Here is a 57671-nt window from a genome sequence, read left to right as displayed (position 1 = left end):
AATTATGGATGCTGAAACACTTAATCCACTTAAAGTTGTTTCTACTCGTGGTTACAACACCAAAGGTGAATACATTAACGAAGCACGTGTTGCTGCAATCTACACTGCGCCAAACGAGTCTGCGTTTATCGTAGCTGTTAAAGAAACCGGTAAGATGTTGCAAGTTGACTACACTGACTTAGACAACTTAAACATTACCGCAATAGAATCGGCTGAATTCTTACATGATGGTTTCTTCGACCCTTCAGGTCGCTACTTCCAAATTGCTGCTAACGCATCAAACAAAATGGTGGTAGTTGATACTAAAGACGGCAAGCTTGAGAAAATGATTGACGTTGACTCATTACCACATCCAGGTCCTGGTGCTAACTGGGTTGATTCAAAATGTGGCCCTGTTGGCGGTACTACTCACTTAGGTGTAGGGCTTGTATCAGTATGGGGTAACGATCCAATCGGTCACCCTGACCAAGCATGGAAACTATGTTATGAAGTTGAAACTGACGGTGCTGGTGTATTCATCCGTACTCACGAAACTTCAGACTATGTATGGGCTGATCAACTTAAACACCCTGAGCCAGAAATTCAACAATCTGTACAAGTATTCGATAAGAAAACTCGTGAAATTGTTAAAACTATCCGTGTAACAGAAGAAGAAGGTAAAGCTGCACTTCACATGGAATTCAACGAAGATGGCTCTGAAGTTTGGGTATCTGTTTGGAACCGTAAAGATAACAGCAACCCAACTGGTGAAATCGTAGTATACGATGCAAAAACTCTTAAAGAGAAAGCGCGTATTAAAGGTTTAACTACACCAACTGGTAAGTTTAACGTTTACAACCGTATAAACCACAAAACTTAATCATTAGCTTTTGTAGTAATGACAAAGTGCGGGCATGGCGTGTGTCATGCCCGCTTTTTTTAAAGCAGTAAATAGCTAGAGTTAATTATGGCAAATAACACTTTAAACAAACCTAGTTTTTGGAATAGAAGACTTATGCTAGGCACTACAGTCGCAGGTGCTGTAGTTTTTTTCGTTGTAGGCATTATCTTTTGGGGTGGCTTTAATACCGGAATGGAAGCAACCAATACCACAGAATTCTGTATTGGCTGTCACGAAATGGAAGACAATGTATATCAAGAGTATACGCCTACCATTCACTATTCAAACAGAACAGGTGTTCGAGCAGGTTGTCCTGATTGTCATGTTCCTCGACCTTGGATCCATAAAATTGTTCGTAAAATCAAAGCATCACGTGAAGTGTTTTATTGGTTGACCGGCAAAATAGACACACCTGAAAAATTCAATGAACATCGCTTAGAGTTAGCAAAAAGCGTATGGTCAGATATGAAAACAACCGACTCCCGTGAATGTCGTAACTGTCACAATTTTGAGTCAATGAACCCTGAATTTCAAAAACCTCGTGCCCGTAAACAGCATTTAAATGCCTTCGAAACAGGTCAAACATGTATTGATTGTCATAAAGGTATTGCGCATCACGGCGTTAGAGATCAGTTAACGGATGAAGAATTAGAAGCTATCGAAGCGCCTAATCCAGAATATATTCGTGAGATCCCTAAAATTTATAAAGAAGGTTTAGCACGAGTGGAAGCTAAAGAAGCTGAAGCCGCTGCAAAAGAAAAAGCAGAAAAAGCAGCTTTTGCTGAAAAAACGCAACAAAAAATTGAACAAGCAGTCGCAGCAGCATTAGCTAACGCCGGTAGCAGCGCAAGTGCCGCATCCGCTTCGGCAGGTGACAGCGCACCAACAGCGAGTAATATTAACGTTGATTGGGGTAAAGCAAATAGTGCTGATATTCCATTATTCTTCCCTGGTACTGCCTCAATTGAGTGGATATTAGGTCGTAATCACGGTGGCAAACGCGCCTTTACTAAAGGTGACCGCTGTATTGAATGTCACGGCGAAGAAATTGCTGATATTGGACAACTCATTGTTTCAGGTGAAAGTGAAAAAGAGCTTGAGCCTAACTTAATTCCAGGCAAACGTGGCAGCATTCCAGTAACCATTGATGCAACCCATGACGCTGAGAATTTGTACTTACGCTTTACTTGGCCAGATGCTGACCATACACCAGCGCCATTTATTGATGGTGGTAAAATGGACCCAGAAAACGCAATGAAGTTGGCCTTTATGATTTCAACCGATGATGTTGAATATGCTGACCGAGCAGGTTGTTGGGGCACATGTCATGCTGACGCTAATAGCATGCCATTTGAACCAGAAAAAGATGCCTTATTAGGCAGCGATATTGCCAAACGCTTAAATCTTGAAGGCGGTGTGACTAAGTACTTAACTGAAACACGAACTAAGCTTGAACTCAAAGGTCGTGGTGGCAAACCTCTTGGTGGCTGGGACAAGTTAAAAGACGAAGGTGAAATTAAAGCGGCTCAAGATGCCAACCAATTTATGGACTTAGTACGCTACAAGTCAGGTACTAAAGAAGTTGAAGATGGTCAAATCTTAGCAGAGCGTGATATGCACGGCGGACAAGGTGCTGAAGTTGAAGCAACACTTCAAGGCGGTAACTGGTCAGTGGTTATTAAACGTAAACTAGTATCAGACAAGCCTGGTGACGTGAATATTGAAGCAGGAAAAGTGTATAACTTTGGTTTTGCGATTCATGACGATTATTCAAGTGCTCGCTATCACCATGTTTCATTTGGTTATAAGCTTGCGTTAGATAATGAAGAAGCTGAAATTAACGCTAAAAAGCAATAAGGTTTCAGTGTAATAAAGCTTTAAAAGCCCTTAAGGTAATACTTAAGGGCTTTTTTATTGAAAAAAATAGCGTAAACAGGTTAAGTTATTATTCAACGAAAGGTTAAAACTAACATTTATAAATACGGTTGACTAAATCAGCGGTCATCGTAGTGAGCAGATAACAGGAAAATTAGTTGAACAATAATTATTATATTAGCAGCGACAAAGCTCGCATGGATTTTGATGTCATTTTTGGCTACATATCTCAGTCATATTGGGCAAAGGGCATTCCTAAAAGTACCATGCAAAAAGCGATCGATAATTCATTATGCTTTGGCGTGTTCTCGTCAAGTGATGAGCAGGTTGGCTTTGCACGTGTTGTTACCGATTCGGCAACTTTTGCCTATTTGGCTGATGTGTTTGTAACCAAGGCGCACCGAGGTAATGGCTTAAGTAAGCGTATGATGGCAGCAATTGTCTCTCATCCTGAATTACAAGGGTTGCGTCGAATGGCATTAGCCACTAAAGATGCACACGGCTTATATCAGCAGTTTGGTTTTACGCCGCTAAATGTGCCAGAGCTTTTTATGGAAAAACATTTTCCAGATGTTTATGCTTAAATGGTTAATGAAATAAATAATTAACAATTGATAAAGGAAGATCAATGGATATTAAAGTTGGAGAGCTTGATCACCCACAAGTGATTGATTTACTTTCTCAGCATCATAACGACATGTTGCAACATTCCCCCGTTGAAAGTGTTCATGCACTCAATTTACACGAGCTAAAGGCCAGTAATATTCGTTTTTACAGCTTATGGTTTGACGACGAACTGGCAGGGTGTGGAGCGTTAAAAATATTAGACAATACCCATGGCGAAGTGAAATCAATGCGCACCAGCACAGCACACTTAAGAAAAGGTGTAGCGCAGCAGTTGCTTGCACATATCATAAGCCAGTCACAACATTTGGGGTTAAAAACACTAAGCTTGGAAACCGGAACACAAAGGGTATTTATTCCTGCCCAACAACTGTATCAACAATTTGGCTTTGAAAACTGCGCGCCGTTTGGAGATTATCAAGAAGACCCTTATAGCCGTTTTATGTCAAAGAACCTTTAAACAAGCTTGTTAAAATACGACTTATTGTTGGCACCAGTAATGTAAAAATGTTGGTGCCATGTTTTGAACTTTTTTAAGGTGTTCATCTGTATGTGGTATTTATATCTAGGGTATGTCTTGGTGCAGCTTTATCCGTTAATTGAAAAGCTTAACCAAGTAGAAATTGCGCCATCAGCCTTGTTTTTTTCACTTATTGTCTTTTTTATCTGGTCTTTTATTCCCATTGTAGGTTATTGCCTAGCAAGATTATTTTTTCATTCACAAAAGCTAAACAATACACCGTTAATTTTCATTGGTGTGCTTGTTGGCTTAATTGAAGATGGTTTGTTTTACATTGACGTATTGCACTATAAAGAACATGCAATCGCGGCAACGGTAAGCTTTATTTTGTTTTTCTGTGTCGCAATGCTAGCTAAGGCTTCTTTTTTAGCTAATTTTTTATCTAACAAAGAGGTTTCACACTAAGCTTCGTTGTTAAAAATTAAGCCGCAAAACGTAACAAATATGGTAAGTTAATTATATAAAATATTTTACAAAGCATTATACAACTGTAGATTAAGTCAAAGGGAGAGATGATGAAACGATTTGCTTTTTATCTAGTATGTTTGTTGTTAAGCAGCCAGAGCTTAGCGAAAGAAGTCGTGGTCGAAATTTATAAAAAGAAATATCGACCTGCGGCAGTAACCATTGAAGCCGGTGATACGGTTATATGGAAAAATATTGAAAAGCGTCAATATCATAATGTTTGGTTTAAACAATTTGATAAAGAAGAGCCTGATTATTTTTTTCCTGACGAAAGTTACCAACGCACCTTTAATGAAGTGGGGGAGTTTCCCTATGAATGTGGGCCACATCCTAAAATGACAGGTGTTGTTACCGTCGTTAAATAGCGATGAAGATGGCGTATTTTATTAATTTATTCAGGACTTTTTATGAGTATTACTCGTGTTAATCAATTTTGTTCAGCGCCCGATAAAGAAAGTGAGTTATTCGCTTTTTTACAATCGTTAAACGACTATATTACTTCATCAGAGGGCTGTATTTCCTATGAAGTTTTACAAGATTTAGATGATGCTAGTCGTTTCGTCGTCATTGAAAAATGGCAAAATGTTGAAAGTCATCAAGCATCGGTAGCAAATTTTCCAAAAGATGAAATGATGGCGGCAATGCCTTTATTTAGCGGTGCGCCAACGGGCAGTTATTATAAATAACACGCTCTAAAGTGATTTTTGATTCTTCTCAATTTATATTGCGCCTATTTAGCGTTAACTCATGTCGCTATCAATCTCTCGTTTGATAAATGATAGCGGCTTGTCATTTCAACCAATAACCCCTTCGTTACCTCGCCAATTATCTGACTTTAATTAGCGCTTATAAACCCTACTTTATATAAGTGTACTGGGGCGAGGGCGGTCATTGTCTTTAAAAGTATCACTATCTTCTGGGCTTAGTTGATTTGTATCAACTAAGCCCTTAATGCGACTTGCTCTTATTTACACCAAACGTTACTTTAGTCACATAATTTTACTTTTCATTAGTTGAGCTGTTATGACTGCCGTTAATATAAAATCGGTCGATTCAAGCAAAGAATCGCTTTTTTACCAAGAACAAGACAACGAAGTAGCGCTATTTGAATACGCGCACCAACATGACTTACCGGTTTTAATTAAAGGGCCAACAGGGTGTGGTAAAACCCGCTTTGTTGCGCATATGGCCGAGAAGCTTAACAAGCCTTTGTATACTGTTGCTTGTCATGATGATTTAACCGCAGCCGATTTAGTTGGTCGTCACTTAATTGGTCCAGATGGCACCTATTGGCAAGATGGGCCGTTAACGCGCGCCGTGCGTGAAGGTGGTATTTGTTATTTAGATGAAGTGGTAGAAGCACGTAAAGATACTACCGTGGTTTTGCATCCGCTTGCTGATGATCGCCGCGTATTGCCATTAGAGCGCACTGGCGAAATTTTAGAAGCAGCGCCAGGTTTTATGTTAGTCGTTTCGTATAACCCGGGTTATCAAAACTTACTTAAGGGGATGAAGCCAAGTACCCGACAGCGTTTTGTAGCACTACGTTTTGACTATCCTGATGCCAAAGTAGAACAAGAAATTTTAATTAAAGAAGCGGGTGCCGATGAACACTTAGCCTTTAAATTAGTTGAATTAGCACAAGCATTGCGTCGACTAGAACAAAATGACTTAGACGAAGTCGCCTCAACACGTTTACTTATTTACGCAGCCCGCATGATTTCAAGCGGCATGAAGCCAATTGATGTTTGTCGCTGCTGTTTAGCTGAGCCTCTATCTGATGACCCACAAACAGTTGCCGCATTAATGGATGTTTGTAAGATTTATTTTGACGAATAAGTCTTATCGATAAAGCAGAGTAAACGCGATTTATTCTGCTTTTTTACCTTTTATTATGACTATTTTTAGCAGTTAAGCAGGCGTTAAAATGACTTCCTCCGCTGTTGTTAATTCAAACAGCCAAGCTGATAAAAAACTCCCCGGCGATTTAGCAATGTGGTTTTTTATTTTGGCTGAACTTACCGTATTTGCCATTTTGTTTATTGGCTTTGCAATCGCCGAGCAACTGAATTTAGCACTATTTCGCGAAAGCAAAGATCAATTACATGCGATTGCCGGTTTAGTGAATACCCTTGCTTTGATCACCAGTAGCTTTTTTGTTGCTTTTTCATTACACGCCATTAAACAGGGCATGGCTAAAAAATCCTGCTTTTTAATCGTTATTGCCTTACTTTTTGCCTGTATTTACCTAGGAGTTAAATTCTGGGAATATCAATTTTTATTAAGCCAAGGTATTGATATTGAAACTAATACCTTCTTTACCTTGTATTTTTTGATCACGGGTTTTCATTTTATGCACGTGTTGTTGGGCATGGTTATTCTAGTTTTTATCGCTCGACAAACCATGAAAGGGCAGTATCAAAACGGTGAAGTGTCAGGTTTTGAATCTGGCGCAAGTTACTGGCATATGGTTGATATGTTATGGATTATTCTATTTCCACTTGTCTATGTGATATAGGTTAGTGTGATTTAGATTGGTGTGATTTAGGTTAGTGTGATTTAGACTGGGGTATTTATGTTGATGTTATCAGGTGATAGGAGCCTAACAGATGAAAAATAGTGGCGCGATTGGCATTAGTTTGAGCTGGCTGTGGCTGATGGTATTAACGGTAGCGTCAGTATTAGCTGGCAGTCTATTTGATCAACAAGGTTTGTTTTTAACCGTCGTGTTTTTTATCGTCTTTCTCAAAGGCCAACAAATTACTGATATTTTTATGGAGCTAAACCACGCGCCACGCTTTTGGCGTTTGTTGTTATTAGCCTATGTATTAGTGCTACCGCTAATTTTGCTTTTTATCTACACGATTTAACCTATTGAACAATTGATACCCGTTTTAAACTTTCTTTAACAAGCAGGTTCGCGGTTTCATGTTCAGCATGCACAAACGAACCAATGGCTAAATCAGCTAGACTGTCTTTTTCTACCAAGGTATTTATTTTCACAATTAAATTAACATTCGCGACCGAGCTCAACAACGACTCGCAGATCAAACGTTTGGTATCAATGCTGTTCATTGTCAAAATAACCGCTGAAGTTTGTTCAACATTAAGCGACTCTATTACTGGTTTCTTTTCTAAATGGCCAAAATAGGCCATATAGCCGCGTTCTCTAGCAAGTAACACATCAGGCAAGTTATCTGAGATAATGATAAAACTAACGTTTTGCTCAGCTAATTCTTTGGCAACGATCCGACCGACAATTTTAAAACCACAAACAATGGTATGTTGAGTTTTATCAATTGGCGTAATTTTATCGGCTTCAAAAAATTCAGTAACAAACAGGGCTGCTAATCGATAAATATTGTTAACCATAAACGGCGTAATTATCATCGACAGTACAGAAACTAAAATTAAAAAGCTGCCAAGTTGCGCTGAAATAATATTTTCTGCTAGTGCTAAGCTAAAAATAGCAAATGAAAACTCACCGACTTGGCATAAAGCAAATGCTGACTTTATCGAGTCACTTTTGTTTGCACTGTTGCGAATAAGCAGATAAATAATGGCGGCTTTTATTAACATCACCAACAAAAGCACGCCAAAGACAATGCCCAAATTATTGATAAAATACAAAATATCTATTTTACTACCGATCGCGAAAAAGAAAGCTCCTAGCAATAAGTCTTTATATGAAGCGATGTCAGACTCTACTTTAACGTGAAAATGCGTTTCAGCGATGATCATACCCGCGATAAAAGCGCCGAGTGAATAGGTAAAGCCCATTTCATGGGCAAGCAACGAAGTGCACAAAACTATGGTTAAAACTGAGCCTAAAAATACTTCTTCCATTTTCACCGCGGTAGAGAATTGCAATAACCATTCAATAATTTTCTTACCTAAGGTGAACATGAATAAAATGATTGCAGCAGCATAAAGTATAGTTTTTGTTAATACTTCAGTAACCGATAATTGGTCGTTAGCCAAAAAACTGATCAGTAACAACACAGGTATTACTGCCAAATCTTGAAAAATAAGAATGGCGACTGATTTTTGCCCATAGGGTGTATTAATATCTTTTGACTTTTTCAAATAGGTTAAAACGATTGCGGTTGACGATAAACTAAAAGCGAGGGCGACAATAATTGCTGAGGTATTATCTAAATTGAACAGAAATTTTGCTACTAAAAATACAATGAGTGCTGACGCTGTAACTTGAACGGTGCCATTGATAAAGATAATGTCTTTCATTTTTTTTAGCTTGGCAAAAGACATTTCCAAACCAATGGTAAACATTAAAAATACAATGCCAAATTCACCAATTAAATCTAATGAGGCTAAGTTGTCGCTGCCATTAAAGTCAAACATGTTGCTAATGATAATACCTGTGACGATATAGCCAATAATGTGTGAAATAGACAGCTTTGTAAAAATGATGTTAACCACAGTAGCAATAGCTAAAGATAAGGCAATAATAACGAGAATTGAGTCCATGAGTTTCTCCTTTGGCGAGCCTACGACGATGGTCTAACAGCAAGTATTTGGTAATAGTGTTTGGGTGTTACTGCGATTGAAACAGGCAATGTACTTTTAATACAAGAGCATATTCTATGCCAGAGATATTCAGAGATAACAATGATAGATGAAGATATAAAGTTACCATTAATCAATAGCTTATTTTTTTAGCTTGATTTTGGATTAATGTCAGCTTAACTCATCACTACTTAAAAGCATGCAATAGCACTAACTTTGTGCAAGTTACTCTAATCCCTTACTTTTTATAGGGTTTCGTGGTGGATAAATCGCCAGTTAAAATATTCAGTGGTCAGATTTGATGCGTTTTAGTGATGTTTGTCACCACATTTCTTTGACGTAGCGCAAAATTTTGTGTCAATTTGTAATCTTTTGAAACACTCCTGTAAAAAAGTTGATTTCCATCAACACCCACAAATTCATAACTGCCTATCATTCACTTGCTTTATTACATTTTTAATAAGGGAAACACCATGTCAGAAAGCTTTACTAAAGGCATGGCAAGGAATATCTATTATGGCGGAAGTGTTTTCTTCCTGTTGATGTTACTTGCTTTGACCTTCCACACAACAAAAGAGATGCCTCAACGAGACCATCGAGAAAATCTTACCGAGTCTGTAGAGCGTGGCAAGATGCTCTGGGAAGTAAATAACTGTGTCGGCTGTCATTCACTTATCGGTGAAGGTGCATATTTTGCCCCTGAACTAGGTAACGTCTATGTACGTCGCGGCGGTGAAGCTGGATTCAAAGCCTTTTTTAGTGGCTGGATGAAAGCTCAACCATTAAATATTCCAGGACGTCGTCAAATGCCTAACTTCCATCTAACTGATCAAGAAATTGATGATTTAGCTGAATTCCTTAAGTTTACTGCCCAAATGGACGTAAACGATTGGCCACCAAACGATGAAGGGTAACGCGATGAATACTTTAAAATATCAATCTCAAGCGGTCGCAAAACCTTACTTTATTTTTGCAATGATCCTATTTGTCGGTCAAATTCTATTTGGCTTAATTATGGGCTTACAATACGTTGTTGGTGACTTCTTAGCAGGTGCCATTCCGTTCAACGTTGCTCGTATGGTACACACTAACTTACTCATTGTTTGGTTATTGTTTGGCTTTATGGGTGCTGCTTATTATCTTGTGCCGGAAGAAGCTGAAACTGAGCTTCATAGTCCTAAATTAGCCATAGCGCTGTTTTGGATTTTCGCGGCAGCAGGTGTCGCTACCATTTTAGGTTACTTATTAGTTCCTTATTCAACATTAGCTGATTTAACCTTTAATGAATTACTACCTACCATGGGACGTGAGTTCCTTGAACAGCCAACAATTACTAAAATAGGTATTGTTGTGGTCGCACTAGGTTTCTTATTTAACATTGGTATGACTATCCTTAAAGGCCGCAAAACTGCCATCAATATGGTAATGTTTACTGGTCTAGTTGGTTTAGCGGTATTCTTCTTATTCTCTTTCTATAACCCTGCAAACATCGCATTAGATAAATACTTCTGGTGGTTTGTTGTTCACTTATGGGTAGAAGGTGTATGGGAATTAATCATGGGCGCAATGTTAGCTTACGTATTAATTAAAGTAACCGGTGTTGACCGTGAAGTTATCGAAAAATGGTTATACGTTATTATCGCAATGGCGTTGATCACAGGTATCTTAGGTACAGGTCACCACTTCTACTGGTTAGCAACACCTGAATACTGGCAATGGATTGGTTCTATCTTCTCAGCATTAGAGCCGTTACCTTTCTTTGCTATGGTATTGTATGCCTTTAATATGGTTAACCGTCGTCGTCGTGAACATCCTAACAAAGCGGCTACCTTATGGGCGTTAGGTACTGCGGTAATGGCATTCTTAGGTGCAGGTGTTTGGGGTTTCTTACACACGTTAGCACCAGTGAACTACTACACTCACGGTTCACAAATAACGGCTGCACATGGTCACATGGCGTTCTACGGTGCATATGCAATGATCTGTATGACCATTATTTCATACGCAATGCCTAAATTACGTGGTATCGGTGAAGCTAACTGTAACCGAGCTCAAGTAGTTGAAATGTGGGGCTTCTGGTTAATGACGGTGGCTATGGTATTTATCACCTTGTTCTTAACAGGTGCTGGTGTACTACAAGTATGGTTACAACGTTTACCAGAAACAGGTGAAGCATTAAGCTTCATGGCAACTCAAGATAAACTTGCCATCTTCTACTGGTTACGTGAAGTTGCTGGTGTTGTTTTCTTACTGGGTTTAATTGCCTACTTAGCAAGCTTCTGGGTAACAGAAAAAGAAGCTTAGTTTAACGACTTAATCTAAGTGATTAAAAACCGCAGTGTATACTGCGGTTTTTTTATGTCTGCATTTTGATTAATGATAAAAATTACCCATAGTCTGATGTTTTCATCATCAATTTGCACAAATTACTACAATTGATGTGAACTCGCGCTTTAACTCATTTTGCACTTTATCGACAACTAAAACTGCACATTTTCGTACAAATCTCCCTTTATTTTTATGGCATTACTGTTAGCGCAAACGCAAAAAAATTGCGACGCATAAAATAAAAAATAATCCAGGGAGAAAACATTTTGAAAGCAAAAACAATAACGCTTTCGGTACTAGCAGCTCTTTATGCAGCAGGTGTTAGCGCCACTGCTTCAGAGCTAGCGGCACCTAAAAGTGGCTTCAAAAGCATTGCTATTACAGATCAAATTGTACAATTTAATCAAAATTTAACTGCAGGTACATCGCGTAATGGTGTCTCACATCAGCGTAATGCCAGCCAAAGCAAAAATACTCATCGCGCGCTTGGTGCAACTCAACAACAAAAAATACCATTTAAGCATGAACTCGGTTTAACCGGCGAACGTCTTTATATTGTTGAGTTAAGCGACGAGCCTACTGCATTATATCGCGGCGGTGTTCAAGGTTTAGCAGCGACTAACCCAAGAATGAACCAAGCGCCAGCTTTATTAGCGCGACAAGGTACAATGGGTAAATTAGATACCAAAGACACGAATGTCATTAATTACACCAATTACCTAAAAGGTAAGAGAGATAACGTAATATCGCGCCTGCAAAGTATTACCGGTAAAGCCGCTAATGTAAAAGCTGAATACAGCATGGCATTTAACGGTTTTGCAGTAAAAATGACTCAAGAGCAAGCTGCGCAAGTGGCGCAAATGACCGGTGTACGTCAAGTTGTTGCCGAAAAAATGTATGACTTACATACCGATGTTGGACCTGAACATATTGGCGCCGATCAAATTTGGACTGGCGGCGTAGGTCGAGGTGAATATCAAGGTGAAGGTATCGTAATAGGTGTTATTGATACCGGCATTAATTCTGATCATCCGTCATTTGCAAAAGAAGCAGGCGATGGTTATGTGCATCAAATGCCTGCTCGATACAGTAGTTACCTTGGTGACTGTCAAGCATTTGAAGATATGTGTAATGACAAACTTATTGGTGTGCGTTCGTATCCAATAATCACTGACAGCTTTTCTGATTATATTTTTCCTTCACATCGCCCAGAAAACGGTGAAGACTACAATGGCCATGGTTCACACACCGCATCAACAGCAGCAGGTAATGTGTTATTTGATGTTGATTATTTGGTGCCTGAATTAATTGAGCAAGGCGATGGTTTAGCAACTGGCTTAGTATTCCCACAAGTTTCAGGCGTTGCACCACGTGCCAATATTATTGCTTACCAAGTGTGTTTTCCAGGCGATCGCAGTTATGGCGATGAATACGCTGGCTGTCCAAGTTCAGCTCTTATTGCCAGTATTGAAGATGCGATTGAAGATGGCGTTGATGTCATCAACTTTTCAATCGGTAGTCAATATGGTGAAAACCCATGGCAAGAGCCGGTTGAACTTTCATTTTTAGCGGCGCGTGAAGCCGGTATTTCGGTTGCTGCCTCGGCTGGTAATTCATTTGTGCCTGAAGCCGCGTCGCAGGCCCGTGGTGCAATTGATCATTTATCACCGTGGTTAACTTCTGTTGCTGCCAGTACTCATGGTCGTGAAATTACTGTTGAAGGTAAAGCTATTACTGGCTTTGTTGGTGGTGACGATACCTTACCAGACATTGTTGGTGGCGGTATTACGGGGAGTTATACCGGCCCTGTGGTTAAAGCATCTGATTATGGTTGGCAATATGAAAGGTGTAACGACGCATTTGATGATGGTTTTTTCTCTGTAGACCCAGACGGTAATCCATTTACTAAAGCACCCATTGTTGTTTGTGAGCGTGGTGATATTCCACGTGTATCGAAAGCGATAAATGTGGCTCAAGGTGGGGCAGGTGGTTTTATTTTATATAATGCCAGTAGCACCGAAAATATCGCAAACGACGCTTATGCCATTCCAGGAATTCTAATTTCTAATGAATCTTATTATGGCACGAGCGAAAATAACCGGTTTGGCCTTGAAGACTGGCTTCGCAGTGGTGAAGGCCACGAAATCACAATCACAGAATCGCAAGTAACAACTAAAGTTAGACAAGCGGATTACGTTGGCGATTTTTCTTCTCGCGGCCCTAACCAAGTTGTGCCCGATATTATGACGCCGAACGTTGCCGCGCCAGGTGTGGACGTTTATGCCGCATGGGCAGATGAACAACCTTTTACCGCTTTACCTCAACCTACTGATTATACAGCAATCAGCGGAACGTCTATGGCAGCTCCCCATGTTGCTGGTGCAATGGCGTTATTAAAACAAGCTCATAACGATTGGTCACCAGCGCAAATTCAGTCTGCGCTAATGATGACCGCTTCAATCGAGTCTGTTACCCGTGCACGCGACAATAACCCGTTTGATCCAGTACCTGCAGGTTATAACGATGCCGGCAGTGGTGTCATTAATGTTGCGCGTGCAACTAAAGCTGGTTTGTTACTAGACGAAACCGCAGCAAACTATCGCGCAGCTGATCCTGAAAATGGTGGCACCATGACTAATTTAAATGTGCCATTTTTATTTAATGACAGTTGTGAAGGTTCATGTACGTGGATGCGCACATTTACTGCGACAACCGATGGTACATGGGATGTCTCCGCATCAAGTTTAGGCATGGATGGTTTGGACATGCTTTCGGTAGATGTAACACCAAAAATTATTTCATTAAAAGCGGGTGAGAGCCAAGCGATTAGCGTAACGGCGAATATATTGGAAATTGGTGCGCCAAATGCTGACTCATCACAAGTACAGTTATTTGGTCGCGTTGATATAAAGCCTCGTGATTTGTCATTGCCAGACCAGTATTTGCCAATGGGCGTACGTTTTGCCGATGATAATTTACCTAATGAAGTCAGCGGTATTATTCATCGCAGTCAAGGTCATACACTAACGCCTGAAATCATCACTGATGAAATTCAATCGTTTAATCATGTGGTTTATGGTTTAAGCAAAGCGCAGCAGTTTAATTGGAAAATTCCTATGGCGGAGTACGATAAACGTGCTTACATGGGAAATGAAGATTATGCACCGTTAACGCGAGCTGAGCTTGAAGAAGCGTCAGGTGTTGAAGTGATTTTCTTTGACGTACCAGAAGGCACTAAGCGCATCGTATGGGAAGTACAAAGCATTGATGAGCCGCATGCCTATGCCTCAATTGACCTAGGTATGGACCTTAATGGTGATGAAGATATTCAATGGAACGACGAAGCGATTTGTTATTCTCATACCGGCCGAGACGATTTCTGTGCTGTTAATAACCCAACACCAGGCAAATATTGGGCGATTGCGGCAAACTGGAAATTTGTTGAAGAAGATGAGTCAAATAATGCCGATAACTTTATCGTTAACCTTGCGATAGTAAGCAGCGAAAATAGCGATAATTTAACGATTGAAATACCTGAAAATATTAATGGCTTAACACCATTTCAAGCAAAACTAAATTACAACCTCGAAGAAGCTAACGAAGGCGATGCTTTTTATGGGGTAGTGGGTTTAGGTAGTGATGATTTTAATAACAGTAACTTAGGTGAAATTCCGGTTAAGCTTATTCATCACGGCAGTGATGTAAGCATTGATGCGTCACAAACCTCAAGTAAAGTAGGTGATATTGTTGAGTACCAAGTAACGTTAGCGCCTAACTTACTAGGTGGTGAACGAGACTTTAATATCACCACTCGCTTACCTGAAAACCTAGAACTACTTGAAGACAGCATTGTTATTGGTGGTGTTGGTAACTATCAAGAAGGGCTAATGGTTGAAGGTCAGGTTATTAGTATAGATGCCAGTCAAGCGTCGTCAGCTGATGTGCGTCGTCACTATGCTTTCACCACGAATGCAGAAGATGAAATGTGTAAAGTACCTTATGGTGACAATCCTAATTTCTATGACTTAGGTTTAGAAGGCTATACGCCGATCGAACTTTCGGGCTTCCAAAGACAAGTTCTGTATATTCCTATGGAAACAAACGGCTTACCACATGTACCTTTATACGGAAATTCAGAAGTACATTCACGAGACGTATTAGGTATTTCTCCGTTTGGTTATGTGCAATTTGATCCGATGCCAACAATTTTTAATATGCATTTAGAGTTCAATGATAGCTTTCAAATTTTCCCTGATACTATGGTTGCGCCACTATGGCGAGGTGATGTTTACATGCCTGACAACCTTTATTTTGACTGGGATAAACTTAAATATATGAACGCTGTTTATGCGGTTATCACTGACGATCACTATATTTTCCAATGGGATGGTGCTGAAGAGTACTTTAGAGCAATACCTAATGCTGACCCTGATGCTTACTATAATATTGAAACGATTATTTCTACCGATATTACGTTTGAACCAGGCGATTATGAAATTATCTACGCTTACGAGTCATTAAACTCGACCAATAATGATTTAGGTTCGATTGGTATTCATGGTTACTGGGGAGAGCGCGGTACATTTGGTCCAGCTTACGGTTATTTAAATGACGGTTTTGCTTATAACGATGTTAATACCAAAGTCTCTAATGGTACTGTGATTTGTGCAGATTACCGAGGACCAGAGCAAACGCAGCTTGATTTAACCTTTAAAGCACGCGTATTAGCTAATGCGATCGGCGCTGAGTCAGTTGTTGTAGTTGATAGCCAGTTTAGCGATTCTGAATTAGTGACCGTGTCGCATACTTTAGCGACCCCAAGTAATATTACGGTATCTTCATTTGCTGATGTTAGTATCGCTGAAAATACGTCGTTAGAAGATATCGCCATTATCTATAACGATAACAAAGGCACTGTTAACGGGATTGAAGTAACGGGCGAGCACGTAACCGCTGTGGTTTCAGGTAACACCTCTGGTTCTACATTTACCGTGACACCAGATGCTAACTGGTATGGCGAAACGCAAATTAGCGTTACTGTTTACGATATGGCATATCCAGAAGATAAAGACACCGCGACCTTTACATTAACAGTATTGTCTGACGGTATTAACTTAGGTTGTACCGACTCATCAGCAACCAACTATGATGACAAAGCGACAACCGATAACGGTACGTGTGAATACCCACCGGCAAGTAAGCCATCAACACCAGCAAAGAGTACTAGCTCAGGTGGTACTTATGGTTGGATGATGCTACTGGTTTTATCTTTATTTGCTGCGCGTAAAGTGCACAAAACTAAATAAATATCGATAAAACGGATTAACTAAGGCCTCTTCGGAGGCCTTTTTGTTATTTGTTTGTACGAAAATGTACAAAAAGTTACGGGTAGATTTACTTGGTAAATTATTTTTATCGTTAATATTCAATAGATTATATTTTTACGTTTTTTAAAAGAAATTATTTTACCTTGCTTTTACACTTGCACATTAACTGACTGAATTGTTAGAGAAAATATTGTTTGTTATGCTGATGCTTGTATAGACAATTGTGCAAATTTCCCCATTGTTGGTTTATTACAATCAGTGAAATAAAGATCATTTAAATGAAGTTAACCTTATCCATAGCAACATTAAGTGCCTTATTTAGTTACACAGTGCAGGCACAGCCCCAGTATCTGGTTGATACTAGCCTAGTAGCTCCTCTAGACGAGTGGCAGCTCGCTGTGTCTGCCGGTTATGGAAAAATCGCCAACCCTGTTTTTGAACAAAGCGATGTGCCTTTTTATCTGTTACCCGATATTCGTTATTATTCAGATAAGTTTTCACTGGAAAATTTAAACCTCAGTTACAATATTTTTGAAAATAATCACCTTGTGATTGAACTTATTGGTCAGCAAAACCTTGATGGTTTGTATTTTCCGGGTAAAAATCGAAAAGTGGTTGCGGCGTTTACCGGTAACGATTCAAAAGGCAGACTTTTCCCCTTTAAAGCGCCAACGGTTTTTCAACCGCCTAAAGTACAGCACAAGTCGCTATCTTATATGGCAGGCGGTGAGCTTCGTTATTATGGTGATGTTATGGTGCGTGTTGGTGCAGTTCATGATATTTCAAATGTACATCATGGCTTCGAATTACAAGCAAGTGCTAACAAAATGTGGTCGTTTAGCTCATGGATTGTCGAGCTAGAATTAGGGGCTGTATATAAAGATAAGCACATGACAAATTATTATTATGGCTATCAAGCACCGAGCGATGTAGTCGTTAATAACTTTCTACTGCAAACACCAAGTTATCAAGCAAGTAGCGCGATTAATTATACCGCCCAAGTCGGGCTGACTTATGTGATTACCCCCAAATGGTATCTGGTAAATACAATTAAGAATGAGTGGTTAGATGCGAGTATTAGCAATAGTCCGCTTATTGTAAAAAATAATATCCGTTCATATTTTGTTGGCATTAAGCATATCTTCTAATGGCTGTTACTATGATAAGGAACATTATATTAACCCTAATTGGCCTTTGTTTTAGCTTACTCGCTAGCGCTAATTCGGTTTACGCCCAGCCTTATTTTTCAATTTCCCCAACAACCTGTTTGGTTGATAAAAACAGCCCTTGTCAGCAAGCATTTATTTTTAATTGGCAGCTTGACCATAAATCTTCTTTTTGTGTTTATGAAAAAGGGCAATCAAGTCCGCTGTTTTGTGTTGAAGACAGTCAACAAGGACACAGTGAAATTACGCTGTCGTTAAAACAGGGCAAGGAATTTGTCATGAAAGGTAGTCAGCAAGATATCAGCGCACATGTTGCGATTGAAGTGCTAGGTCAAGACTACCGGAAAATACGTCGACGTTTATGGAGTGTTTTTTAGATGTGCAGTAGTAATCAAGTTTTATTAATTGAAGATGACTTAGCGTTAGCAAAATCTATTGTTAAGTTTCTAACCGCCAATGGCTATATCGTTAGGCATTTTGTTAATGGCGACAATCTGGAACATTTAGTGGCGAGCAATAATTTTGCCTTAATCTTATGTGATGTGATGTTGCCGGGCACTGACGGATTCGAAATTATTCAATTGGTTCGAGAAAACTTTCAAGGGGCGTATATCTTCTTAACGGCGTTATCTGATACGCAACATCAATTAAAAGGCTTTGAACTCGGTGCAGACGACTATATTTGCAAACCCGTCGACCCACAATTATTACTTGCAAGAGTGAGGGCCTGCCTTAAACGTAAACAGCCAGAATCAACAAGTCGACACCATAGTGACCAAATACAATTTGAAAACTTACACATATGTAACGATGTTCGCATTGCAACGGTTGATGATAAACCAATAAAGCTATCACGCTATGAGTTTGATTTACTGTGGCTGTTAGCCTTACATAAAGAAAAGCAATTAAGTCGCGAGTTTTTATTTGTCAATACAGTTGGTAGAGAATACGACGGTTTAGATCGCACCGTTGACGGTCGCATTAGCCGTTTACGTAAAAAATTAGAAAGCTATGTTGGGCTTAATTGTCAAATTTGCACCTCTTGGGGACAAGGCTATATGTTAAGTGCCAGAGCCTAATCGTGTTTAAAAGCTTTTTTCGCTACTACTTGTTGGTTATTTTAAGTTTTTTTATTTTGATCGTAAGTGTCGATTACTGCTTTCTTCAGTATCAACGTCAGCAAAATAATATCGAAATTGACTTTGACTACATGCCGCAATTAGTCACGGAATATTGCCAACAATATCAATGTAATAGTTCGACGCCGTTACCTTTTACTAATGTTCAGATCATTAAATTTTCAGATGTAGCCGCCAATACCACGATTGTTGAGCAACTTAAAAGCTTTCAAGTGATTGTGGTTGCCGGTAAACATGGCGATTATTTTTATAAAAAACTTAACGCCAACTATATTATGCGTTTTGGGCCCGTTGCCGTTGAGCCCATTCTCGATAATTCTTGGTATACCAGTGGCTTTTATTTAATGCTGGCGGCGATTATTTTTATCGGCTTATATCCTATTTTTCACGATATGTATCAGCTCAAATTTGCCGCACAAGGTTTTGTTAAATCGCGTGATCTACATCACTTAAGGTTACCTAAATCCCGTTATTTTCAGCCAGTCAATGATTCCTTTTGCTGGATGATCAAAAAAATATCGAGATTAGTTGCCTTGCAAAAAGAACTTTCCAGTACCTTATCTCACGAATTAAGAACCAGTTTATCGCGCTTAAACTTTTCTTTGGCAACGCTAGATGAAACTAATGTTGAAGAAACTAAAGTACTGCTACAGCAAGATATTGATGAACTTAATCGCCTCGTTAACGAATACCTTGAGTTTTCAAAACAAGACCAAGAAGTGCCGCACTTACATTTAACAGAGCAAAGTATTGTGCCAATGGTTAAGCATTATATGGAATTGCTTGGGCAGTACTCGTCTAAAACCATACGTTTTCATTGTCAAAGCGACTTATTAGTAGAAGTGGATGAACGTTTGATTGCGCGCGCCATTAAAAACCTGATTGATAACGGCATTAAGTATTCAAACCAGTTGGTGGTAATTTCGCTGTATCAGCATGGTAACCAGCTAGTGTTGCAAATTGAAGATGATGGCTTAGGGGTTAATATTAAAGAAGTGGATGAATTATTTCTGCCATATTCACGTGCCGAGCATAATGAAAAGATTGCCGGTTATGGGCTTGGGCTTGCCATTACGCGCAAGATCATTGATTGGCATCAAGCACAATTAAAAGTCAGTAATAGTCGCGAGCTTTCAGGCGCTTGTTTTCAACTTTTTCTTAATACTCATTCTGGCAACATCAACGACTAGTATTTTTCATTATTGTGCAGTAAGTTGAATACTATAACCGCATAAATTGAGATCTGATGATGGCGAATACCGCAAGCTGCTTATGTGCAAAAATAGGCTTTTCTGTTAAGCAATTTCAAACCAATATTGCTCATTGTCATTGTATTATGTGTCAAAAATTTCATGGCGCTGCATTTTCTACCTTTGCTGAAGTTAACAACAGTGATTTAACTTGGCTTAGAGGGCAGGAATACTTAAGCCAATACCGAGCCGAGAATGATACCGTGCGACAATTTTGTTCGTGTTGTGGCGCGAGTTTAACCTTTGAGTCGAGCTACAATCGACAAGACAATACCATTGAAGTCGCGTTGGCGGTGTTTGACCAGCTTGATTGTCAGCTAACGGTGAATGCGCATATTTTTGTACGCTCAAAAGCACCATGGTTAACATGTACGGATGATGTCGTGCGTTATCAAGCTTTTAGAAAGTAGCTTCTGGGAAGTGGTGTTTAGGAAATCGTTTTACAGCCAAAAGTTAATCAGCCAAAAGTCAGACTGACTGTGCATCAGCTATGCTTGATTAAAAACCGGCAATAACGCAAATTCAGGTGCTACTTTGCTTACTTTCTTTACTCTTTTGTAATCGTTATTAGCGTGGTACTTGGGCGTTTAGCGGCGTAAATAGCACTGCTTGCAAACATATTTTCAATTTCTTGATGGCGAAAATTATAAATGTCAGTGCTGAAGTAGTTTGCTAATTCTAGCTGTCCAGAGCTAACGCTGTTTAGCAAGGTATTATGGTGAGGGTAGAAAGTATTGCCATAGTGCAATGAGATAATATTGCCGGTAATAGCAACAACTTTGGCAATTTTATAGCGTTGATTGGCAACTTGATTAGTACTTAATAATCGAAAGTCTAAAAAATAGAGATCATTAACTTGTGGTGCTTTAATAAATTGCAAGCTTTGTTGATGCTCTTCAATTTTCTGTTGGTAATGATAAACAAATAAAGAACACAAGCTAAATAGTACTGATGTGGTCAGCACAATTGATATTATTTTAGAATATCGGGTGCTGTATCTGTGTGGCACGAGCAATGTTTTGTCTATTTGCATGGTCATATTCCTTATGGCTAGCGAGTAGAAACTATTTTTTTGATGACATTACGGGGCGTAAGTTACGAATATTGCACAGTTTGTTTGATTAATAAATAAGCAAGTAACAATTTCTTAAACTATTCATATTTCTAAACCCCACAGTTATTTTATTCGTATAACCAGTCAACTGCAGCTTTACTCCTCCTAGTATGAACCAATAATGTAAACGCAGGTAACCCAAATGTTGAGCATTGTGCGAGATATTGATTTAAATCACAGCTTTTAACTATGGCCTTGCTATTATGCATGCATCATGTTTTTACAGTTTTGAGTTGAAATGGAAGAGTGGGTTGGTGGTTTTTGGCATAGGTTTATCACTCGAAAAGCCAGTACAGATTATTTTGACGCTAAAGTCGATTTTAATCAGGTAAGTAAGTCGATAGGCGTTGTCTTTAGAGCGTTAGGCGGAGACCCACTTAAGCGCGTTGAAGCCGCAAGCCCAAGAGAATATTTGGAGCGCCGCAGCTTCTTACAGAAAATTTCAGGTCATAATCAACAATTTAGTCTGGCATGGCAAGATGAAGAAAGCTTACGTTTACCTGAATCTTTAGCCGTTTTGCCAACGGAATCACTTAACCGCGATTTATATATTTGGTTAGCCGTTCTTGCGGCCAATCATCAACAAAAATTTAAACATTGGGCGATAGATAATCAAGCGTTAGTGGTTGATGTTTTACAAAAATATCCTGCACTGCAAGTGCGATATCAGCGGCTTGCTAAGGCTTTTGTAGAAAGTCGTATCGATGTTTCAAAAATGCCTGCCGAAGAGCAGGCTATGGAAAATGCGATTATTCAAGCCGTGCTCGAACCAGGCTCAGTTACGAAATTTCCTGTAGTTAATTTCGCCCCTCGAGCGGTTTATTTGTGGCTCTATCCTTCGGCGCAAGCTGATGAGATTTTGATGCCCGAATATCCAGATGAAATTGAGCAACAAGAAAGTGTATGCGGCAGTAAAAAAAGTGAAACCAGTCGCAAAAAAGCCGAGCGTGTCGATTCACCGGAAAGCCGCAGTGGTATGATGATCTTTCGCCTAGAGAGCATGTTTTCTTGGAGTGAATTTGCAAAAATGGATCGCGGCAGTGACGATAGCGACGATGATGACGAAGATAATCAACGTATCGTTGAAGATCTCGACAAAATAACCTTATCGCAACAACAAAATCAAAAAAGTGCCCGTATTAAAATTGATATGGACTTACCGTCGGCATCAGAAGATGACACGCCAATGGGCGAGGGGCTTAAACTGCCTGAGTGGGACTACAAAACTCATCGATTAGTTGAAGACAGAGTCTTGCTTCAGCCAATGTTACCCAAAGATGCCACGGCAAAACCGCTACCAGCAAGATTGCGAAAAATTTCTAAAACCATACAAGCGCAATTTGAACAATTACGCAGTGTGCGCTATTGGCTAAAAGCCCAACCGCAAGGTGAAGAGTTAGATTTATCCTCTTGGTTAGACTTTCATGTTGAAAGCACCATTTCGCCGACACAAGAGCGGGGCTTATTTCAAAGTTTTCGTGGTAATAACCGCGACCTTTCTTGCTTATTGTTAGCGGATATCTCTATGTCGACCGATGCGCATTTAGACGACAATAATCGCGTTATCGACGTTGTTCAAGACAGTTTGATGCTTTTTGGCGAAGCATTAAACGCGGTTGGCGATAACTTTGCCATGTATGGCTTCTCATCAGTAAAACGTCAAAATGTGCGCTTTTCGATGCTAAAAAACTTTAATGAAAAATACAGTGATGATGTGCGCGGCAGAATTCAATCGATACGCCCTGGTTTTTATACCCGCATGGGCGCGGCTATTCGCCAAGCAACTAAAATAATCGCCGAACAAAAGTCGTCTCAAAAGCTAATGCTAATTTTAACGGATGGCAAGCCGAACGATATAGATCATTATGAAGGTCGCTTTGGCATTGAAGATACCCATCAAGCGATTGCTGAAGCTAAGCGTTTGGGTATTAAACCTTTTTGCATAACAATTGATCAAGAAGCTGAGGATTACTTGCCCTATATATTTGGTAGTGGCTCGTATACGGTGTTGTTAAAGCCGTCGCAATTGCCAATAAAATTGCCGCAGTTGTATCATCAATTAACTAATCAATAGTTCATGTGAGCTTGTATTTTCATACTAAGACAAATAAAGAGTATTAACGCTATATGAATAAGATCCCGTGCTTATATTGCCAAACAGAAAACGAAGATAGTCGCTCTGAATGTTTGAGCTGCGGTATGCCGCTTGCCAAAAAACATCCGAATGACAAAAGGCGAATGCTAGGTGTTTTTGTTAAATGGTTTGTGGTTATAACGCTATTTTGCACTTTTATGATTTTCTTCTTACCTAGGTAAATAAGCCTAAACACTGTTTTAATGCACTAGCTTTCAAACGTTAGTGCATTTTACTTTTCACCGTCACATCTAATTTCTATTTCAATTTCTTTTAAATCACCTTTCGCGCCTAATTGTATTTTAAATTGTACAATTAGATAAAACCTTAAAATATAAATTCCTATAAATACAATCGCTTATTTATTTATGATGAAATAAATATGCTTACTCTTGTTCTTGTGTGTTATTTATATTATAAATATGTGAATTAATATTAGAATATGTGAAAAACTATAAAAATCACAAGGTCACTTTATGCAAATTATTAACAACACCATGAAACTAAAAAAATGCTCACGTGCGGTAATGTTCGCTACCATGAGTTCATGCCTATTATTATCGGGTTGTGATCTCAACGATGACGACGATGCCAATGCCAATAGTGCGCCGTCAATCCCTATGATTGATAATACCGACGGCCGCGAGTTAGTGCCTTTTAATGCTATGATTTCTGCAACCGATGCCGACGAAGATAAATTGCTTTATACCAAATTATCAGGGCCAGACTGGCTTGTTGTGGGTTTAGACGGCACCGTTACTGGCACACCTCCTTTAGAAAGCTTGGGTAGTTCAGACTTAACGTTTCGTGTTTTTGACGGCAGCGAATATGTTGAAGGAAGTGCGGTAATCAATATTGTTATTCATAATCGCGCGCCAGATAATTTTGAGGTCTCCAATTTAACCGGTATTACCTCACAGCCATTTGAAGCTGTGGTTTCTGCGCAAGACTTAGACCAAGACCCATTAACCTTTGCACTTGTCGATGGCCCAGAAGTAGAAGGCGAACCGTTACTTTCGCTTGAGGGTGACAAGCTTACAGGTGTAATACCAGCAGCAGGTAGTTACGCATTTACTTTGTCAGTGACCGACGGTGAACATGTTATTGAGCAAAGCTTTAATTTGCTGGTTTCTGATCCAAACCAAGGGCCAACTGATTTAACTGTATCGAAGTTAACCGCTATCCAAACTGTTGAATATGCTGCAACATTAAGTGCAACCGATATTGAAGGTGACGCGTTAACCTATGAACTAGTTAGCGGCCCAGGGTGGTTGTCGCTTGATGGTGACCAATTAACGGGTGTTACCGATGTACCAGGTGATTATAGTTTTGAAGTGAGTGTTTCTGATGGCGAATTTACCATTACCGAGGAATTTACGTTAGTTGTTGATAAGCTTTTCTTTGGTTTTACCGAAGATACCATAGTGAAAAATGGTGGCGTAATTGATGCTGAATTTTCAGAGCACAATCATAGCCTTGGTGATTATATTGCGTCATTTTTTGACAATTATTCATTTGAAAAATTAACCGGACCTGATTGGTTAACAATTGATGCTGAAGGTGGTTTAGCGGGCGTATTTGCTTATGATGAAAACAACCCTAATACATTTAGCATAAAAGTAACCAATAACGACGATGGCGAAGAAGATATCGCCGTATTAAATATTACTCACGCGCAATTTGCCGAGGATATTTTACCCGCAGCTATCGGTGGAATTGTCGGCTCGTCAATGCCATTACGTGCAACTGATGGACACGACAACAGTAGCTTAACTTTTGAATTAGTAAGTGATGACCTTGGCGGTAAAGGTGACTTATTTGATGTTACGCCTGACGGTTATATTGTACTTTTACGTCAACCTACCGAAGAAGAAATAGCTACAGTTAGCAGCGGTAATTTGGCAGGTGATGCTTTCTATACGCTAAATTTAACGGTTACCGACGGTATTGCCAATGATGTATCTGAAGGCAATGAAAAAATTCGTATTAGAAAAGTTGCCTCAACGGGGCTTAATTTGATGGAAACATTAACAGCTGAATGGGCAAATATCGCTGAGAGTCACGTAAATGGATTTGCGTTAGCTCCTATACCATCAAAAGTGGATCACAGTGGTGATGCGGTGGAAGCGGTTAATGGCGGTGAAACTATTTCAAGTACTACGTCTTTAAGATCAAAAAATGGTGCTGACCATGCCGCTATTTTTGATACCACAGGACAGCAAAATATAAAGTTGTACTATGATATCGCGGCCAAAGATTTAATTGATGGTTTAAAATATACAACGAATTACTCGATTGATGGCATAAACTGGGTTGAAATCGACAGCTTTAGTAATGATGTTGACGGTGTTGCAAAACAAGTTTTTGTTAAAAAAGAGCATTTATTGCCAGCAGATGCCAATGATCAAAAAACACTTTGGATCCAGTTTAATAGTAATGGCGCTGAAGACAAAGGAACACAACATGGCTATATCGATAACTTCCTCATTCAAGGTGACGCAATTCCAGCACAAGAATAATCACAAATTTAAATTAAGTCGTTAAAGACCGAGAAGCCCGTGAGTCGATTAGCTAACGGGCTTTTTTACGGCTTGTTTTTATCTTTTGGCGTTGATGTTTCATTGGCTAAGTTTTAGGTGCCAACAAAATAATCAATGTCGGGTATTTTGGTATTTTTAATATCACGTTGTTTAATCACATAAAAAATACAGTCATTAATGGCAATGTTTTTATTGGGTGTTGCCATAAATACGCGAATATTAGTTGCGCATATCAGTTCATTATTTAGTACCGTAAAGTAATCGGTGATAACGTCTTCTTTATCGGCATCAACCAATTCTAAATGTTCTAAACCACAGCCGTTTATCCAACCGAACGATTGACCGCGCTGTGCAATACCATAATTAAACTTTTCAAGATCGAATTTTAAAATAACACCATCAGCGCTTGTGTTTTTATCAGCATAAGTTAAATCAACGCCCGACTTTAACTGCAAACGCAGTGGTGTATGAATAATTTCTACCGGATTATTGTGATGACAATCATGAATTAATTCAGAGCTGCAATAGCGATTAATGCCTTCATAAGCGAGCTCGTGTGCTTCGTTGTCTTGGCTGCCGCCGCATTCAAGGGTGATAGTTGGGCAGTTAAACTTTTGCTCCATTAATGCACCTAAGCTAAGGTGCGATAAAATCATGGTTGAACAAAACAGTGAGGTCAGTGACACATTATCGTCACTGCTTTGGGTGCAAACTGAAAATGCCGGGCCACGGCCTGAGGTATTGTGCAAATCGACAATGGCCTCGGGGTTTACTTCACGGATTGCATTTTCAATAAGGTTAGCTCGTTGGTAAAAGCCTTGGTTATTTTTACTGCCAAAACAGCGATTAAGATCTTTGCCATTTACCGTATAACGGGTGCTAAGCAAAGGCAGAGATTTAGCCGCTTCTATCGAACAAATAATAAAGCGCATATTCGTTGAAGGCATTAATAAGTGACTATTGGCTTGGTTGTATTCAATTAACCAACGATGCATGGCAATTAAACCAGAGGGCTCATTACCATGTAAAAGCGTAACTAATACGCGACAACGGCTTTGATCACTACCTGTGATGTCAATGATTGTTGGCCCAGATAAAGACAATAAAAATTGCTCAGGCGTTTCTTTAAGTTGTTGGCTGCTTGGATCTTTAAGGTAATCAAGCGCGGAGAAATTTATGTCCATATTTGCTCCCATGTAGCAACGGGTTGGCACGTTCTACAATTAGTTATATATAAGTTAACAAGCTCGCGACAAGCGGATGTTTTGTCCATCGTTTGCTCTAAATAAGTTAAAGTGTTTTGTTGCCAAATAGCGCCGTTAATGTGGCGGTTTAGTCGTTGTTCAATAATGTGAATAAATTGGTTAATTTCTTCGTTATCAACACCTAAGCTCGCTAAGCCCTGTTTGGCAATAGGAATAAGTGCATTGATAACATCTGTTAGGGCAACTTCTTCTAATTTATAGGGGTTATTAAGAGGCCATAAAATTTTAGCGTCTAGCCCTGATTGAGCGGCGCGATAAAAGTTATATTCGGCATATTTAAATGGCATAACAGCAAGGTAATTTTGAATGTTATCTGCCATACCTGCGGCAAGGCCTATAGCAAATGCCGCATTTGCAACCATATCTAAACTGGTTGGCCCAGCAGGAATAGCACGAAATTCGATGCGAATATGGCCATTATTATGATGGTCATAAACAGGGCGATGCCATGGCCACACCGTGCCCATATGTAAATTTAATTCGTCGAGTTTTGCCAAATTTTCTTCATTTTTCGTTGTAACCACTTCGGGGATCACCGGAGGATATAAGGCAACAGACTCGGCAAATAATTCCCACGGGCCATTTCGTAGCCAGCCGTGGCCAAAGTTCACTCTTGGGGGCTCTTGCCACGCGACTTTATCGCGTAGACGAATGTCTAACGATTGTTTAAATAAAGCTACACGTGTTTCATGCCATAATTTTTTGCCCAGAAATATCGCTGAATTGGCACCAATGGCGGTCACTAAAGGAAGAGTGAGCTGGGCAGCATTAAATGTTTGGCAAAACAACGCTGGCTTGGTCATCATGTGCACCTGAAAAGAGGTATTTGCACCTTCGGCGCAGATATCGTCAAAATCTACTGATAAGTTTTCTTCACCAGATATATTGATTTTAAATGCTTCACCACGTTGTTGATAAAGGTAGTTAGCCAAACAGCGATAGCGGGTGCTGTCGGTCATGTAATTCACATTAAGGTGCTTTTTTTCTAACGTTGGTAAAATGCCGATGGGCACGATATTTATGCCACGCTTTTTTGCCACTTTTTCCAATTTGGCGGTTTTGTCTAAAATTTCATTTCTTAACGCGGTAAACGGTTGGCCTTGCTGCGGGAAACAGTTTAAATTTAATTCGATGTTGTATTGGTTTAACTCGGGTTGAAACTGCACATCGTTTAAATCGTTAAGCAATTGTTGATTAGCAAGACTTACCTGTGCGTCAGCATCGACTAAGTACATTTCAAGTTCAGCACCTATTTTGAGTGTTGACTGACCAAAGCCGTCTTGTTCAATAATGTCTTTAAGTTGTTCAAGCTGCTGACTCAACTTTTGTTCAAATAAACAGTAGTCATGGTCACAAAAGGTATCTTTGGCAATATTTTTACCCATAGGTTATGACCTCCTTTTAAACATCACTGTTATTTTTGTAGACAGATACTGTCGCAAAATCGCTCAAGGTAATTTTTGATTAAGGTCAAATAACTCATCATTTAGCTAACAACTGTCGCTTTGCGTAAATATTAAACGCATTTTGTTGATCTAAAACAAAAATAAAATATCAGCACTTTTATCGATTGATTGAGTTAACTACTTGCCTAATTAAGGTATTTATTCATAGTATGTGGTTAAGTAACTACAGGAAGGTGTGAAGATGCAAAACAAAGTGGCTGCAATTTTAGCGCAAATGAATCAAGCGGTTTTAGGCAAAGAGCATGAAATTCGTTTGGCATTGGTTTGTTTGTTAGCAAAAGGGCACTTGTTAATTGAAGATTTACCGGGCATGGGTAAAACCACACTGGCGCACGCGTTAGCAACAACCTTAGGGTTAAGCTATCAGCGCAGTCAATTCACCAGTGATTTATTGCCAGCAGATATTATCGGCGTGTCTATTTTTGACCCTAAAGCACAAAGTTTTACCTTGCATCGCGGGCCTATTTTTAATCAAGTCTTACTGGCTGATGAAATTAATCGTGCTAGCCCTAAAACACAATCGGCACTATTAGAAGCTATGGAAGAAAAGCAGGTCAGTATTGACGGTGAGACATATCCGTTAACATCACCATTTTTTGTTATTGCGACACAAAACCCACTGTTTCATGCTGGCACTTACCCTTTACCTGAGTCTCAACTAGACCGCTTTATGATGAGAATATCACTTGGTTTTCCTTGCATTGACGCGGAACGAGACATTTTGCGTGCAGGAAGCAGTACTGATGCTAACTTATCAGCGTGTGTTAATGCACAAGAGTTTCAACAATTACAGCAAGCGACCGAGCAAGTTAGCGCCTCTGACAGTATTCTTGATTACATTATTGGCCTTTGCCATGCAAGCCGTGCGCAAAGTTGTCAGGCAAACCCTTTGTCGCCACGAGCAGGTAAAGCCTTATTAGCAGCGGCCAAAGCTTGGGCATTTATCGACAATAGAAATCATCTCATTCCAGATGATGTTCAAGCGGTTTTTGAAGCAGTGTGCGAGCATAGGCTAGATGCAGGTCATCAACAACAATTGTCATCATCTATTGCTCAAACGTTATTAGCCGATGTTGATGTAATGCAGCCTTTATAACGCTTTGATGAGTGATGACAATGTTATTAACGGTTAAAAGTACACTGACAAACATTATCGCCGCACGCGTTAATTTATGGCTAAAAAAGCGCATGCCGGCGAAAAATCGTTATCAACTGACGAGCCGGAATATTTTTATTTTCCCAAGTAAATTTGGTTTTGCTTATTTAGCCTTTTTATTATTGCTATTTTTACTTGGTACGAATTATCAAAACAACGTTATTTTGTTGTTAACCTATTTATTAGCCAGTTTTTTTATCAGTGCCATGTTGCACAGCTTTTATAATGTAAGAGGGTTAGAAGTAGCGCAATTAGCCGAAGTTCGAGGCTTTTCAGGGCAAACCATTGCTGTGCCAATAGAACTTAATTCAACGAAAGCGCGGCATCATTTTAGTTTTTCCTTCAACAATCAGCCCAAATGTTTTCAGCAAACAATCGTTAGTGGTAAAAGCTCGGTTAATGCGACGTTTTTTGCGACTCACCGAGGCCGGCAGTCGCTTGGTCGTTTAAAAGTCGCCAGTGAATACGGCTTAGGTTTATTTACGACTTGGACCCAGCTCGACTTAAATATAGATGTCATTATTTATCCCGAGCCTAAGGTGATTAAAGGGGCTTTTTTAGCCGAAAATGACATGCAAAGCGATAATGACGCTGCTAAGGCAATGCCTGTAAATAACGCAAAGCCGATTAAACAGGGCGACGATTTTTATGCACTTGAGCCTTATCGTTTAGGACAACCGCTAAGCCATGTTGCATGGAAGCAAGTAGCGCGCGGTCAAGGTTGGCTAACTAAACAATACCAACAAGACAGCGCTGACGAAATCTGGTTAAGTTTGTCAGCAATGCCTGCGGCCGATGTTGACACTAAATTGTCGATGCTTTGTGGCTTAATACTGGAATACGATGGCCAAGGGAAAAAATTTGGCGTGAAATTTCCACGCTTTCACATTGAGCCCGAACAAGGGGCGCAGCATTTAGCTCATTGTTTAACAGAATTAGCGCTTTATCAGCAATAAAATTTATCAATAGTAAAATTAATCAGTAATAAAATTAAGTTAGCAGCAAACACAGGAATCTTATTTGAATAACAAGGATTTGAATCACAAGGATTTGGCATTGACTGCGCAGATGCAATGGTTACTTATTGCGGTCGTTAGTGCCAATATATTAACCTTAATCGAGCAGTTAGCTTGGTGGCTTATCGCCTTAACTTTGCTTGCTGTGCTTTGGCGTTCGTGGTTGATCCCTAAAGCTGATATTGTTGTCAATAAATGGCTGTTAGTGGCTTTTGCGCTAACAGGTTGTGTGGTACTAGCGCTTAATGCCAAGTCTTTAGGCTTATTATTGACCATGGTGCATTTATTGAGTTTTTCCTATGCACTAAAAATATTAGAAATTAAACAACGAAGCGACTTTTATCAGTTATTTTTTATTGGTTTGTTTTTGTTAAGCGCCAGCTTTATTTTCACGCAAGAACTTGGTTATTTTGCGCTGTACTCATTGGTATTAATTTTAAATATTACGTTATTATTAAGCTACTTTAGTTCAGTGCAATCAGTGAAAAGCAGTTATCTCTTGTCAGCTAAACTAGTATTGCAAAGCATGCCATTAGCTGTTGCTCTTTTTTTCATTTTTCCAAAATTATCGCCGTTTTGGCAAGTACCTTTAGCAAAGTCTGCGCAAACAGGTTTATCAGACAGTGTCACGGTTGGCGATGTTGCCAATTTAGCATTGTCAGATAAACGTGCATTTCGGGTGACGTTTGCTAGCGAGGCGCCGCCATATCAACAATTATACTGGCGCACATTAGCCCTTGACCAATTTGATGGCAAGTCGTGGCGTCAGTCGCAATCGGTGAAAGATTTTGTTCGTAAAAATAACAAAAAATACCCCAGTGTGACTCATCAAGTCGCCGGCGAGGGTAGTCAATATCAAGTGATTGCCGATGCGAGCTTTCAACATTGGTTATTTGCCTTAGATATTGCCACGACACGAAACAGCAACATTATTTCGTTGTCTGATTTTAGCTTATACAGCAAAGAGCCCGTCACGCAGCTGTTCAGTTACCGAGTGACGAGTTATATGGACTCACCGCTAGCGCAAAATTTATCAGAACAAGCACTAAGGCCTTATTTACATTTACCGCAAAATTCAAACCCACAACTGCAACAGCTTGGCCGAGAGCTTCGCCAGCTACATCAAAGTCCACAAGCGATCATCAATGCCGTATTGCAACGTTTTCGCGTGCAAGAATATTTTTATACCTTAAGTCCACCTTTGTTGGGGGAGCACGCTTTAGATGAATTTTATTTTCAAAGTTTGTCAGGGTTTTGTGAACATTATGCCAGCAGCTTTGCTTTTTTAATGCGCGCAGCGGGCATACCAACACGATTAGTGGTTGGCTATTTGGGCGGCGAATATAATCAGCAAGGTAATTTTTACACGATTAAACAACAAGATGCACATGCATGGACGGAAGTTTGGCTCGAAGGAAAAGGCTGGCAACGTATTGACCCAACAGCGGCAGTAAGTCCAGAGCGAGTTGAACAGGGCTTTTCTGACGCCTTGTTTGCGCAGCGTTCAGCACTTTCTGGAGAGTTGATTAATTTTTATCAACTCAATTCAATTCAATGGATAAACGCAATAAAAACACAACTTGAAAGTTTAGATTATCAGTGGACTAAATGGATTGTTGGCTACAACACCGAGCAACAAGTGAATTTACTCAAACAATGGTTTGGCAAAGTGTATGCGTTAAAAGGCGCGTTAGCGATTGCTTTCGCCTTGATTGTTACCATGACGCTGTTGATGTTAGTTCATCGACATCATAAAGCGCCTAAGGTGAAACATATTTGGCTGAGTTATTATTTAACCTTAGTAAAGACACTCGCTGCAAAAGGCGTTGTTAAGCATAAATCAGCGACAGTACAACAATTTGCCCGAGAGGTGGAGCGGAAAATCCCAGCGCTTTCGGTTGAATTTCACCGTTTTTGCCAAAGTTTTAAGTCATTAGAATATGACAGTATTACAGTAGAGCAACAAAAAAAATTAACCTTGTTAATAAAACAGCAATATCAACAATGTATGCTACTTTTACGGCAACAAAAACCGCTTGAGTAGTCAATTACGAGCCGTTTTACAAGTTGTTTTTATGGCAAATTACCGCTAAATTTTAATCAGGGAAAAATGATGGAGTTCAATTATGTCGGCTTTTGAAACGCAAACAAAAGAGCATAATGATATCGAAAAAATTGTTGCTGTTTTAAGTTATTTAACCATCATTGGATGGCTTGTCGCTGTGGTGATTTATGGCAAAAATAAATCACCATTTGCGCGATTTCACTTACGACAAGCTTTAGGTTTAGTGGTGGCGACCGCAATATTTGCCTTTATCCCTTTAGTGGGTTGGATGATCAATATCGCACTATTAATTACTTGGCTAATTGCCTTGTATTATGCGCTGTTGGGACAACAATATTTAATTCCCGTTGTTGGTGAGTATTTTCAAGAGCACTTTGATTTTATTAGCTAGAGCGTGTTGATCTTTGTGGTATGAATTTTGTCCAATTTAAACGCTTTCTGATCGCGGCACTAACTTGAAGGCATAGTGGTTCTCGGCTTTGGTTCCAAACGTCGCCCTACCTCCTCAATCCCTTGAGTCGTACGTCTAAAGTTAGTAACAAAGAGCAGGAAGCGTTTAAATGAATCCTTCGGACAGCGTTTGTTTGCCATTTCTACTGCGTTATCACTCATTTATGTAGAATAACTACACGACAATCGCTCTGCCTTGTATAAATGGCAAACAATTCGCTGCAAAAACATACACCAAAAGTCAACACGCTCTAGTCGAACTTAGGCTAGTTAAGCCTGATAACGCTGCTTTATTAGCCAGATTGCTTAGAACAAAATCTATCATTATGTCCCCCAAGTAAATTCGGTTGAATTTACTTGGTATTAGCGAAAGCTTGTGGTTAAATTTGTTGAATATGTATCTTTTGACAAGGCCATGCTTTGATCTATCTTTATCCGGCTAATAAAATGGAAAGTTTATTAGCGCTATTAGATAAAATTCAACAAATCTCTCCGTTACCGTTTTTTTCAAAAGAAACCATAATCGTTCAAAATGCTGGCATGCAGCATTGGTTAAATATGTCGTTAGCCGAGCAGCGTGGCATTAGCATGAATATTGATTATGCCTTGCCGGCACAATTTTTATGGAAACTGATCCGCAGCCTAGCTAGCGATGAAATAGTCCCTGAACAGTCGCCTTATTCTCGAGAAGTCTTAACCTGGCGAATTTATCATTTATTGGCAAGTGACAAGGTGCTGCAACATGAAGCATTTGTTCAGGTTAATCAATATTGGCAGGGCGGTAAAGCAACAGAGAATTCAATCGTTGCAAGTAACGAGCAGGCATTATTAAAACGTTATCAATTAGCACAACAGCTGGCGGATTTATACGAGCAATATTTGATATTTCGACCAGACTGGATCGACAGTTGGTCGCAGGGAATAGTTGATCAACCGCTTGATGGTATCGAGCATCAAGACGGTGAGCAAGGCGCACGTTGGCAAGGGTTGTTGTGGCAAATGTTAACCGAACATTTACCCTATAACCCAAAAGAACTCATTGCTAACGCGATTGACAATATGGCCACTAAAAAAGCCTTAATTCCCGAGCGTATTTCCTTTTTTGGCATTAATGCCATGGCGCCTATCTGGTTAGAGTTTATTGCCAAGCTAAGCGAGCATACCCAAATACACTTTTTTCATTTAAACCCTTGTTACAACTATTGGGGCGATATTCAGTCAGAAAAGCAGGCCTTTAAAACACTTGAAAAATGGACGCAAGGTTTTACTGGTGATAGCGTGGAAAGTGGTGACTTTAACGACCAAAACCTTGTGGTTGGTAATCCGTTATTGGCGAACTTAGGCCAACAAGGGCGAGAATTTTTGGCGCTTTTGCAAGAGCACAGCACCATAGATATCGAAGCGTTTGATACCATCTCTGAGCAATCACCACCGCAAACCTTATTAACGCAAATTCAGCAAGACATTTTAACCTTAACCGATGCGCGCGAGCAGGCTAAATTAAACGCTGAACAAGGCGAAAGCCAGCACTCTCATCAAGAAAGCAATAAAGCAAACAATCAAGGGTTTAGCCAAGACGAGTCGATTCTAGTGTCCAGTTGTCATAGTGCACTAAGGGAAGTTCAAGGACTGCACGATTGGTTATTGCATCAGTTTAATCAAGATAAAAACTTAACACCAAAAGATGTCATCGTGATGTGTCCGCAAATAGAACATTATGCGCCGTATGTTGACGCCGTTTTTACCCGCGGCTGGCAAGATCTCGATGATAATATTCCGCCATTGCCTTGTTCAATTGCTGATCGCATTAGTAAAGACGCAGAGCCAATCATTGCAGCATTTTTAGATATTTTGCAGCTACCTGACAGTCGTTTCAAAGTCGGGGAATTAGTGGCATTACTACGCTTACCTGCAATGGCGGGTAAATTTAATTTAAGTGAAGAAGAAGTCGACAAAATCAGCGTTTGGCTTGAACAAGCCAGTATTCATTGGGGCCTAGACCAAGCGCATAAAGAACAAATCTTAAAAACTAAACCCCTTAGCAATAGTTTTACTTGGCAACAAGGCTTGTCGCGTCTATTGCGCGGTTTTGCCTTTGGCGATGCCAGTGTGATTTACCAACAACAATTATTACTGCCGACAGTGGAAGGTAGTGATGGTGAATTGTTGGGTAAATTAATGCTAATTATCGAGCATTTACAGTATTTTTCACAACAATTAGCGACAGCGCGCACGGCAAACCAATGGCAGGAATTTTTATTTAGCTTGTTAGATGAGTTGTTTTTGATGGCTGGCGAGCGCAGTTTTGAAGATATTTCAACGGCAATTAAACAATTGTCTGAGTATTGTTTTGACGCCAAATTTAGTGACCAAATACCGCTGATCATTGTGCGTGATTTTCTTAATAATCATTTTAGCCAGCCAGATCCCGGTAGACAATTTATGATCGGGCAAGTGACTTTTTGCTCTATGGTGCCAATGCGTTCCATTCCGTTTAAAGTGGTGGCAATTTTAGGACTAAATGATGGCGAATTCCCAAGGCAGCGCCAAGCACTTGGTTTTGATTTACTCGCCAATGCTAAAGCAAGGCTCGGCGATCGTTCGCGTCGAGGCGACGACCGTTATTTATTTCTTGAAGCGATTATCTCGGCGCGACAAGCGCTTTATTTGAGCTACCAAGGTCGCAATATTAAAAATAATACCGAGCGACAACCTTCAATTGTACTAAAAGAATTCTGTGAATATTTGCACCTTGCCTACGGTTGGCAAGCAAAAGCAGAGCAAAACAGTAGTCAACAACAAGGTCATCAAAAAAGTGAAGACCTGCCAAGCAAACTTGTGCTGCGTCAATTACCGATGCAAGCCTTTAGTCTGCACAATTATACTGGTCGTTTTCCAAGCTTCGACCAAAAATGGTTGGCGCTTAATCCGTATCAACAAACAGCGCAAGAACAAGTAAATAAAGTCGATCATGGCCCTTTACTCATTAAACATACTAATACTGATAGTGAGCATAAAAAAAGCGACCAACAAGTGTCAGACAGCATTTCATTAGACGCGGCTGACTTAGTGGTATTTTATCAGCACCCCGCAAAAGCGTTTGCCAAGCAACAGCTGAAACTTAACTTTACCCATTATGAAACTGAACTGGCAGATGTTGAACCTTTTTTAGTTAACTCATTAGAAAGTTATTTGCTAAGACAAGCTTTGCTAAATGCTTACTTAGGTTCAGATAACAGCGAACAGGCGTGTGCTCAGGTGTTAACCACAGCAAACTTGTCGGGCAAATTTCCAGATTTACCGACCACAAGTGAAGTGTTTAGCGGTTGGCAAAACGACAGTGAACAATTTGCGCAGCTCATCATCGAGCGAGATGCAGACAACCCTGAGGTTTACCATGGCCAATGCATGCTTGATGTCATGCATCCGGTGTCAAAACAAAAGGTGACGTGTATTATCAATGTCGCGTTACCGATAAAAAATAATAAATTGGTGTTTTATCGCAGTAGCTCGGCCAAAGCGAAAGACAAATTTAACCATTATCTGCACCAACTATTACTGCAACACTTGCAGTTACAAGCGAGTGACGAGCTAGCGTTTGTCGACCAGCATATTGGTTTGTATTTCGATACCAAAAGCCAAAAAACAAGTGAGATAAACGTTGCCACTATTGCGGATTTTACTGCTCAGTTAACGCATTTACTTCGTTATTATTTACTCGGACAGCACCAAGCTTTACTGCTTAACAGTGACCTAGGCGAAAAAGCGGTAAATACCAAGCGTAAACCGTTTACTCAGCAAGAATTTGAGCAGTTTTGGCAAGGGGCCAATAGTTTTAATCCGTTTGGCGCAGATCCCTACATTCACTATTTTTGGCCGCAATGCCCAGATTTAGCAGAGCACTTAGAGCTGCTTAGCGATACTTACCAACCAATGGCGACTGCGGTGCAAGCGGTAAAGCAATCAAAGTCGAGTACCCGCAGTAACGTTAAAGGAGCTAAGGCTTAGCATGGAAAATTTACAAGCGCATAGCATTCCTTTAACCGGTAAGCATTTAATTGAAGCCAGTGCCGGAACGGGCAAAACGTATAATATTACCCGTATTTATTTACGCATGGTATTAGAGAGAAAGTTACCGGTAGAGCAAATTTTGGTGATGACATTCACCAAAGATGCCACTGAAGAAATTAAAGGCCGTATCGACGATTTTATTCGACAAGCAATGAATAACTGGCATGAATTGGTTGCCAGCGATCCATATTTTAGCAGGTTAGCCAGTCGCATTAGCTATGACGAGGCAATGCCGCTATTAAGGCGCGCATTATTGTTTTTAGATGAAGCGGCAATATTCACCATTCATGGCTTTTGTAAACGGGTTTTAAGTCAACACGCGTTTGCCAGTGGTGTTAGTTTTCACGCTAAAATGGAAACCGACTGCCAAGATATTATTTTACAAGCCTGCCAAGATTGGTATCGCAGCTTAGCCAAAGCCGAGCCTGAGCAATACCTATTATTGGCGCAGTTCTGGCAAAGCCCAGAAAGCTTTTTAACTGACTTTAATAAAGCGATTGGCCGTGATACCCAACTATCAAAACGTTCAGTTGACGATATTCAAAACGCTTTTATCGCGTTAGTTGTTCAAGCCAAACAAAATTTAATCGATGCTCAAGATTTTTTAGCGCAAACGTTAATTGCCCCTAAAAAAGGGGCAGAGCAAGAAAAAAGACAACAAGAATACCAGCAGTTAGTGGCTTGGTTAGCTGGTATTGAAGAAAACTTTTCTCATGCATTTTCAGCTATGCCGGCAGCGTTTATCGACGGCAAACGCTTTGCTCGCTCAAAAGATAAAAGTCAGTTGCTTGAGATTTTCTCGCCTACCAAAGAAGTAAAAACTCAAGTTGCCAAACTGGCAAAATCGATAGAAAAAGCAAAAGCCTTTTCTGTGGTGCAACTAGGTATTGAAGCCATTCGCACTAAAGTTAAAGAGAGTAAATTACAGCAAGGTGTGCTCAGCTTTGACGATTTAATTGCAACCTTGGCAACAAGGTTAGCCGATGAGCGACAGCTTAATGACATTGATGATGTTCAAATGGGGCTAGCACAGCGATTGTTTGAACAATACCCAGTGGCGTTGGTGGATGAATTTCAAGATACCGATCCGCTGCAATTTACCATTTTACAGGCCATTTATCAGACACAAACACAGTCTGCGTTGTTTATGATCGGCGACCCTAAACAAGCAATTTACGGCTTTCGTGGTGGCGATGTTTTTGCTTATTTAGCCGCGCGAGATAATTGTGACCACCAATGGTTAATGGCCACTAATTGGCGCTCTTCAACAAATATGATCCAAGCGTATAATCGTATTTTTTATGGCAATAACCTTGCAGAGCAGCCGTTGCCAGTGTTTGGTTATGGCATTGACTATCAGCCCGTAAATGCGTCCCCTGTCGCTAAAGAGCGCTGTTTTGATAGTCGCGCTAATGATGATCAGCAAAACAACAAAAATGCTGCATTGCAATTTATTCATTTTACTAACGAGAATGAAAATAAGTCGGTTGCACAAAGCCACCGCCCGGTTATGGCCAATTGGTGTGCCAGTGAAATAGCTGAGTTATTGTCGCCTGCAAATAGCGACATGCCGCAAGGGCTGCAAGCTCAAGATATTGCCATATTAGTGCGTGACGGCAGTGAAGCTGCCTCGATTAAAACGGCCTTGGTAGAACATAATATTCCAGCGGTATTTTTGAGTAATCGCGCCAATTTATTTCATAGCGAGCAAGCGAGACAATTGCTTGCGGTGTTAAAAGCGATTTTATTTGTTGAAAACGACCGTTACTTCTTAGCCGGCATTACCACTGACATTTTAGCTTATACGCCCCAAAAATTGTTTCAGTTACAAAACGATGATCTCGCATGGCAAGCACTTAAAACCCAGTTTACCCAGTTACGTGAGCATTGGCAGTATAAAGGCTTTATCAGCATGGCGTTAAAACTCATGCATGAATGTTTTGTTATTGATCAATTAGCCAATGACAATGCTGAAGAGCTTGACCGTGGCGATGCCAGTGACCAAGAAAATTCACAAGCGGGTATTGCGCCGACAGAAAACAATACCGATCGCGCGTTAACTAATTTCTTGCACTTATTCGAACTATTGCAAACGGCGAGTCAGCGTCATTATCAAGCACAAGCCTTGTTGTTTTGGTTTGAGCAACAAATTCAAAGTGAAAATTCGGCCGCGGAAGCTGAACTTCGTTTAGAAAGTGACGATAATTTAATTCGCATTGTCACACAACATGGCTGTAAAGGTCTTGAATATCCCGTGGTGTTTGTACCATTTGCAACCCGCTATAAATCGCCACTAAAATTTGGTAATCGCTCGGTCAATCTTATTGAATATCACGACAATGATAAACAATTAGTGATGAGCTTAGATGCCGACGAAGCCGCAAAAAATGCCATGGCTGAAGAAGCCTATGCAGAATCTATTCGTTTATTGTATGTGGCGATAACACGTGCTGAGCAGCGCTGTTATATTTTAACGACAGAGTTTGAAAATTTTCATTTATCGCCATTAGGGCAAACACTTAAATGGCAAAAACAACACAATATTGTTGAAAGCCTTAATACCTTAGTCAACGATTGCCCAACATCAATAAGCGTGCAACAAGTCAATAGCGAGCAAATATCCTCTATTGCTCACCTTAGTTCAAATAGCGCTGTTTCGCCGATATTGCCTCAATTTACCAGCAAAATTGAACGCGATTGGTGGTTAAGTTCATTTTCGGCATTAACGCGCAATTTACCTCATGGCGGCTTATCGGCTCCCGACAGAGATAATGACTTGCTAAACCCGATAAACGACAGCTTGGCAGAGCAACAATCGAGCTTAATGCGCTTTCAATTAACCAAAGGTGCACGTACTGGTAATTTACTTCATGAAATACTTGAGCATTGCGACTTTGCCAATCCTGACTGGCAACTTGCCATGCAGCGACCGTTAACTAAGTTTGGCGAAACAGGTTTTAGCCAAGCAGAATTGACTCACTGGTTATCGGAAATCGTAGAGGCGCCATTAGTGCAAGGTGGCCGTTTAGCGGATTTATCGTGGCAGCAAACCTTGCGTGAAAGTGAATTTTATTTTCCAATGGAAAATGCCAGTATGCAAGGTTTGCGAAAAATATTGGCTGAACATCGACAAGTGAGCATTAACCAAGTGCATTTACCGCCTTTTAAACAGCTTAAGGGCATGATGCACGGTTTCATCGATTTAATCTTCGAACATCAAGGGCAATATTATGTTTGTGACTATAAATCGAGTCACTTAGGTGATGGCTTTTCTTGTTATCAACAAAGCCAAATGCGCACTAATATTGAAAGTAATTATTACGATTTACAGTATTTAATTTATGCCTTGGCATTGCATCGACAGTTGAAATTTTCGTTGCCTAACTATAGTGTCGCTGAGCATTTTGGCGGTATTTATTATTGTTATTTACGTGGTATGAAAAATACCGATGAAGGAACATTTAATGGTGTTTATCATCGCATTATTCGCGCAGACGAGTTACAACAACTTGATCAATTGTTCGCGCAATCTGAGGTAACAATTGATGAGTAATCAACAGCTTTATTCAAGCTTTGCCAACGCAAGTAAGCAGTTTCATGAACTTAGCCCAATAGACTATTTCTTAGCAAAAGAAGTCTGCCAAGATTTTTTCACCAGAGAAAGCAGTTCAACTGAAAATAGTACAAAAGAAAGTAATTCAACAGAATACAACACAGGCGTTTCGCCATTATCACCACAAAACAGGCAGCAACTGTTCCACTTAATTATTTTGCTCAGTCAAAGTCTAAGAGCAGGGCATAGCTGTTTGTTAATTGACGATATTGCTGGGCAGCGTTTTGGTTATGCTGCCGATGAGCAAGGAATTGTTAGCCATCATGGTTTTATCTTTGCGAACAAAATCGAACTTAGCGAATTGCTCACCGGTTTAGCCATTAGTGAAGGCGACAATGCTTTGATTGTTGCAAAAGAAAACCGCGTATATTTACGTCGTTACTTTCAGTTTGAACATGAATTATCACAAGCAATCACTTCGCGTTTATCAACTAGGCGCGCAATAAAAACCGAGGCGGTGACAGAGTGTTTGCAGCAATTATTTCCAACGCGTAGCGATGGCGAAATTGACTGGCAGCTAGTTGCCGTTGCCAATGCCATTAATAAAGGTTTTTCTGTTATTGCCGGCGGTCCTGGCACGGGCAAAACCTATACGGTGACTAAATTACTTGCCGCATTAGTCAAGTTACACCAGCAACAAGCGGATTCTGCGCTAAATATCATGTTGTGCGCACCAACGGGAAAAGCTGCGCAGCGGTTATCTGAATCTATCAGCCAAGCGGTAGATGGCTTTGCTGGCCAAATTGATGCCGCAATTCTTGACGCTATTCCTAGACAAGCCACTACTTTACATCGCTTGTTAGGTGTTATTCCGCATAACGTTAATTTTCGTCATCATCAAGACAACTTGCTAGCTGTCGATATATTGCTTATTGATGAAGTTTCCATGGTTGATTTACCTATGATGACCCGGGTATTGCGTGCGCTTCCGAGCCATACACAAGTTATTTTATTAGGTGATGCCGATCAGCTGCCCTCAGTGGCTACGGGCAGTGTTTTAGCGGATATCGCCCCGAGACCGCACACAGGTTACAGCAAAGAAAATATCGCCTACTTAACCGATGTTTGCCAAACCAATGAGTTAAAATCTCAACAAGTTAAAGGGAAAAAAACACCGCTTGATCATGTAACCCTATTAACGAAAAGTCGACGTTTTGATGGTGAAGGCCTCATTGGTCGTGTAGCGAGCTTGGTTATTAATGGTCAAGCAAAGGAGAGTTGGCAGTTATTGACCGAGCCAGATAGCGCAAGCAAAGCGTCAAATGCAGATATGCCACTCTTGCTTAGCGCTTCAATGAAAACGTGGTTACCAACATTGGTTAAACACTATTATCAGCCGTTATTTAACATCGCACAGGTACAAGATGCGTTTACGCAATTGAGCCGTTTCAGTATTTTATGTGCTACGCGACAGGGCGAATTTGGTGTTGACAACATTAATCTTGAAGTTAAAAATATTTTATCAAATTTAGGCTGCATCAACGCGCAAGCCACTATTTTTCATGGTCAACCGATTATGATCAGTGAAAATGATTACGGCGTAGGTTTATACAATGGTGACATTGGCATTATCTGGCGTCATGAAAGTGGTCACTTAATGGCCGTTTTTGAAACAGACGAAGGGCAGTTACGATGGTTAATGCCGTCTAGGTTACCGCCATTTGAAACGGTATTTGCTATGACCATACATAAAACCCAAGGCAGTGAATTTAACCATGTTGCTATGGTATTACCACCACAAGCGGATAATAAATTGCTGTCGCGTGAATTAATTTACACTGGGGTAACACGCGCCAAAAATATTCTGAGCATTTCTGCGTTGCCGCATGTTTGGCAACATGGGGTTGAAGCAAAAGTTACTCGACGCTCGGGTTTAACAATTTCGTAAAACGGTTAATCGCTCAGTGAGAAAAAGGCGCTTGAAAAATCAATAACTAGCACCATATCAACACACATAAGTAGTACAGGTTTAAATAGAAAAACAGATGAATTTAATTGAAATAGATAAAACAACTTACCGTAAAAATCTTAATAAAGTGATTGTGGCTTTTGTCGCAAGCTTTGCCATTCTTGCCGTGTTATTGGGTACGGTACTTATTCATTTTTTTGGTGATGTTGCCGTTGCTGGTGAAACAGTAAACAACTTTAGGTTTAATTTACTTGGCGTGATCATCGCCTTGGTTATGTGTACTTTGGTGTTAAACAAATTAAAAGACAGTGATTTGTTTAAAGAAATCTATTATGTCTGGCAATTAAAGCAGTTGCATAACCAAATTTATCGCCGTTTAACAAAAATTAAAGCAGCAGCACAAAAGGGTGAAATTGATGCTTTTATTGTGCTCAATTTCTATTACACTAGCTTAAAGCAAGTGTATGAACTTGATGATAATACGTTAACGATAACTAAGGTAGATAAAGACTTACAGGCACTTGAAGAACAGTATCAAGCGCTTAATTTAACGGTAACCTTAGCGCAGTTTGAGCCAACGTTAATTAAGTCAATTAGCTAATTTATAAGCAGACCCAGTTTACTAGCTAAATTAATTAGCTCAAGTAAATAAGGTTGATTTTAAAGGTTAAGGAGAATGAAATGATCGGTTATGTCACATTGGGTACTAACAACTTTGAAAAAGCAGTCGCATTTTACGATGAGCTATTTGCAACGATAGGCGCAGGTCGTTTTATTGAGTCAGACCAGTTTGTCGCTTGGGCGAGTGCACCAGAGCAAGCTGGCGTATCAGTAACGAAACCATTTGATGGCAAACCAGCCACTGTCGGTAACGGCACTATGGTCGCTATTGTGCTTGATAGCACCGATAAGGTGGACGCTTTTTATAATAAAGCCATTGAACTTGGCGCAACGTGTGAAGGTAAACCGGGTCCAAGAGGTGAGTTGTCGGGCTTTTATGCCGGCTATTTTCGTGATCTTGACGGTAACAAACTTAATGCATTTAACATGGCGCCACCGGCAAATTAATTTCGAATAATATTTTACAAACGATGGATTTTGAATGAAAAAGTTAAAAAACGAAGCAGCACTTTTGAAAAAAGCGATTGAAATCGGAGAAAAATACGCGATGAATCGCGGTTATAAGGGGTTCTCTGCCACTAATGCGGCTAAAGATAAAGTCGAAAGTTTATATCGGTTATTGGTTAATGATAAACTAGTGCAACCGTTGGCAGTCGACCAAGAAAATCAGCCAAACATGAAACATAAGCTGGCGTTGTGGATTGCAAAACAATTACCAGAAAATCATCCATTGCTGAAATAGCCATTACTAAAATAGCAATTGCTCAACTAAGTGAAAAATAGCGTATTATGAACCGTAAGAAAAAAATTAATCAAACTTTAAAAATGAAGCAAAAAAAGGCCAATGCTAAGTTACATAAAAGCAATAAGCCGCGCTATATTTCAAAAGCTGAACGTGCCAAGTTAGCAGAGCAGGCCGAGCAAGAGCCAGTAAACCAAGTTGAGCCTTCAACAGAGCCGCTCAGCGATTAGTGAGTTGCTTGCTATATAAAGAGATTTAAAAACCGAGTGAAATGTTAATTTCCCTCGGTTTTTTATTGTGCCTATTGTTATAACTCGCAGACAAATAAACTACTTTTTCTCGTTATTATCTGTAACAGGTACTTTATCTGATTTTTCACCTTATTTGGTTAAATAACAAAGCTGTTAATTTGATCTACGGTCAATCCCAACTATAGTCAAACTAAACAATAAAAAGATCCGCTTTTCTTTATCTCAAGCTATTATTTTTCCAAGGGAGAACTCTGATGAAGCCGTCTTCATTTTTCAAACTTAACGCCATATCTAAGGCCTTGCTCATTGTTGCAACCAGCTATTCGTTATCATCATTTGCGCAAGAGACTACTGATAAGCCGAGTACGCGAGAAGCCGTCGATGAAGAAATTGAGGTCATTGAAATAAAAGGGGTTTATGGAAGCCTGCGCGATTCGATGAACGATAAGCGCTTTTCCACCGAAATTAAAGACAGTATTTCAGCGGAAGATATTGGCCAATTGCCCGATGAAAATATTGCCGAAGCCCTACAGCGAGTCACAGGTATTCAAATGGCGCGTAGCGCAGATGGAGAGGGCAGTACCTTACAAATTCGCGGTATATCCGATAATAACGTTGAAATAAATGGCCAAACAGTATCAGGCAGCAGTGCCGACAGAAGTGTTAATTTTCAAGACTTACCGTCAGAGCTTTTTTCCGCGATAGAAATACTCAAAGCGCCTACAGCAGATACTATTGAAGGCTCAATCGGTGGCACGGTTAATTTAAAAACCCGTCGCCCACTTGATGGTAAAAAAGATGCCTTTGCCTCAGTAACGGCTAAAGCCAAATATGTTGAAATTGCCGAGCAGACTGACCCCGACATTAACGTATTTTTAAAAAGAAATTGGCGAGATACCCAATACGGTGATTTTGGCGTTATTGTTAACCTGGGTATGAAAACAGTCACCTCTGTGACAGAAGCATACGGTGGTGGCGATTTTGAAGCGGCACCTGCAACTTGGACGAGGCGCAGCGGTGACTGGCAACCGGTTACCGGCGCTAATAATGCTAATGGCGCTAATTTATTTCACCCATCAAGAGGCGCAGGTGCGTGGCAATTTGACCCGAATGTTGATGTTAACGGTGATAATTTGTCAAATGAGAATGACCGATATTATATTCCCAGCAGTTTTGGTTTTTTTGAAAATACCCGCGACTCTGATCGAAACTCTTTTAATACTACGCTGCAGTGGCAACCCAATAATGACGTGAATTTGTTTTTGGACGTAACCTTAACCGATATTGAAGAAGTAACCTCTGGCTCGCGTTATTCGGTGAGTTTTAATGCACCGCGCGTTGCGCCATTATTATCGGGCAATAATCTCTATCAAAAGCTTGCTGATATCCCGGGCGCTAGCGAAGATGATGAAATTGGCTTAAGCGCAGGAGAGGTCTATTACATGACCGCTGGTCGCTTAGGAAATGCCTCTACACGCATGGGAGCGTCGCCTTCGTTAAAAATTATTGATAGAGAATCTCAGCAATTCACCTTTGGTGGCGATTGGCAAATAAATGATACTTTAAATGTCGCGCTGGAAATTTCAACCTCCGAGGGCAGTGATTATACACGAGAGCAAGGCGCATTGATTATGGGCATTGACTACAATGGCAATGGTCAATTAGCCGCGAGTGATTTTGCGCAATTTGTTGATTTTGACTCGGCTAGCGGACGCATTCCCAATGTCTACTTATATCAAGCGCCATTTGCAGCACCTGCGTTTGATGCTGAACTGATCCAGCCAGGTGAAGAAGTTGAAATTTCCCCCACAGATCCGAATTATGAACGCTTGTCGTATTTTCAATTTAATCGAGTAGCCGCAGACACCAAAAATAAAGCAGATTCGTTGCGATTAGACTTTACCTTAGATCTCGATAGCGATGTTTTTACGCAATTAATGTTCGGCGTTCGAGCCTCAGATAGAAGTTTTGCTCGTGCCGCCTATCAAAATGGCAACCAGCGCTCAGGTCCGTCGAGTTTATGGACCGATGGGGATGAGTTAAGAAAATCGATTAATGTACAGCAAATCAGAGTTAATCCAGATCTTATTACTAATGAAAGTCTTAAAGCGTCGTCGGAATTATTAAATGCCTGCTTAGTACAAGGAGGTGATTCAAGTTTGTTATCGGATGATCATAGTAATTTACCGCGTACTTGGACAACGACTAATTGCTCAGCTCCTGAGCTTAGTCAAGCATTTGGCTTGCAAGATATTCGCACGATTGATGAAGAAACCGGCATAGGCATATACGAGCAAGCAATCGAAAACTTTTTGGTCGAAGAAGAAACTCTTGCTGCATATTTTCGAGCGGATTATTTTACCGAACTGTTTGGCTTAGGCTTTTTTGGTAACTTGGGATTACGTTATGTCGAAACAGATACTGATTCAACTGGTATTGTGCCGTTAGATAACAATACACAAATGCTGCAAACATTTAGTAATAGTTACGATGATTGGTTGCCTAGTTTAAACGCCAATTTATCGCTTAATAATGAAATGGTGATTCGTTTAGGGCTTTCACGCACACTTGGTAGGCCTGGTCTTAGAGAGATTTCACCCAGTGTTGATATTCGCTTTGACGATACCACGATTGAAGGAATAGATGGCTTTGGTAACGCTGGTAACCCTTATTTAGACCCAGAACACTCCAATAATATTGATGTCTCGTATGAATGGTATTACAGCGCAAGCAGCATGTTTTCATTGGCTTATTATCGTAAAGATATCGACAGCACAATTGAAGACGGCCCAGAGCGTATTCCGTTTGATATTGGTGATAAAACTTATCTCGTTACCGTAGCGCAAAATTTACCCGGTACCGTTATTGATGGTTATGAAATTGCTATTGTGCATGGCTTTACCGAGCTTTCAAGTTGGTTAAAACATACCGGGGTCGGCTTTAACTATACCTTTACTGACGAGGCAAGTGAGCTTATTGACCAAGAAGGCGACCCTATAGCAAGGCAGCGATTGTCTGAGCACAGCTACAACATGATGATGTACTATGATGACGGTACCTTTAGCACGCGACTTGCCTATAACTGGCGCGACGAATTTGTTAGACGAGTCGCGGTCGATTTAGGATTTGGCCGAGCAGAGCAATTACCTGAAATTGAAGCAGCAAGAGGGCAACTTGATTTAACCGCGAATTACACCGTTAATGAACACATTAAAATTAACTTTGCTGCGGTTAATTTAACCGATTCTGAAACTGAACGTTTTATGAAGTACGAGCAACTGACCAACTATATTGCTAATGCTGGTCGTCGCTATACGTTAGGGTTGGTTTATCGTTTTTAAAACTTAAAACTTAAAACTTAAATGGCTTATGCTTAGACTCATCATGGGTTTGATTGTAAGCCTTTATTTTATAATTTTTACCTAAAATAACTTTGATCTGATACCAAGACTCCCGGGCAAGTGCTAATCCAGGACTGCTCCACCAACTTTTGTTATACAGTTTTTTTACCGCGGCAACAGCGTCAGGCGATTGCTCAGTGATTGTTTTTGCCATAGATTTTGCGAAGGCCATAGGATCATCGCTTATATGGGTGACTAAACCGACTCGGTGCGCTTCAGTGCCATCAATAACTTTCGCGGTCATTGCCATTTCTTTAGCAACATCTTGATTAAGCACTTCACGCATGGCCAAGGTGCCGCCCATATCAGGGATGAGACCCCATTTTCCTTCCATAATCGACAGCGATGCACTTGGTGTGGCAATACGAAAATCGCCACCTAACGCAATTTGTAATCCGCCGCCCCAACAACGGCCATGTAATGCCATGATCACTGGGACTTTTAATTCGCGCCAACCGGTGCAAAGTTGCTGAGCTTTATTTGAATGCCACGGCAACCACTTTGCTAAAAACTTTGCTGCTAACTTAGGTGATTGCAATACCGATTTAACGTCTAAACCACTGCTAAAGCCTTCGCCTTGTCCAGAAACAATAACTGCGCGAAGTGTTTTCACGCTTTTAAGGTGTTTGATCACTTGCACTATTTCAATAAACATTGTCGCGTTAATCGCATTATGTTTCTCTGGACGAGCAAGAGCGACGTAGGCGATATCTTCAGTTATTTCGAGTGACAGTGTTTCAAAATGCATCTTAATATTCCTTATTGTTTTTGTGGTAAGACCAGTTGTAGTGTATCAGCGATTTTTTAGTTGTCGAGTAAATTATCATCATAGGTTATTGCACAATAAATTGACTAAATTACTTTCCTGCACTGCTAAAGTTCACGTAGACTCATTGTTTAGTTTATTCAAATTGCTTTATTAAAGGATGTTCATGAATCGTATTTCGCGTTGCGTCACTATAGTTACTGCGTTAGGGCTAATAAGTGCCTGTTCAGATGATGTTGGTAAGGTAAGTCTGGGCTTATTCACGACAAAAGATGTTATTGTGCAGGCTCAGCAAGATCCAATTGTTACCGGCGTCACTTGTCATATTAGTCATGTCGAGGCGAATTTAGACTTTTCAGACCCGTCAGATATGTCAATTTCATGTCGTCAATCAGGCCCAATTACTGAACGACAAATGGCGAATATTGATTTATCGAAGAATGGTGACATTGTCTTTAAAAAATCAAAAAGTATTTTGTTTAAATCGCTTAAAGTTCGTCGTATTTATGATAAAGAAAACAAAAGCTTAATTTATCTTTCTTACTCAACGAAGGAGTCAAGTGGTAGCCATCATCATTCACTTTCAACCGTACCTTTATACAATACGCAGGCATGGCAATGGGCGAATAATCAAGCAAAAATTGCGAATAATTAGCATGCGCTGTTGAGCAAATTAGCTACTTTATCACTGGCTTTGGAAAATATTCTGCCAATAAGTTGATAATTGAGGAATTATTTAAAAAATAAGGCTACAGTTAAAGTGAGTATGCGCAAAAGTTATTTTTTAGGGAAAACTTATGGAATCATTAAAAGTAGAAGAATATATGAACCATTATCCGGTCACATTCACCCCAGAGATGATGATTGGTGAAGCGTCGCTACGTTTTTTGAAAACGAAGCAAATCGGTGGTCCAGTGATTGATAATAATTATAATTTGGTTGGCTTTTTATCTGAAGGTGACGTGCTAGATAAAATGATCGAGTCAATTTACTATAACGAGCAACGTGTTAATGTCAGCGACCTAATGCGCAAAGACGTATTAACAGTAAAACCGTACGACAGTATTATAGAGCTGGGGCAAACGATGCTACAAAATAAACCTAAGGTTTATCCTGTAGTAGACGATGACGGTAGTTTGTTAGGAACTATTTGCCGTAACGATGTACTTCATGCAATAGATAAACACATGCGCAGTTCTTTGAAAAAAAATAAAGAAAAAGCGAAAGTGATTTAGCTTAGTGTATTAGCGTAAATATACCGTGTAGCCGTTAATTAACTACACGGTATATTTTTATACATGGCGCTGAAATTTGTTTCAAATACTGCTACTATGCGCTTTTTATATTAATGCCTGAGTTTGTCTTGTCTTCTGTTAAACCATCTTCGAATCAATTATCTGAAAAAAGCCAGCCATCTGTTAATGCGCAATCTCTTTTTTCCTTGCTAAACCAAGTAAAGCTAGCCGATAAAGCGCGCCTAAGAAAAAGATTACAAGGCGTTAAAAAAATTAAAGATGAAAGTAAACAGGTCAAAGCGTTAGCAACTATCAGTCGAGCAATTGAAGAGTCTATTGCTAACAAAAAGCTCAAGTTAGCCAGCTTACCTAATATTACTTACCCTGAAAGCTTACCTGTTTCACAAAGTGTTGATGTTATCTCTGAAGCGATTGAGCATAACCAAGTTGTGATTATTGCCGGCGAAACGGGCTCAGGTAAAACGACGCAAATTCCGAAAATTTGTTTGCAGTTAGGTCGTGGTATTGAAGGCGTTATTGGTCATACCCAACCAAGACGAATTGCAGCGCGAACTGTCGCAAATCGTATTGCTGATGAGCTAGAAACCAAGCTGGGTTCTTCGGTCGGTTATAAAGTGCGTTTTAACGATTTAGTCAGCCCGCAAAGCCATATTAAATTAATGACCGACGGTATTTTACTGGCTGAAATGCAAACGGATCGCTTGTTAAGACAATACGATACCTTGATTATCGATGAAGCTCATGAGCGCAGTTTAAACATCGATTTTATTTTAGGTTACCTCAAACAGATTTTACCTAAACGCCCCGATCTAAAAGTAATTATTACGTCGGCAACCATAGATCCGCAGCGTTTTTCAAAACACTTTAATGATGCGCCAATTATCGAAGTGTCTGGACGTACTTATCCTGTTGACATGCTTTATCGTCCGTTAGATGAACAAGGCGAAGGTGTTGACGTAATTTCGGGAATTCTAAATGCCGTTGATGAAATATCATCAATTGGCCAAGGCGATATTCTTATCTTTTTAAATGGCGAGCGCGAAATTCGTGATACTGCCGCGGCACTTGAGCAAGCCAATTTACGTCATACTCATATTCTACCCTTGTATTCTCGGTTAACGGTGCAAGAGCAAAATCGCATTTTCCAACCACATAGCGGTCGAAATATCGTGCTGGCGACCAATGTTGCCGAAACGAGTTTAACGGTACCGGGCATTAAATATGTCATCGACCCAGGTACCGCGCGCATTTCACGTTACAGTTACCGCACTAAAGTGCAGCGTTTGCCTATTGAAGCGATATCACAAGCGAGTGCAAATCAACGAGCCGGTCGTTGTGGCCGTGTATCGTCAGGTGTTTGTATTCGTTTATATTCTGAAGAAGACTTTTTGTCTCGACCTGAATTTACCGATCCTGAAATTCTGCGCACGAATTTAGCAACGGTTATTTTACAAATGCTAGCGCTTGATTTAGGCGGCATTGCGGATTTTCCATTTGTGCAGCCACCTGATAATAGAAACATTAATGACGGTATTCGTTTATTAGAAGAGTTAGCGGCGATTTCAGGTAAAAGCCATCAGGCAAAATTAACCAAAGTAGGGCGCTTATTAGCACGCTTTCCGATAGATCCGCGTTTGGCTAAAATGATCTTGTCTGCAATAGAACTTGGTTGTATTGAACAAATATTTATTATTGTTAGTGCGCTCAGTATTCAAGATCCGCGCGAGCGTCCACATGAAAAGCAACAAGCATCTGATGAAAAACACAGCCGCTTTAAAGATAAAGAGTCTGACTTTATTAGCTTGCTAAATATGTGGAACTACCTAAGTGATAAACAGGCAGAGCTGAGCCAAAACCAATTTCGAAAACTTTGCCAAAAAGAGTATATTTCTTATATTCGAGTTCGAGAATGGCAAGACATTTTCAGCCAGTTAAAACATGCATTAAAAGATCTAAAAATTCCAATGTCGTCGATTGAAACCGATAACGAGCAACAGCTTAATTTGGTGCATCAGGCGATACTTTCTGGCTTATTAAGCCATTTAGGTCAGCTCGATGAAAATAGGGAATATAAAGGCGCACGTGGTAGCAAATTTTATATTTTTCCAGGCTCTGCACTAGCAAAAAAATCCCCAAAATGGCTAATGGCAGCTGAATTAGTTGAAACGAGTCGCCTGTTTGCACGTATGGTTGCCAAAATTGACCCTCTTTGGCTTGAGCCATTAGCTGAGCATTTAGTGAAAAGAAGTTATAGCGAACCGCATTGGGAGAAAAAGCAAGGTGCGGTAATGGCATTCGAGCAAGTCTCGCTTTATGGTTTGATTATTGTTGGTAAACGCAAAGTTAACTTTAATAAAATTGAGCCAAATACTTGCCGAGAAATTTTTATTCGTGAAGCGTTAGTTAACGGCGATAGCTTTATAAAAGAGTCATTCTTAAAAGAAAATATGGCGTTAGTGAAGAGCATTGAAGCGCTCGAGCAAAAAGCACGACGTAAAGACTTTTTGATTGACGAACAGCATTTAGTTGAGTTTTATCTTGATAAAATACCTGAACAGGTTATTTGCCAGCGTAGTTTTTTAGCTTGGTGGAAAAAAGCACGCATTAACGATGAAAAATTATTAAGTTTTACCCGTGAATTTTTACTTCAAGAAAACTCAAAAGAATTAAATAGCAATGATTACCCTGACACGTGGCAGCAAGGCAATCTTACCTTACCGCTAACTTATCATTTTTCACCAGGTGATATCGATGACGGCGTCAGCTTAGTGGTGCCAATTGGCTTATTAAATCAAATACAGAATCAAGGTTTTGATTGGCTGATACCTGCGCTTCGTTATGACTTAGTTATCGCGTTAATTAAAGGTTTGCCAAAAGCGCAACGTCGTAATTTTGTGCCTGCGCCAAATTACGCTGAAGCTTGTTTAGCCAATATTAGCCAAAGTGACTTGCCACTTACCGCAGCCGTGGAAAAACAATTATTACGGATGACTGGCGTACGGTTACCTGAAGATGCATGGCAGCATATTGAATTACCTGTGCACTTAACCATGAACTTTCAAATCGTTAATGAAAAGGGCGCTTTACTACAACAAGGTCGCGATCTTGATGAGTTAAAAGCACAGTTGCAAGGCAAAGTAAAAGCGTCGATTAAAAAAGTTGCTGATAAAGGCATTGAGCGCAGCGACATAACATCGTGGGACTTTACTCGTATTCCAACAGGGTACGAGAAAAAAGTCGCCAATATTACTATTAAGGCCTATCCGGCATTGGTTGATAAAAAGGGCAGTGTTGCAATTGAGTTATTTGAACAGCAATTATTGGCCGAACAAGAAATGTTAAAAGGTGTGGCGCGGTTGATTTTGATAAACATTCCATCGCCGGTGAAATATTTACAAGAAAAGCTACCTAACAAAGCCAAGCTTGGTTTGTACTTTAACCCTTTCGGTTCAATTAACGATTTATTAAACGACTGCATAATTGCAGCATGCCAACATTTGGTGATAGTGTTTGGTGAGCAGCAAAATGGTTTACCTCGCGATCAACAACAGTTTGAACAATGTCGAGACTATGTCAGAGCCGAGTTAGCGGAATGTGTACTCGCGGGCGCGATTAAAGTTGAGAAAGTGTTGAGTCTCGCCCACGACATTAGAAAAAAAATGAAAGGCAAAGTGTCGCTTAATGTTATTCAATCACACGCAGACATAAAAGATCACCTTGAAAGTCTAGTATTTAAGGGCTTTGTCACCAAAAGTGGTCATAACAAGCTTGATGATATTGCACGCTATTTAAACGCTATGTTACGCCGAATTGAAAAGCTACCGATTGATCCGAACCAAGATCGACTTAAGATGATTGAAGTGGCAAAAGCGGTAACCGCATTTGACGAACTAGTGGCAAAGCAAAGAAAAGACCAGCCCCTAAGTAAAGAAATTGATGATATGCGTTGGATGCTTGAAGAGCTGAAAGTGTCGTTGTATGCACAAAATTTAAAAACGCCTTACCCCGTGTCAGTGAAGCGTGTATTAAATCAAATTAAAAATTTATAAGTGAATTCAGCGCTTACAATCTATAACCAATAGGTGGCGAATTCAATTTTTACAAAAAATTAGCTTTATCGACTATTATTACAATAGTTATTAGTGTTTGACAGCTTTGGTTGGGATTAGTATAAAGCTTATAGGAGTTCAAAATTATAAGTGGTGATTTAGTCATGTTAAATTATGACGATAAACGAAATTTTTACAGAATGATGTTAAACAGTGAAGTTAACGTCACAATTATTGATGATGAAGCTAACAGCTCTATTGTTGCTACGTGCCGCGATTTAAGCGCGACAGGTCTTGCTATTGAAATGAGTCATCCGCTTGATCTTGGTACGCATGTTCATGTAAATGTTGGCTCTGCTAATGCATCAGTTCAAGCATTAGATGCTCGCGGAAAAGTGATGCGAGTTACCGAAGAAGCGCCCGGTTGTTTTTTAATTGGTGTTTCGATTGAAGAAATTGATTAGTTAAGACGAATTAGTTAAGACAACTTTTTAATAGCTTGCCTTAATTAATTTTATGCATTTTTACATGCAAATTTTGTTTGCTGTTTACAAGTATTTTCTGCCTGCTCAATAGAATCACCGCCCATACAAAAATCTAATCTTAGTGTTCTTTTTTCAGGAAGGGGCTTATCAGCTTCTTCAGCAGGAACCCATTTCCACGTTTGAAGATTACTCTTACCCTTAAATTATTAGTTTAAAGAGCTATGCGGTAAGCAACTATTTTAATTTTGTGCAATGCCTTGTTGTTATGTGCCTTGCTCGTTATACCCCTCAATGAAGCTAACGATAAAGTCGGAGCCGAATACACTGACTAAAAAACAGGACGAAGCTACAAGCATAATATTGCTATTGTTCTTTTTGTAACCCAACACGATTAGTACAATAAAAAGTAACGTAGCAAGAATTTCTAAAATATACATAAAAGGTCCTTTTTAAATTAAACGTAATGCGTTAAATCGATTAGAAGACTTTTATAATGTTCGTTTTAAATGCTCGCTAGGCAGTATTTACGCTGCTATTGCTTTTTGCATGTTTCCAACAAAAGTGGGCAAGTGGGAGCAGCATTATTAAAATAAAAACACTTAGGACGCCTTTTTCAAAATCGCCAATTGAGAATCTAAATACAATATTAGATAAAGCACCCAAACCAACAAGTGAAAATATTACGATGATTGATGTTGGAGAAAATAGATACGTGTGCTTCTGTGATGCTTGAAACAAGAGTTTATAACTAATTTTTCCAAACCAACCAGCCAGAAGCAGGCAAACAATAATGAACCCTGCAACCTGAGCTGAAAATGATGCGGTTATATTGATAAGTAAAAAGCCTATTAGAGCTAAAAACGCTAAACAAATCGTTGAGGTCGCCAATCCAATACCCGTGCGATAAAAGTTAACAACACGTTCATTCAAATTCATATTAAATCCTTGTATGTCACCTAACACCCAACTGTTATTTGTTCTTTTGAAAGCACTGTTAGGTGAATTATCTCGCTTGAATGTTCCCTTTTTTATGTTGTGTAAATACAGTGTATGGTAAGACAACTGTATCTGCGGCAACGGAAAAAATAGAATCTATAAATATGATGGGAAAGCCATTTAAATAATCTATGTTATTAGTTTGACTAGGCTCTCCATAAAAAAGGCAGCTATTGTAAAATATGCCGCTATAAATTCTTGGTATTTCTTTACAGTAACTTTTTTTACCTTTATATGATATTTCTACTTCATTAAAAGGTGGGTTTATCGTTTTTACCGTGGAGCACGATAAACAACTAAAAATAAGAAAAATAGATATGATTCCTTTCATCAATAATACTCCGAATTTGAATATTCACCTCACGCCCCAAAAGATACACAAAATAGTAGGTTAAAATTAGCGACTCAGGAGCAAAATCAACTGTCTTATTGTCTTGCTTGAGTGGCTTGTTGTATGCAGTTTACTCAGTGTTAGATTTTTTTATTAGCAAGCTACTAAGAACAACGCTTAAGCACAGACCTATTATTGGAGTATAAACAATGCCTAGGCCGACAGCGCCATAAAGCTCTATTTGATACATATCCACAAATAGACCTATGATCGAACCAATAACTATGCCGAATGAAATATATGTTGTACGTTTATATTCTTTCATCATACCTCCTAAGTTACACTTTTTAATACTTATTAAAAAGTGGTAATCGATAAATCTGCCAGAATATTTCTGGTGCAGCCAATTATGTATTTAAGCCTCACTAAGAGGTAAATAAAAGTCACCTAAAATCAGCGACGAAGGAGCAAAAGCCAACTGTTTTTGTCTTTTTAAATGCCTTTTTATAAGTAATTTAAGCCATACTTAATTTGAACAAAGTCATTTGGAAATGCAATAGCCTCTGAATTTATTAGCTTCACACTGCTATTTATTTCACCAAAAAGTGGTATACCTTTACCTAAAATGATTGGCGCTTTGGTAATTGTCATTTCATTAATGAGCTGCAGATTAATGAAAGCGGTAATTGTTGTTCCACCGTCAATGTATGCATGTTTATATCCTTTAGTTTCAAGGTGACTTATTAATGTTGAGATCTCACCTGAATACATTTCAACTTTACCACGTAAATTTTCAGGTGGTTCATTGATTGAATTGCTTAACACGTAAACCTTAGTATCTCCATATGGCCATTGTTCAGGCGTTAAATTAAAACCAGAAATTGCATCCATGCATTTACGCCCCATAATCATACAATCGACCGTAGCGATAAAATGATTGAACCCCATATCGGGATTGTTACTCATATCAGCTTCTGAATTTCCTGCGGTATGCAGCCAATCAACGCTACCATCTAACGTTGCTATATATCCATCTGCACTTGTTGCTATATAAACTGAACATTTCATCGTCGATTGGCCCTCTTAATTTAAGATTACTTATAACTCTACACTAAGCAGAAAAATACAATTAGATTAAAATAGGCGAAGCGCGAGCAAACTGTAATTTTTACGTTTGAAGCTCTTGTTATATTCAAAATGGCAATTTAGACAGTAGTTTGACTTTGATTTTGCTACCCGCAGCATAAGGCATTTTTGAATAATGTATTGTACGATTATCATTACTGTTTAAATGCTCATAGTCAAAAAGTTTCCCCATTAAACCGATGTCTGTTGTTACAACAAACTCATCCGTTTTTTCGCGTGAAACGTCGTAAAAATACTCATACATAGAACCATGCATGATTTGGCTACCTTTGATGACAAATGCTTCTTTGACGATCGAAGGATTATTATTTTCATCTAAAGCTAATAATTGAGGCAAAAAGAAAGTAGATTTACTTGGGCCTAAATTAGGGTGAACAACGATAGAAATAAACTTCTTAGGACTTTTGGTTTTGTAGCCACTAATATACATTTTACCATCGGGATTATTAATACATTGGCTGTTTTTATTCCCTATCTCGTCTTCAAGCTTAGAGTCCACATTAAGAGTTTTATAACTGACCTGAGAGAAATCACTTATACAGTTTGTCGTTTTACTCAAATTATTTTGATAATCGGTAATAGTACAACCAGATAAAATTGCACAAAAAGAAATTAAAATTGGAAATTTCAACGACACTCTCCTTTGAATATAGACATAATGACTCCCCACGAGGCTAGCCTCCATTCGTGGGTTAACTTAAAAAGACAGAGCCATAATTAGTTTGTT

General features: G+C 39.7%; 44 protein-coding genes and 1 pseudogene (1 of these 45 running past the window's edge). 37 read left to right on the top strand and 8 right to left on the bottom strand.

All coding sequences use genetic code 11. From position 1 onward, the window contains the following. From ACRRSQ_RS11245 to ACRRSQ_RS11195, 11 genes and pseudogenes are all read left to right on the top strand, one after another. Positions 1–859: the 3' portion of a cytochrome D1 domain-containing protein gene (locus ACRRSQ_RS11245; RefSeq protein WP_440875840.1), read on the top strand. It extends 770 nt beyond the left edge of the window; the window shows 859 of its 1629 coding nt (coding positions 771–1629); the start codon falls outside the window, past its left edge; it ends in the stop codon at positions 857–859. Between the two features lie 87 nt (positions 860–946). After that, positions 947–1498, top strand: a pseudogene (locus tag ACRRSQ_RS11240) (NapC/NirT family cytochrome c); the annotation flags it as partial. Between the two features lie 105 nt (positions 1499–1603). Further along, complete coding sequence (locus ACRRSQ_RS11235) at positions 1604–2737, top strand: ethylbenzene dehydrogenase-related protein (protein WP_440876098.1); 1134 nt, start codon at positions 1604–1606, stop codon at positions 2735–2737. 176 nt (positions 2738–2913) lie between these two features. Continuing rightward, positions 2914–3339 carry a GNAT family N-acetyltransferase gene (locus ACRRSQ_RS11230; protein WP_440875839.1) on the top strand — a complete coding sequence of 142 codons (426 nt, stop codon included), beginning with the start codon at positions 2914–2916 and terminating at the stop codon, positions 3337–3339. Between the two features lie 44 nt (positions 3340–3383). Further along, positions 3384–3839, top strand: coding sequence for a GNAT family N-acetyltransferase (locus ACRRSQ_RS11225; RefSeq protein WP_440875838.1), 456 nt, complete (start codon positions 3384–3386; stop codon positions 3837–3839). A 90-nt stretch (positions 3840–3929) separates the two neighbouring features. Beyond that, positions 3930–4304, top strand: coding sequence for a hypothetical protein (locus tag ACRRSQ_RS11220; protein WP_440875837.1), 375 nt, complete (start codon positions 3930–3932; stop codon positions 4302–4304). Between the two features lie 107 nt (positions 4305–4411). Beyond that, entirely contained in the window at positions 4412–4729 is a 318-nt protein-coding gene (locus ACRRSQ_RS11215) for a cupredoxin domain-containing protein (protein ID WP_440875836.1), read from the top strand. Between the two features lie 42 nt (positions 4730–4771). Continuing rightward, on the top strand, positions 4772–5050 hold the full coding sequence (locus ACRRSQ_RS11210) for a putative quinol monooxygenase (protein WP_440875835.1): 279 nt from the start codon (positions 4772–4774) through the stop codon (positions 5048–5050). 337 nt (positions 5051–5387) lie between these two features. Further along, positions 5388–6203, top strand: coding sequence for a CbbQ/NirQ/NorQ/GpvN family protein (locus tag ACRRSQ_RS11205; protein ID WP_440875834.1), 816 nt, complete (start codon positions 5388–5390; stop codon positions 6201–6203). Positions 6204–6291: 88 nt separating this feature from the next. Then, entirely contained in the window at positions 6292–6882 is a 591-nt protein-coding gene (locus tag ACRRSQ_RS11200; RefSeq protein ID WP_440875833.1) for a cytochrome c oxidase subunit 3 family protein, read from the top strand. 91 nt (positions 6883–6973) lie between these two features. After that, positions 6974–7234, top strand: a complete 261-nt coding sequence (locus ACRRSQ_RS11195; RefSeq protein ID WP_440875832.1) for a cytochrome C oxidase subunit IV family protein — start codon at positions 6974–6976, stop codon at positions 7232–7234. 1 nt (position 7235) lies between these two features. Here the strand turns inward: ACRRSQ_RS11195 and ACRRSQ_RS11190 are convergent, their stop codons facing one another. Continuing rightward, complete coding sequence (locus ACRRSQ_RS11190) at positions 7236–8852, bottom strand: cation:proton antiporter domain-containing protein (RefSeq protein WP_440875831.1); 1617 nt, start codon at positions 8850–8852, stop codon at positions 7236–7238. A 617-nt stretch (positions 8853–9469) separates the two neighbouring features. On the opposite strand from ACRRSQ_RS11190, the gene ACRRSQ_RS11185 reads away from it, so the two are divergent. The 8 genes from ACRRSQ_RS11185 (at position 9470) to ACRRSQ_RS11150 (ending at position 20511) form a co-directional block, all read left to right on the top strand. After that, positions 9470–9805: a c-type cytochrome gene (locus ACRRSQ_RS11185; RefSeq protein ID WP_440875830.1), complete on the top strand. Its 336-nt coding sequence runs from the start codon at positions 9470–9472 to the stop codon at positions 9803–9805. Between the two features lie 4 nt (positions 9806–9809). Then, positions 9810–11195, top strand: a complete 1386-nt coding sequence (locus ACRRSQ_RS11180) for a cbb3-type cytochrome c oxidase subunit I (RefSeq protein ID WP_440875829.1) — start codon at positions 9810–9812, stop codon at positions 11193–11195. A 290-nt stretch (positions 11196–11485) separates the two neighbouring features. After that, positions 11486–16525 (top strand): S8 family serine peptidase, encoded by a 5040-nt coding sequence (locus ACRRSQ_RS11175; RefSeq protein WP_440875828.1) that lies wholly within the window; start codon positions 11486–11488, stop codon positions 16523–16525. A 299-nt stretch (positions 16526–16824) separates the two neighbouring features. Then, a complete protein-coding gene (locus ACRRSQ_RS11170) occupies positions 16825–17694 on the top strand; it encodes a MipA/OmpV family protein (protein WP_440875827.1) in 870 nt (289 codons plus the stop codon). Positions 17695–17705: 11 nt separating this feature from the next. After that, positions 17706–18089 (top strand): DUF3019 domain-containing protein, encoded by a 384-nt coding sequence (locus ACRRSQ_RS11165; protein WP_440875826.1) that lies wholly within the window; start codon positions 17706–17708, stop codon positions 18087–18089. Continuing rightward, positions 18090–18791, top strand: a complete 702-nt coding sequence (locus ACRRSQ_RS11160; protein WP_440875825.1) for a response regulator transcription factor — start codon at positions 18090–18092, stop codon at positions 18789–18791. 56 nt (positions 18792–18847) lie between these two features. Beyond that, positions 18848–20041: a sensor histidine kinase gene (locus tag ACRRSQ_RS11155; protein WP_440875824.1), complete on the top strand. Its 1194-nt coding sequence runs from the start codon at positions 18848–18850 to the stop codon at positions 20039–20041. A gap of 56 nt (positions 20042–20097) precedes the next feature. Beyond that, positions 20098–20511, top strand: coding sequence for a GFA family protein (locus tag ACRRSQ_RS11150; RefSeq protein ID WP_440875823.1), 414 nt, complete (start codon positions 20098–20100; stop codon positions 20509–20511). Between the two features lie 137 nt (positions 20512–20648). Here the strand turns inward: ACRRSQ_RS11150 and ACRRSQ_RS11145 are convergent, their stop codons facing one another. Continuing rightward, complete coding sequence (locus ACRRSQ_RS11145) at positions 20649–21134, bottom strand: hypothetical protein (RefSeq protein WP_440875822.1); 486 nt, start codon at positions 21132–21134, stop codon at positions 20649–20651. 319 nt (positions 21135–21453) lie between these two features. Here ACRRSQ_RS11145 and ACRRSQ_RS11140 point away from each other — a divergent pair, with 319 nt between their 5' ends. Both ACRRSQ_RS11140 and ACRRSQ_RS11135 read left to right on the top strand, forming a co-directional pair. Next, positions 21454–23289 carry a nitric oxide reductase activation protein NorD gene (locus ACRRSQ_RS11140; RefSeq protein ID WP_440875821.1) on the top strand — a complete coding sequence of 612 codons (1836 nt, stop codon included), beginning with the start codon at positions 21454–21456 and terminating at the stop codon, positions 23287–23289. A gap of 536 nt (positions 23290–23825) precedes the next feature. Next, positions 23826–25868, top strand: a complete 2043-nt coding sequence (locus tag ACRRSQ_RS11135; RefSeq protein ID WP_440875820.1) for a putative Ig domain-containing protein — start codon at positions 23826–23828, stop codon at positions 25866–25868. Positions 25869–25981: 113 nt separating this feature from the next. Here ACRRSQ_RS11135 and ACRRSQ_RS11130 read toward each other — a convergent pair whose 3' ends face one another. Together ACRRSQ_RS11130 and ACRRSQ_RS11125 are read right to left on the bottom strand one after the other, a co-directional pair. Beyond that, the gene (locus tag ACRRSQ_RS11130) at positions 25982–27073 is read right to left on the bottom strand and encodes a hypothetical protein (protein WP_440875819.1); all 1092 of its coding nucleotides are present in this window, start codon (positions 27071–27073) and stop codon (positions 25982–25984) included. Then, positions 27064–28539, bottom strand: coding sequence for a hypothetical protein (locus tag ACRRSQ_RS11125; RefSeq protein WP_440875818.1), 1476 nt, complete (start codon positions 28537–28539; stop codon positions 27064–27066). The genes ACRRSQ_RS11130 and ACRRSQ_RS11125 overlap by 10 nt, the downstream gene beginning before the upstream one ends. Positions 28540–28801: 262 nt before the next feature. Here ACRRSQ_RS11125 and ACRRSQ_RS11120 point away from each other — a divergent pair, with 262 nt between their 5' ends. The 12 genes from ACRRSQ_RS11120 (at position 28802) to ACRRSQ_RS11065 (ending at position 47855) form a co-directional block, all read left to right on the top strand. Beyond that, the gene (locus ACRRSQ_RS11120; RefSeq protein WP_440875817.1) at positions 28802–29716 is read left to right on the top strand and encodes an AAA family ATPase; all 915 of its coding nucleotides are present in this window, start codon (positions 28802–28804) and stop codon (positions 29714–29716) included. Positions 29717–29736: 20 nt separating this feature from the next. Then, complete coding sequence (locus ACRRSQ_RS11115) at positions 29737–30732, top strand: DUF58 domain-containing protein (protein ID WP_440875816.1); 996 nt, start codon at positions 29737–29739, stop codon at positions 30730–30732. A 100-nt stretch (positions 30733–30832) separates the two neighbouring features. Then, the gene (locus ACRRSQ_RS11110; protein ID WP_440875815.1) at positions 30833–32836 is read left to right on the top strand and encodes a transglutaminase family protein; all 2004 of its coding nucleotides are present in this window, start codon (positions 30833–30835) and stop codon (positions 32834–32836) included. A gap of 82 nt (positions 32837–32918) precedes the next feature. Next, the gene (locus ACRRSQ_RS11105) at positions 32919–33248 is read left to right on the top strand and encodes a DUF4870 domain-containing protein (protein ID WP_440875814.1); all 330 of its coding nucleotides are present in this window, start codon (positions 32919–32921) and stop codon (positions 33246–33248) included. Positions 33249–33727: 479 nt separating this feature from the next. Next, positions 33728–37315 (top strand): exodeoxyribonuclease V subunit gamma, encoded by a 3588-nt coding sequence (gene recC, locus ACRRSQ_RS11100; protein WP_440875813.1) that lies wholly within the window; start codon positions 33728–33730, stop codon positions 37313–37315. 1 nt (position 37316) lies between these two features. Further along, on the top strand, positions 37317–40931 hold the full coding sequence (recB, locus tag ACRRSQ_RS11095; protein ID WP_440875812.1) for an exodeoxyribonuclease V subunit beta: 3615 nt from the start codon (positions 37317–37319) through the stop codon (positions 40929–40931). Beyond that, positions 40924–42879, top strand: coding sequence for an exodeoxyribonuclease V subunit alpha (recD, locus tag ACRRSQ_RS11090; protein ID WP_440875811.1), 1956 nt, complete (start codon positions 40924–40926; stop codon positions 42877–42879). Before recB ends, recD begins: the two co-directional genes overlap by 8 nt. Before the next feature lie 97 nt (positions 42880–42976). After that, on the top strand, positions 42977–43501 hold the full coding sequence (locus tag ACRRSQ_RS11085; protein WP_440875810.1) for a DUF3087 domain-containing protein: 525 nt from the start codon (positions 42977–42979) through the stop codon (positions 43499–43501). Positions 43502–43581: 80 nt separating this feature from the next. Continuing rightward, positions 43582–43968 carry a VOC family protein gene (locus tag ACRRSQ_RS11080; RefSeq protein WP_440875809.1) on the top strand — a complete coding sequence of 129 codons (387 nt, stop codon included), beginning with the start codon at positions 43582–43584 and terminating at the stop codon, positions 43966–43968. Positions 43969–44002: 34 nt separating this feature from the next. Then, a complete protein-coding gene (locus ACRRSQ_RS11075; RefSeq protein ID WP_440875808.1) occupies positions 44003–44263 on the top strand; it encodes a DUF5062 family protein in 261 nt (86 codons plus the stop codon). Between the two features lie 47 nt (positions 44264–44310). Next, the gene (locus tag ACRRSQ_RS11070) at positions 44311–44493 is read left to right on the top strand and encodes a DUF2986 domain-containing protein (RefSeq protein WP_440875807.1); all 183 of its coding nucleotides are present in this window, start codon (positions 44311–44313) and stop codon (positions 44491–44493) included. 275 nt (positions 44494–44768) lie between these two features. Next, positions 44769–47855, top strand: coding sequence for a TonB-dependent receptor (locus ACRRSQ_RS11065; protein WP_440875806.1), 3087 nt, complete (start codon positions 44769–44771; stop codon positions 47853–47855). A gap of 10 nt (positions 47856–47865) precedes the next feature. On the opposite strand, the gene ACRRSQ_RS11060 is transcribed toward ACRRSQ_RS11065, so the two are convergent. Further along, positions 47866–48663 carry a crotonase/enoyl-CoA hydratase family protein gene (locus ACRRSQ_RS11060; RefSeq protein ID WP_440875805.1) on the bottom strand — a complete coding sequence of 266 codons (798 nt, stop codon included), beginning with the start codon at positions 48661–48663 and terminating at the stop codon, positions 47866–47868. 184 nt (positions 48664–48847) lie between these two features. Between ACRRSQ_RS11060 and ACRRSQ_RS11055 the strand changes: the two genes are divergently transcribed. The 4 genes from ACRRSQ_RS11055 (at position 48848) to ACRRSQ_RS11040 (ending at position 54450) form a co-directional block, all read left to right on the top strand. Next, the gene (locus tag ACRRSQ_RS11055; protein WP_440875804.1) at positions 48848–49336 is read left to right on the top strand and encodes a CreA family protein; all 489 of its coding nucleotides are present in this window, start codon (positions 48848–48850) and stop codon (positions 49334–49336) included. Positions 49337–49478: 142 nt separating this feature from the next. Continuing rightward, entirely contained in the window at positions 49479–49916 is a 438-nt protein-coding gene (locus ACRRSQ_RS11050) for a CBS domain-containing protein (protein WP_440875803.1), read from the top strand. Positions 49917–50044: 128 nt separating this feature from the next. Next, entirely contained in the window at positions 50045–53986 is a 3942-nt protein-coding gene (gene hrpA, locus ACRRSQ_RS11045; RefSeq protein WP_440875802.1) for an ATP-dependent RNA helicase HrpA, read from the top strand. Positions 53987–54150: 164 nt separating this feature from the next. Next, positions 54151–54450 (top strand): PilZ domain-containing protein, encoded by a 300-nt coding sequence (locus tag ACRRSQ_RS11040; RefSeq protein WP_440875801.1) that lies wholly within the window; start codon positions 54151–54153, stop codon positions 54448–54450. Positions 54451–54984: 534 nt separating this feature from the next. On the opposite strand, the gene ACRRSQ_RS11035 is transcribed toward ACRRSQ_RS11040, so the two are convergent. The 3 genes from ACRRSQ_RS11035 to ACRRSQ_RS11025 form a co-directional block, all read right to left on the bottom strand. Then, on the bottom strand, positions 54985–55407 hold the full coding sequence (locus ACRRSQ_RS11035; RefSeq protein WP_440875800.1) for a hypothetical protein: 423 nt from the start codon (positions 55405–55407) through the stop codon (positions 54985–54987). Between the two features lie 895 nt (positions 55408–56302). Beyond that, positions 56303–56866: a dihydrofolate reductase family protein gene (locus tag ACRRSQ_RS11030; protein ID WP_440875799.1), complete on the bottom strand. Its 564-nt coding sequence runs from the start codon at positions 56864–56866 to the stop codon at positions 56303–56305. A 124-nt stretch (positions 56867–56990) separates the two neighbouring features. Continuing rightward, on the bottom strand, positions 56991–57575 hold the full coding sequence (locus ACRRSQ_RS11025) for a hypothetical protein (RefSeq protein WP_440875798.1): 585 nt from the start codon (positions 57573–57575) through the stop codon (positions 56991–56993). Positions 57576–57671 lie beyond the last annotated feature (96 nt).

Source organism: Thalassotalea sp. PLHSN55 (genome assembly GCF_052030545.1).
Taxonomy (GTDB): Bacteria; Pseudomonadota; Gammaproteobacteria; order Enterobacterales; family Alteromonadaceae; genus CANMXU01.
The sequence above is the reverse complement of the archived record's forward strand: the minus strand, read 5'-3'. Positions and strand labels throughout refer to the sequence as shown.

Bases quoted from the DNA above. Each gene is read 5' to 3' on its own strand.
- ACRRSQ_RS11065 (WP_440875806.1), top strand. From the start codon at position 44,769: ATGAAGCCGTCTTCATTTTTCAAACTTAACGCCATATCTAAGGCCTTG.
- ACRRSQ_RS11225 (WP_440875838.1), top strand. From the start codon at position 3,384: ATGGATATTAAAGTTGGAGAGCTTGATCACCCACAAGTGATTGATTTA.
- ACRRSQ_RS11080 (WP_440875809.1), top strand. From the start codon at position 43,582: ATGATCGGTTATGTCACATTGGGTACTAACAACTTTGAAAAAGCAGTC.
- recD (WP_440875811.1), top strand. From the start codon at position 40,924: ATGAGTAATCAACAGCTTTATTCAAGCTTTGCCAACGCAAGTAAGCAG.
- ACRRSQ_RS11070 (WP_440875807.1), top strand. From the start codon at position 44,311: ATGAACCGTAAGAAAAAAATTAATCAAACTTTAAAAATGAAGCAAAAA.
- ACRRSQ_RS11130 (WP_440875819.1), bottom strand. From the start codon at position 27,073: ATGGACATAAATTTCTCCGCGCTTGATTACCTTAAAGATCCAAGCAGC.
- ACRRSQ_RS11075 (WP_440875808.1), top strand. From the start codon at position 44,003: ATGAAAAAGTTAAAAAACGAAGCAGCACTTTTGAAAAAAGCGATTGAA.
- ACRRSQ_RS11030 (WP_440875799.1), bottom strand. From the start codon at position 56,866: ATGAAATGTTCAGTTTATATAGCAACAAGTGCAGATGGATATATAGCA.
- ACRRSQ_RS11060 (WP_440875805.1), bottom strand. From the start codon at position 48,663: ATGCATTTTGAAACACTGTCACTCGAAATAACTGAAGATATCGCCTAC.
- ACRRSQ_RS11135 (WP_440875820.1), top strand. From the start codon at position 23,826: ATGCAAATTATTAACAACACCATGAAACTAAAAAAATGCTCACGTGCG.
- ACRRSQ_RS11185 (WP_440875830.1), top strand. From the start codon at position 9,470: ATGCCTCAACGAGACCATCGAGAAAATCTTACCGAGTCTGTAGAGCGT.
- ACRRSQ_RS11055 (WP_440875804.1), top strand. From the start codon at position 48,848: ATGAATCGTATTTCGCGTTGCGTCACTATAGTTACTGCGTTAGGGCTA.
- ACRRSQ_RS11035 (WP_440875800.1), bottom strand. From the start codon at position 55,407: ATGAATTTGAATGAACGTGTTGTTAACTTTTATCGCACGGGTATTGGA.
- recB (WP_440875812.1), top strand. From the start codon at position 37,317: ATGGAAAATTTACAAGCGCATAGCATTCCTTTAACCGGTAAGCATTTA.
- ACRRSQ_RS11145 (WP_440875822.1), bottom strand. From the start codon at position 21,134: ATGCAAATAGACAAAACATTGCTCGTGCCACACAGATACAGCACCCGA.
- ACRRSQ_RS11085 (WP_440875810.1), top strand. From the start codon at position 42,977: ATGAATTTAATTGAAATAGATAAAACAACTTACCGTAAAAATCTTAAT.
- ACRRSQ_RS11200 (WP_440875833.1), top strand. From the start codon at position 6,292: ATGACTTCCTCCGCTGTTGTTAATTCAAACAGCCAAGCTGATAAAAAA.
- ACRRSQ_RS11180 (WP_440875829.1), top strand. From the start codon at position 9,810: ATGAATACTTTAAAATATCAATCTCAAGCGGTCGCAAAACCTTACTTT.
- ACRRSQ_RS11120 (WP_440875817.1), top strand. From the start codon at position 28,802: ATGCAAAACAAAGTGGCTGCAATTTTAGCGCAAATGAATCAAGCGGTT.
- ACRRSQ_RS11150 (WP_440875823.1), top strand. From the start codon at position 20,098: ATGATGGCGAATACCGCAAGCTGCTTATGTGCAAAAATAGGCTTTTCT.
- ACRRSQ_RS11205 (WP_440875834.1), top strand. From the start codon at position 5,388: ATGACTGCCGTTAATATAAAATCGGTCGATTCAAGCAAAGAATCGCTT.
- ACRRSQ_RS11125 (WP_440875818.1), bottom strand. From the start codon at position 28,539: ATGGGTAAAAATATTGCCAAAGATACCTTTTGTGACCATGACTACTGT.
- ACRRSQ_RS11115 (WP_440875816.1), top strand. From the start codon at position 29,737: ATGTTATTAACGGTTAAAAGTACACTGACAAACATTATCGCCGCACGC.
- ACRRSQ_RS11105 (WP_440875814.1), top strand. From the start codon at position 32,919: ATGTCGGCTTTTGAAACGCAAACAAAAGAGCATAATGATATCGAAAAA.
- ACRRSQ_RS11210 (WP_440875835.1), top strand. From the start codon at position 4,772: ATGAGTATTACTCGTGTTAATCAATTTTGTTCAGCGCCCGATAAAGAA.
- ACRRSQ_RS11140 (WP_440875821.1), top strand. From the start codon at position 21,454: ATGGAAGAGTGGGTTGGTGGTTTTTGGCATAGGTTTATCACTCGAAAA.
- ACRRSQ_RS11195 (WP_440875832.1), top strand. From the start codon at position 6,974: ATGAAAAATAGTGGCGCGATTGGCATTAGTTTGAGCTGGCTGTGGCTG.
- ACRRSQ_RS11215 (WP_440875836.1), top strand. From the start codon at position 4,412: ATGATGAAACGATTTGCTTTTTATCTAGTATGTTTGTTGTTAAGCAGC.
- ACRRSQ_RS11040 (WP_440875801.1), top strand. From the start codon at position 54,151: ATGTTAAATTATGACGATAAACGAAATTTTTACAGAATGATGTTAAAC.
- ACRRSQ_RS11190 (WP_440875831.1), bottom strand. From the start codon at position 8,852: ATGGACTCAATTCTCGTTATTATTGCCTTATCTTTAGCTATTGCTACT.
- ACRRSQ_RS11160 (WP_440875825.1), top strand. From the start codon at position 18,090: ATGTGCAGTAGTAATCAAGTTTTATTAATTGAAGATGACTTAGCGTTA.
- ACRRSQ_RS11165 (WP_440875826.1), top strand. From the start codon at position 17,706: ATGATAAGGAACATTATATTAACCCTAATTGGCCTTTGTTTTAGCTTA.
- ACRRSQ_RS11170 (WP_440875827.1), top strand. From the start codon at position 16,825: ATGAAGTTAACCTTATCCATAGCAACATTAAGTGCCTTATTTAGTTAC.
- ACRRSQ_RS11050 (WP_440875803.1), top strand. From the start codon at position 49,479: ATGGAATCATTAAAAGTAGAAGAATATATGAACCATTATCCGGTCACA.
- ACRRSQ_RS11220 (WP_440875837.1), top strand. From the start codon at position 3,930: ATGTGGTATTTATATCTAGGGTATGTCTTGGTGCAGCTTTATCCGTTA.